Origin of the sequence: Leptospira kemamanensis, assembly GCF_004769665.1 — a bacterium.
Classification (GTDB): Bacteria; Spirochaetota; Leptospiria; order Leptospirales; family Leptospiraceae; genus Leptospira_A; species Leptospira_A kemamanensis.
In genome coordinates, this window is sequence record NZ_RQGG01000005.1 from 1 (window position 1) to 54,604 (window position 54,604).

Annotated in this window: 73 protein-coding genes and 3 tRNA genes (1 of these 76 cut by a window edge); 19 read left to right on the forward strand and 57 right to left on the reverse strand. The window is 40.0% G+C overall.

Annotation, left to right across the window (positions count from 1 at the left end; genetic code table 11):
• Positions 1-679: 679 nt before the first annotated feature.
• Positions 680-761, reverse strand: a tRNA-Leu gene (locus EHQ59_RS00490).
• 106 nt (positions 762-867) lie between these two features.
• Here EHQ59_RS00490 and EHQ59_RS00495 point away from each other — a divergent pair.
• Together EHQ59_RS00495 and lysS are read left to right on the forward strand one after the other, a co-directional pair.
• Entirely contained in the window at positions 868-1,506 is a 639-nt protein-coding gene (locus EHQ59_RS00495; protein WP_135617229.1) for a hypothetical protein, read from the forward strand.
• Positions 1,507-1,516: 10 nt separating this feature from the next.
• Positions 1,517-3,001, forward strand: coding sequence for a lysine--tRNA ligase (gene lysS, locus EHQ59_RS00500; protein WP_208652301.1), 1,485 nt, complete (start codon positions 1,517-1,519; stop codon positions 2,999-3,001).
• Positions 3,002-3,191: 190 nt separating this feature from the next.
• On the opposite strand, the gene EHQ59_RS00505 is transcribed toward lysS, so the two are convergent.
• On the reverse strand, positions 3,192-3,596 hold the full coding sequence (locus tag EHQ59_RS00505) for a hypothetical protein (protein WP_244245302.1): 405 nt from the start codon (positions 3,594-3,596) through the stop codon (positions 3,192-3,194).
• A 201-nt stretch (positions 3,597-3,797) separates the two neighbouring features.
• Here EHQ59_RS00505 and serA point away from each other — a divergent pair, with 201 nt between their 5' ends.
• The 13 genes from serA to EHQ59_RS00570 all read left to right on the forward strand — a co-directional run bounded on the left by serA (position 3,798) and on the right by EHQ59_RS00570 (position 12,992).
• Entirely contained in the window at positions 3,798-5,021 is a 1,224-nt protein-coding gene (gene serA / locus EHQ59_RS00510) for a phosphoglycerate dehydrogenase (RefSeq protein ID WP_135617232.1), read from the forward strand.
• A gap of 23 nt (positions 5,022-5,044) precedes the next feature.
• Entirely contained in the window at positions 5,045-5,821 is a 777-nt protein-coding gene (locus EHQ59_RS00515; RefSeq protein ID WP_135617233.1) for an MBL fold metallo-hydrolase, read from the forward strand.
• Between the two features lie 45 nt (positions 5,822-5,866).
• A complete protein-coding gene (locus tag EHQ59_RS00520; protein ID WP_135617234.1) occupies positions 5,867-6,259 on the forward strand; it encodes an MAPEG family protein in 393 nt (130 codons plus the stop codon).
• Positions 6,260-6,276: 17 nt separating this feature from the next.
• Positions 6,277-7,050 carry an endonuclease gene (locus EHQ59_RS00525; protein WP_135617235.1) on the forward strand — a complete coding sequence of 258 codons (774 nt, stop codon included), beginning with the start codon at positions 6,277-6,279 and terminating at the stop codon, positions 7,048-7,050.
• Positions 7,051-7,149: 99 nt separating this feature from the next.
• Positions 7,150-8,535, forward strand: coding sequence for a dihydrolipoyl dehydrogenase (locus EHQ59_RS00530; protein WP_135617236.1), 1,386 nt, complete (start codon positions 7,150-7,152; stop codon positions 8,533-8,535).
• Entirely contained in the window at positions 8,532-9,563 is a 1,032-nt protein-coding gene (gene trhO / locus EHQ59_RS00535; RefSeq protein WP_135617237.1) for an oxygen-dependent tRNA uridine(34) hydroxylase TrhO, read from the forward strand. Before EHQ59_RS00530 ends, trhO begins: the two co-directional genes overlap by 4 nt.
• Positions 9,564-10,481: an ABC transporter ATP-binding protein gene (locus EHQ59_RS00540; RefSeq protein ID WP_135617238.1), complete on the forward strand. Its 918-nt coding sequence runs from the start codon at positions 9,564-9,566 to the stop codon at positions 10,479-10,481. It abuts the gene before it with no gap.
• A gap of 2 nt (positions 10,482-10,483) precedes the next feature.
• Positions 10,484-11,254: an ABC transporter permease gene (locus tag EHQ59_RS00545; protein ID WP_135617239.1), complete on the forward strand. Its 771-nt coding sequence runs from the start codon at positions 10,484-10,486 to the stop codon at positions 11,252-11,254.
• Positions 11,238-11,525 (forward strand): BolA family protein, encoded by a 288-nt coding sequence (locus EHQ59_RS00550; protein ID WP_244245303.1) that lies wholly within the window; start codon positions 11,238-11,240, stop codon positions 11,523-11,525. The genes EHQ59_RS00545 and EHQ59_RS00550 overlap by 17 nt, the downstream gene beginning before the upstream one ends.
• Positions 11,526-11,536: 11 nt before the next feature.
• Complete coding sequence (locus tag EHQ59_RS00555; protein ID WP_135617240.1) at positions 11,537-12,208, forward strand: glutathione S-transferase family protein; 672 nt, start codon at positions 11,537-11,539, stop codon at positions 12,206-12,208.
• Position 12,209: 1 nt separating this feature from the next.
• A complete protein-coding gene (locus tag EHQ59_RS00560) occupies positions 12,210-12,434 on the forward strand; it encodes a BolA/IbaG family iron-sulfur metabolism protein (protein WP_135617241.1) in 225 nt (74 codons plus the stop codon).
• 2 nt (positions 12,435-12,436) lie between these two features.
• Positions 12,437-12,745: a Grx4 family monothiol glutaredoxin gene (grxD, locus tag EHQ59_RS00565; protein ID WP_135617242.1), complete on the forward strand. Its 309-nt coding sequence runs from the start codon at positions 12,437-12,439 to the stop codon at positions 12,743-12,745.
• A gap of 4 nt (positions 12,746-12,749) precedes the next feature.
• Positions 12,750-12,992 carry a glutathione S-transferase N-terminal domain-containing protein gene (locus EHQ59_RS00570; RefSeq protein ID WP_135617243.1) on the forward strand — a complete coding sequence of 81 codons (243 nt, stop codon included), beginning with the start codon at positions 12,750-12,752 and terminating at the stop codon, positions 12,990-12,992.
• Here EHQ59_RS00570 and gshAB read toward each other — a convergent pair.
• The 18 genes from gshAB to EHQ59_RS00660 form a co-directional block, all read right to left on the reverse strand.
• Positions 12,985-13,989 (reverse strand): bifunctional glutamate--cysteine ligase GshA/glutathione synthetase GshB, encoded by a 1,005-nt coding sequence (gene gshAB / locus EHQ59_RS00575; RefSeq protein WP_135617244.1) that lies wholly within the window; start codon positions 13,987-13,989, stop codon positions 12,985-12,987. The two genes, EHQ59_RS00570 and gshAB, sit on opposite strands and share 8 nt — an antisense overlap.
• A gap of 4 nt (positions 13,990-13,993) precedes the next feature.
• Positions 13,994-15,595, reverse strand: coding sequence for a glutamate--cysteine ligase (gene gshA, locus EHQ59_RS00580; protein ID WP_135617245.1), 1,602 nt, complete (start codon positions 15,593-15,595; stop codon positions 13,994-13,996).
• A gap of 3 nt (positions 15,596-15,598) precedes the next feature.
• Positions 15,599-17,368, reverse strand: coding sequence for a gamma-glutamyltransferase (gene ggt / locus EHQ59_RS00585; RefSeq protein ID WP_135617246.1), 1,770 nt, complete (start codon positions 17,366-17,368; stop codon positions 15,599-15,601).
• Positions 17,365-17,688: a metal-sulfur cluster assembly factor gene (locus tag EHQ59_RS00590; protein ID WP_135617247.1), complete on the reverse strand. Its 324-nt coding sequence runs from the start codon at positions 17,686-17,688 to the stop codon at positions 17,365-17,367. Before EHQ59_RS00590 ends, ggt begins: the two co-directional genes overlap by 4 nt.
• Positions 17,672-18,022 carry an iron-sulfur cluster assembly scaffold protein gene (locus tag EHQ59_RS00595; protein WP_244245305.1) on the reverse strand — a complete coding sequence of 117 codons (351 nt, stop codon included), beginning with the start codon at positions 18,020-18,022 and terminating at the stop codon, positions 17,672-17,674. Before EHQ59_RS00595 ends, EHQ59_RS00590 begins: the two co-directional genes overlap by 17 nt.
• Positions 18,023-18,092: 70 nt before the next feature.
• Positions 18,093-19,337: a cysteine desulfurase gene (locus EHQ59_RS00600; protein WP_135617249.1), complete on the reverse strand. Its 1,245-nt coding sequence runs from the start codon at positions 19,335-19,337 to the stop codon at positions 18,093-18,095.
• Positions 19,334-19,648: a Rieske (2Fe-2S) protein gene (locus EHQ59_RS00605; protein WP_135617250.1), complete on the reverse strand. Its 315-nt coding sequence runs from the start codon at positions 19,646-19,648 to the stop codon at positions 19,334-19,336. The genes EHQ59_RS00600 and EHQ59_RS00605 overlap by 4 nt, the downstream gene beginning before the upstream one ends.
• A complete protein-coding gene (locus EHQ59_RS00610; RefSeq protein WP_135617251.1) occupies positions 19,648-20,811 on the reverse strand; it encodes a SufD family Fe-S cluster assembly protein in 1,164 nt (387 codons plus the stop codon). Before EHQ59_RS00610 ends, EHQ59_RS00605 begins: the two co-directional genes overlap by 1 nt.
• Positions 20,808-21,560: a Fe-S cluster assembly ATPase SufC gene (gene sufC, locus EHQ59_RS00615; RefSeq protein WP_135617252.1), complete on the reverse strand. Its 753-nt coding sequence runs from the start codon at positions 21,558-21,560 to the stop codon at positions 20,808-20,810. Before sufC ends, EHQ59_RS00610 begins: the two co-directional genes overlap by 4 nt.
• A gap of 92 nt (positions 21,561-21,652) precedes the next feature.
• Positions 21,653-22,891 (reverse strand): EAL domain-containing protein, encoded by a 1,239-nt coding sequence (locus EHQ59_RS00620; protein WP_135617253.1) that lies wholly within the window; start codon positions 22,889-22,891, stop codon positions 21,653-21,655.
• Positions 22,892-23,008: 117 nt separating this feature from the next.
• Positions 23,009-24,292, reverse strand: coding sequence for a sugar phosphate nucleotidyltransferase (locus EHQ59_RS00625; protein WP_135617254.1), 1,284 nt, complete (start codon positions 24,290-24,292; stop codon positions 23,009-23,011).
• Between the two features lie 54 nt (positions 24,293-24,346).
• Entirely contained in the window at positions 24,347-24,994 is a 648-nt protein-coding gene (purQ, locus tag EHQ59_RS00630; RefSeq protein WP_135617255.1) for a phosphoribosylformylglycinamidine synthase subunit PurQ, read from the reverse strand.
• Positions 24,991-25,239 carry a phosphoribosylformylglycinamidine synthase subunit PurS gene (gene purS, locus EHQ59_RS00635; protein WP_135617256.1) on the reverse strand — a complete coding sequence of 83 codons (249 nt, stop codon included), beginning with the start codon at positions 25,237-25,239 and terminating at the stop codon, positions 24,991-24,993. Before purS ends, purQ begins: the two co-directional genes overlap by 4 nt.
• Positions 25,221-26,078 (reverse strand): phosphoribosylaminoimidazolesuccinocarboxamide synthase, encoded by an 858-nt coding sequence (locus EHQ59_RS00640; RefSeq protein WP_135617257.1) that lies wholly within the window; start codon positions 26,076-26,078, stop codon positions 25,221-25,223. Before EHQ59_RS00640 ends, purS begins: the two co-directional genes overlap by 19 nt.
• Positions 26,075-27,202, reverse strand: coding sequence for a PP2C family protein-serine/threonine phosphatase (locus EHQ59_RS00645; RefSeq protein ID WP_135617258.1), 1,128 nt, complete (start codon positions 27,200-27,202; stop codon positions 26,075-26,077). The genes EHQ59_RS00640 and EHQ59_RS00645 overlap by 4 nt, the downstream gene beginning before the upstream one ends.
• 5 nt (positions 27,203-27,207) lie before the next feature.
• The gene (gene ccsA / locus EHQ59_RS00650; RefSeq protein WP_135617259.1) at positions 27,208-27,906 is read right to left on the reverse strand and encodes a cytochrome c biogenesis protein CcsA; all 699 of its coding nucleotides are present in this window, start codon (positions 27,904-27,906) and stop codon (positions 27,208-27,210) included.
• 54 nt (positions 27,907-27,960) lie between these two features.
• Positions 27,961-28,614 carry a heme exporter protein CcmB gene (locus EHQ59_RS00655; RefSeq protein WP_135617260.1) on the reverse strand — a complete coding sequence of 218 codons (654 nt, stop codon included), beginning with the start codon at positions 28,612-28,614 and terminating at the stop codon, positions 27,961-27,963.
• Positions 28,604-29,212: an ABC transporter ATP-binding protein gene (locus EHQ59_RS00660; protein WP_135617261.1), complete on the reverse strand. Its 609-nt coding sequence runs from the start codon at positions 29,210-29,212 to the stop codon at positions 28,604-28,606. Before EHQ59_RS00660 ends, EHQ59_RS00655 begins: the two co-directional genes overlap by 11 nt.
• An 8-nt stretch (positions 29,213-29,220) precedes the next feature.
• Between EHQ59_RS00660 and EHQ59_RS00665 the strand changes: the two genes are divergently transcribed.
• The gene (locus EHQ59_RS00665) at positions 29,221-30,237 is read left to right on the forward strand and encodes a tetratricopeptide repeat protein (RefSeq protein WP_135617262.1); all 1,017 of its coding nucleotides are present in this window, start codon (positions 29,221-29,223) and stop codon (positions 30,235-30,237) included.
• Here the strand turns inward: EHQ59_RS00665 and EHQ59_RS00670 are convergent.
• Positions 30,192-30,980, reverse strand: a complete 789-nt coding sequence (locus EHQ59_RS00670) for an ABC transporter ATP-binding protein (RefSeq protein WP_135617263.1) — start codon at positions 30,978-30,980, stop codon at positions 30,192-30,194. The two genes, EHQ59_RS00665 and EHQ59_RS00670, sit on opposite strands and share 46 nt — an antisense overlap.
• Positions 30,981-31,056: 76 nt before the next feature.
• Here EHQ59_RS00670 and EHQ59_RS00675 point away from each other — a divergent pair, with 76 nt between their 5' ends.
• Positions 31,057-31,956, forward strand: a complete 900-nt coding sequence (locus EHQ59_RS00675; protein ID WP_135617264.1) for a hydroxymethylglutaryl-CoA lyase — start codon at positions 31,057-31,059, stop codon at positions 31,954-31,956.
• Positions 31,946-32,842 (forward strand): TIGR02757 family protein, encoded by an 897-nt coding sequence (locus tag EHQ59_RS00680; RefSeq protein WP_135617294.1) that lies wholly within the window; start codon positions 31,946-31,948, stop codon positions 32,840-32,842. Before EHQ59_RS00675 ends, EHQ59_RS00680 begins: the two co-directional genes overlap by 11 nt.
• Here EHQ59_RS00680 and EHQ59_RS00685 read toward each other — a convergent pair.
• From EHQ59_RS00685 to EHQ59_RS00700, 4 genes are all read right to left on the reverse strand, one after another.
• Positions 32,802-32,876: transfer RNA gene (locus tag EHQ59_RS00685), tRNA-Glu, on the reverse strand. The genes EHQ59_RS00680 and EHQ59_RS00685 overlap by 41 nt on opposite strands.
• Positions 32,877-32,911: 35 nt before the next feature.
• Positions 32,912-32,984, reverse strand: a tRNA-Lys gene (locus EHQ59_RS00690).
• A gap of 79 nt (positions 32,985-33,063) precedes the next feature.
• Complete coding sequence (locus EHQ59_RS00695; RefSeq protein WP_135617265.1) at positions 33,064-34,338, reverse strand: adenylosuccinate synthase; 1,275 nt, start codon at positions 34,336-34,338, stop codon at positions 33,064-33,066.
• Positions 34,339-34,345: 7 nt separating this feature from the next.
• Positions 34,346-35,371, reverse strand: coding sequence for an ATP phosphoribosyltransferase regulatory subunit (locus EHQ59_RS00700; protein ID WP_135617266.1), 1,026 nt, complete (start codon positions 35,369-35,371; stop codon positions 34,346-34,348).
• 122 nt (positions 35,372-35,493) lie between these two features.
• Here EHQ59_RS00700 and EHQ59_RS00705 point away from each other — a divergent pair, with 122 nt between their 5' ends.
• Complete coding sequence (locus EHQ59_RS00705) at positions 35,494-37,512, forward strand: 1-acyl-sn-glycerol-3-phosphate acyltransferase (protein ID WP_135617267.1); 2,019 nt, start codon at positions 35,494-35,496, stop codon at positions 37,510-37,512.
• Here EHQ59_RS00705 and EHQ59_RS00710 read toward each other — a convergent pair.
• The 32 genes from EHQ59_RS00710 to tuf all read right to left on the reverse strand — a co-directional run.
• Positions 37,502-39,322 carry an ATP-binding protein gene (locus EHQ59_RS00710; protein WP_135617268.1) on the reverse strand — a complete coding sequence of 607 codons (1,821 nt, stop codon included), beginning with the start codon at positions 39,320-39,322 and terminating at the stop codon, positions 37,502-37,504. The genes EHQ59_RS00705 and EHQ59_RS00710 overlap by 11 nt on opposite strands.
• Before the next feature lie 114 nt (positions 39,323-39,436).
• The gene (gene rplQ, locus EHQ59_RS00715) at positions 39,437-39,955 is read right to left on the reverse strand and encodes a 50S ribosomal protein L17 (RefSeq protein ID WP_135617269.1); all 519 of its coding nucleotides are present in this window, start codon (positions 39,953-39,955) and stop codon (positions 39,437-39,439) included.
• A gap of 1 nt (position 39,956) precedes the next feature.
• A complete protein-coding gene (locus EHQ59_RS00720; protein ID WP_002974165.1) occupies positions 39,957-40,934 on the reverse strand; it encodes a DNA-directed RNA polymerase subunit alpha in 978 nt (325 codons plus the stop codon).
• 25 nt (positions 40,935-40,959) lie between these two features.
• The gene (gene rpsD, locus EHQ59_RS00725) at positions 40,960-41,592 is read right to left on the reverse strand and encodes a 30S ribosomal protein S4 (protein ID WP_135617270.1); all 633 of its coding nucleotides are present in this window, start codon (positions 41,590-41,592) and stop codon (positions 40,960-40,962) included.
• Between the two features lie 9 nt (positions 41,593-41,601).
• Positions 41,602-42,015 (reverse strand): 30S ribosomal protein S11, encoded by a 414-nt coding sequence (gene rpsK, locus EHQ59_RS00730; protein ID WP_012388922.1) that lies wholly within the window; start codon positions 42,013-42,015, stop codon positions 41,602-41,604.
• An 11-nt stretch (positions 42,016-42,026) separates the two neighbouring features.
• Positions 42,027-42,404: a 30S ribosomal protein S13 gene (gene rpsM / locus EHQ59_RS00735; RefSeq protein WP_035983662.1), complete on the reverse strand. Its 378-nt coding sequence runs from the start codon at positions 42,402-42,404 to the stop codon at positions 42,027-42,029.
• Positions 42,405-42,410: 6 nt separating this feature from the next.
• Positions 42,411-42,524 carry a 50S ribosomal protein L36 gene (gene rpmJ, locus EHQ59_RS00740; protein ID WP_002974084.1) on the reverse strand — a complete coding sequence of 38 codons (114 nt, stop codon included), beginning with the start codon at positions 42,522-42,524 and terminating at the stop codon, positions 42,411-42,413.
• 9 nt (positions 42,525-42,533) lie between these two features.
• Positions 42,534-42,752, reverse strand: coding sequence for a translation initiation factor IF-1 (gene infA / locus EHQ59_RS00745; RefSeq protein ID WP_012476295.1), 219 nt, complete (start codon positions 42,750-42,752; stop codon positions 42,534-42,536).
• Positions 42,753-42,762: 10 nt separating this feature from the next.
• The gene (locus EHQ59_RS00750; RefSeq protein WP_135617271.1) at positions 42,763-43,326 is read right to left on the reverse strand and encodes an adenylate kinase; all 564 of its coding nucleotides are present in this window, start codon (positions 43,324-43,326) and stop codon (positions 42,763-42,765) included.
• 3 nt (positions 43,327-43,329) lie between these two features.
• The gene (gene secY / locus EHQ59_RS00755; protein WP_015678147.1) at positions 43,330-44,709 is read right to left on the reverse strand and encodes a preprotein translocase subunit SecY; all 1,380 of its coding nucleotides are present in this window, start codon (positions 44,707-44,709) and stop codon (positions 43,330-43,332) included.
• 3 nt (positions 44,710-44,712) lie between these two features.
• Positions 44,713-45,249 carry a 50S ribosomal protein L15 gene (gene rplO, locus EHQ59_RS00760; RefSeq protein WP_135617272.1) on the reverse strand — a complete coding sequence of 179 codons (537 nt, stop codon included), beginning with the start codon at positions 45,247-45,249 and terminating at the stop codon, positions 44,713-44,715.
• A gap of 4 nt (positions 45,250-45,253) precedes the next feature.
• Positions 45,254-45,433, reverse strand: a complete 180-nt coding sequence (gene rpmD / locus EHQ59_RS00765; protein WP_002974048.1) for a 50S ribosomal protein L30 — start codon at positions 45,431-45,433, stop codon at positions 45,254-45,256.
• 14 nt (positions 45,434-45,447) lie between these two features.
• On the reverse strand, positions 45,448-45,951 hold the full coding sequence (gene rpsE, locus EHQ59_RS00770; RefSeq protein ID WP_002973816.1) for a 30S ribosomal protein S5: 504 nt from the start codon (positions 45,949-45,951) through the stop codon (positions 45,448-45,450).
• Between the two features lie 3 nt (positions 45,952-45,954).
• Complete coding sequence (gene rplR, locus EHQ59_RS00775; RefSeq protein WP_135617273.1) at positions 45,955-46,323, reverse strand: 50S ribosomal protein L18; 369 nt, start codon at positions 46,321-46,323, stop codon at positions 45,955-45,957.
• A 6-nt stretch (positions 46,324-46,329) separates the two neighbouring features.
• Entirely contained in the window at positions 46,330-46,869 is a 540-nt protein-coding gene (gene rplF / locus EHQ59_RS00780; protein ID WP_135617274.1) for a 50S ribosomal protein L6, read from the reverse strand.
• Positions 46,870-46,883: 14 nt separating this feature from the next.
• On the reverse strand, positions 46,884-47,282 hold the full coding sequence (gene rpsH, locus EHQ59_RS00785) for a 30S ribosomal protein S8 (protein WP_002973604.1): 399 nt from the start codon (positions 47,280-47,282) through the stop codon (positions 46,884-46,886).
• Between the two features lie 17 nt (positions 47,283-47,299).
• Complete coding sequence (locus EHQ59_RS00790; protein ID WP_012476296.1) at positions 47,300-47,485, reverse strand: type Z 30S ribosomal protein S14; 186 nt, start codon at positions 47,483-47,485, stop codon at positions 47,300-47,302.
• Positions 47,486-47,495: 10 nt separating this feature from the next.
• Entirely contained in the window at positions 47,496-48,047 is a 552-nt protein-coding gene (gene rplE, locus EHQ59_RS00795; protein ID WP_015678219.1) for a 50S ribosomal protein L5, read from the reverse strand.
• 2 nt (positions 48,048-48,049) lie between these two features.
• Positions 48,050-48,433, reverse strand: a complete 384-nt coding sequence (gene rplX, locus EHQ59_RS00800; RefSeq protein ID WP_135617275.1) for a 50S ribosomal protein L24 — start codon at positions 48,431-48,433, stop codon at positions 48,050-48,052.
• Position 48,434: 1 nt separating this feature from the next.
• Complete coding sequence (gene rplN, locus EHQ59_RS00805) at positions 48,435-48,827, reverse strand: 50S ribosomal protein L14 (protein WP_002974152.1); 393 nt, start codon at positions 48,825-48,827, stop codon at positions 48,435-48,437.
• Positions 48,824-49,093: a 30S ribosomal protein S17 gene (gene rpsQ / locus EHQ59_RS00810; RefSeq protein ID WP_012388932.1), complete on the reverse strand. Its 270-nt coding sequence runs from the start codon at positions 49,091-49,093 to the stop codon at positions 48,824-48,826. Before rpsQ ends, rplN begins: the two co-directional genes overlap by 4 nt.
• A gap of 3 nt (positions 49,094-49,096) precedes the next feature.
• Positions 49,097-49,369, reverse strand: coding sequence for a 50S ribosomal protein L29 (rpmC, locus tag EHQ59_RS00815; protein WP_100721558.1), 273 nt, complete (start codon positions 49,367-49,369; stop codon positions 49,097-49,099).
• Positions 49,366-49,779, reverse strand: coding sequence for a 50S ribosomal protein L16 (gene rplP / locus EHQ59_RS00820; RefSeq protein ID WP_015678382.1), 414 nt, complete (start codon positions 49,777-49,779; stop codon positions 49,366-49,368). Before rplP ends, rpmC begins: the two co-directional genes overlap by 4 nt.
• A gap of 22 nt (positions 49,780-49,801) precedes the next feature.
• Positions 49,802-50,479 carry a 30S ribosomal protein S3 gene (gene rpsC, locus EHQ59_RS00825; protein WP_135617276.1) on the reverse strand — a complete coding sequence of 226 codons (678 nt, stop codon included), beginning with the start codon at positions 50,477-50,479 and terminating at the stop codon, positions 49,802-49,804.
• Positions 50,480-50,482: 3 nt separating this feature from the next.
• Positions 50,483-50,833, reverse strand: a complete 351-nt coding sequence (gene rplV / locus EHQ59_RS00830; protein WP_135617277.1) for a 50S ribosomal protein L22 — start codon at positions 50,831-50,833, stop codon at positions 50,483-50,485.
• Positions 50,834-50,841: 8 nt separating this feature from the next.
• A complete protein-coding gene (gene rpsS / locus EHQ59_RS00835) occupies positions 50,842-51,120 on the reverse strand; it encodes a 30S ribosomal protein S19 (RefSeq protein WP_135617278.1) in 279 nt (92 codons plus the stop codon).
• 13 nt (positions 51,121-51,133) lie between these two features.
• Complete coding sequence (gene rplB / locus EHQ59_RS00840) at positions 51,134-51,970, reverse strand: 50S ribosomal protein L2 (RefSeq protein ID WP_135617279.1); 837 nt, start codon at positions 51,968-51,970, stop codon at positions 51,134-51,136.
• A gap of 2 nt (positions 51,971-51,972) precedes the next feature.
• Positions 51,973-52,278 carry a 50S ribosomal protein L23 gene (locus tag EHQ59_RS00845; RefSeq protein WP_002973792.1) on the reverse strand — a complete coding sequence of 102 codons (306 nt, stop codon included), beginning with the start codon at positions 52,276-52,278 and terminating at the stop codon, positions 51,973-51,975.
• Between the two features lie 4 nt (positions 52,279-52,282).
• Positions 52,283-52,918 (reverse strand): 50S ribosomal protein L4, encoded by a 636-nt coding sequence (gene rplD, locus EHQ59_RS00850; protein WP_100727889.1) that lies wholly within the window; start codon positions 52,916-52,918, stop codon positions 52,283-52,285.
• Positions 52,919-52,929: 11 nt separating this feature from the next.
• Complete coding sequence (gene rplC / locus EHQ59_RS00855) at positions 52,930-53,553, reverse strand: 50S ribosomal protein L3 (RefSeq protein ID WP_135617280.1); 624 nt, start codon at positions 53,551-53,553, stop codon at positions 52,930-52,932.
• A gap of 11 nt (positions 53,554-53,564) precedes the next feature.
• Positions 53,565-53,873 carry a 30S ribosomal protein S10 gene (gene rpsJ, locus EHQ59_RS00860; protein ID WP_002974412.1) on the reverse strand — a complete coding sequence of 103 codons (309 nt, stop codon included), beginning with the start codon at positions 53,871-53,873 and terminating at the stop codon, positions 53,565-53,567.
• A 5-nt stretch (positions 53,874-53,878) separates the two neighbouring features.
• A protein-coding gene (tuf, locus tag EHQ59_RS00865) for an elongation factor Tu (protein ID WP_108958618.1) crosses the window boundary here: on the reverse strand, positions 53,879-54,604 show its 3' portion. The gene runs 480 nt beyond the window's last position; the window shows 726 of its 1,206 coding nt (coding positions 481-1,206); its start codon lies off the right edge, out of view; its stop codon occupies positions 53,879-53,881.

Consider the following 54,604-nt stretch of genomic DNA (forward strand, 5'->3'; position numbering starts at 1 on the left):
ATATAAGAGCAGTTACTTTCTAAAGAAAAAGTTACAAATAATTTTTACATTATTAAATGAAGGTCTACAAAAGCAGTTATTTGATAATCTCAAAAATGATAATGAGTCTGTAGCAGTAGCAGATTCAGTAGTATTATATAGTAGTTCATTAAGAGCCAATAAATTCAGGTCTAGAAGATACAAAACTGGAACAGCTTCTATATATTTGAGTAATAGTTTGGGAGGGGATCAGAAAGGGACGTTAGTACATACAGTTGGTATTAATGGAGGTATGTCCTTTTATAAATCTATTCCATTAAATAATCAGGAATACTTAGAGAAGGACTTAGATGATAAAATACCTAAGAACGTAAAGTTATACACTGACGAAGGTTATACGTTTATTTGGGACAGACCTAATCATAAAATGGTTAATCATTCTAAAAGAAGTAATGACCATAGATACAATATGAGTAGAGAGAGGTGGGTAACAAAAGAAGGAGTTTCTAGTAACGGAGCCGAAGCTAGGAATAATTTATTAAAGCAGTCATTTAGAAGCTATGGGTTTGTAAGTCCTAAATGGTCACAACTTTACTTAAATGAGATTAGCTTTTTGGGGAATGTTAGATTTGTCCCTGAATTGAGGGAAGTTTTGACGGGGGGAATGGGTGAGGGTTTTGTGTGGGAAGGTGATACCTACTGCTCGAAGGGGGACTCGAACCCCCACACCTTGCGGCACTACCACCTCAAAGTAGCGTGTCTACCAATTCCACCATCCGAGCGGGTGTGTATGTAGGACAGGTTAGGAAAACGGGTTCTTTCGTCAAGGAGATGAATTTTCTCTTGTCACTTGCCCTTAGTTTTCAGTAGGTTGTAGGGGTCATCAGTATGCAAGTTTCCGATTTAACCTTTCGTTTCAAATTACTCTTTTTAGGGTTCTTATCACCTGTCTTCATTTCGTTAGGATTGTTATTTTCTAGTCCCTATTGGTTGGCAACTGACGCACCTTATCAAAAATCAGATGTTGCGGTTCTCGAAATCACAGATACCCTCCCCACCAAAAAGCAACTGAAAGCAATATCCACACTGTATGCAAAATCAGATTTCAAAAAACTAATTCTTGTTAGCAAGGAAGACAAAACTCAAAACCAATTGATTGGGCCCTTTGAGATGGATCAAAAAACCAAAGAAATCCTGATTTCCAATGGAATTCCAAGTGCTCAAATGGTGACGGTTTTGATTCCCCTATCCAAAATGGGTGACACAGACGAGGCATCCAAAAACCTATTAAAAATAGCTGTTTCTGACAACTTAGGGTCAATTTTGCTTCTGACACGTGAGTTTGAAAAACGACGTGTTCTGAATATTTACAAAAAAACACTCACCAGTTTGCCCGTGAAGGTCACAGCGTACAGTTTTCCCTCTGAAATTTCTCGATCCAATTGGTTTTTGTCGGAATCGGGTGTAAAAGAAATTTCAATCGAATTCGTACGTTATATTTATTCTTACATTAGAGGTATCCTTTAACATGGATGAAATTAAAGATTCAAACGAACTCATCGAACAACGAATTCAAAAAATAAACGATTTGAAAACAAAAGGGATCAACCCTTACCCACTCCGTTTTTTTCCAGATGCAAATTCCAAATCTTTACTCGATTCCTTTGATCCAAACAACACGGAAAAAAAATCCTTCAAATTAGGAGGACGTTTGCATGCAAAACGTGTGATGGGAAAAGCTAGTTTTGCTCATTTAAAAGATGCAGAAGGTCTCATCCAATTGTATGCAACTCGGGATGACCTTGGTGAAGAAAACTATTCCCTTTTCAAATCCCTGGACCTAGGTGATTGGATTGGAATCGAAGGTTGGCTTTTCCAAACGCAAAAAGGGGAAACCACACTTCACTTAACAAACGTTCAACTACTTGCAAAATGTATCCGCCCTCTTCCCGTTGTAAAAGAAAAAGACGGTGTAGTTTACGATGCGTTTTCCGATGTAGAACAACGATATCGAATGCGTTATGTGGACCTTGTTGTGAATGAAAACGTACGCGAAACGTTCAAGATGCGTTCTCGTATCATTTCGGAAATCCGAAAGTTTTTAACGAACGAAGGATTTTTGGAAGTGGAAACTCCAATGATGCAACCCATTGCTGGAGGAGCAGCGGCAAGACCGTTTGTCACTCACCACAACACTCTCGATATGGAATTATTCCTCCGCATCGCACCAGAACTTTATCTGAAACGCCTCATTGTAGGTGGAATGGACCGAGTGTTTGAACTCAACAGAAACTTTCGAAATGAAGGAATTTCCACCAAACACAACCCTGAATTTACCATGATGGAAGCCTATATGGCGTTTGGTGACATGGAAACTATGTTGTCTCTTACAGAAAGGATGATTGTTTCTGTGGCCCAATCCATTGGAAAAGGTTTAAAATTTGCTTATGGAAAAGACCAAATAGACCTCACTCCTCCTTGGAAGCGAGTCAAATACATTGATATCATCAAGGAATATTCAGGAATTGATTTTAGCCAAATTGTGGATGTAAAAGAAGCAATCGAAAAAGCGAAATCCAAAGGTGTTGATTCTTCTGATTCCGTTTCCATATGGAAAGTATGTGATGACGTGTTTAGTTCTCTTGTGGAACCTCACCTCATCCAACCGATCTTTATCACAGATTTTCCGAAGGAACTCTCCCCACTCGCCAAATCAAGAGAAGACGATCCAAAATATGTGGAACGTTTTGAACCTTATGTTGCCGGTAGAGAGATTGGAAACGCTTTTACGGAGTTAAACGATCCTTTTGACCAAAGAGAACGTTTTGAAGAACAAGTGAAACAAAGGGAAGCTGGGGACGACGAAGCCTTTATGATGGATGATGATTACATTCGTGCACTCGAATATGGGCTTCCTCCTACCGGTGGACTTGGAATTGGAATCGATCGCTTGGTGATGTTACTGACTGACTCTCATTCTATCAGGGATACAATTTTATTCCCTCTCATGAGGCCAGAATAAAGCCACACCTGATTGAAACCTCTCAAACGATGATAGGTATAAAAAAACCTCTCCTGATCAATCGATTTTGGAGAGGTTTTTTTTGGATATTCAATGCAAAGAGTCACTTAACATAAGGCTTTCTATTCTAGCTTTTTTACGAACACCGAGGAATCGAAATTCCGCGATATTCGAAAAAAACACTGCCCAATTAACGTTTGTTAATATTGAGTTTTGGTTCTGATTCGATCACTCGGATCAGTTTTGACAAATTCGTTTGGAAACTAGAAGTTTGGCTTGCCGTCAATTGGTAATTGATGGTTTCCCTTCTGTTGGTATAACTGATGGTGATATTTTGGTTTTCGCCAATCTTAGGCAAAATCTCTTGTGTGAGAGCCGAAGTCACAACGATTGTATCGGAATAATCTGTGTTTGTTTTTTTGAGGTTGTACCACGTCTCACCTAACTTTAAAGAGACTCCAATTGGGATATCTACATCAAACGTTCCAATTTCATACATGAGAAAATAAGTTACGGCTCCCGTGCCATTATCTCGTTCCGCTTTGAAATACACACAAGGCTTTTTTCCTGAAAATACCCATAGGTATTTTTGCATACAGATGTCTTTAGAAATCGCAGTTTGTTGCTCTAAAGTCGGTTCTGGAGTCACCACAAAGGCCTTTGTTCCCGAACAGGAAACTAGGACCAAAAAAAGGAGGAAAATGGAGGAAATTCGGGTCAATGAGAAGATTCTTTCCATGATACACCCAACCTTTTTCGAGATGCAAGGTTTGGCAAAGGAAAAAATCCTGTTCCTATGGTATCTTATCCCAAAGGAAAAATAAAAGTCCTACTTCTGGAAAACATCCACAAGGATGCATACGAACTTTTCCACCGAGATGGTTTTGATGTGACTCTCGTGAAAGATGCAATGGAAGAAGAAGAACTCGTTGCAAAAATCGCAGATGTACATGTTTTAGGCATTCGTAGCAAAACCAATGTCTCCAAAAAGGCACTGGAACATGCGAAAAAATTAATGACCATCGGCTGTTTCTGTATTGGAACCAACCAAGTTGAATTGGAAGAAGCGGAGAAAAAAGCCGTTCCTGTTTTCAATGCCCCCTATAGCAACACAAGGTCTGTCGCAGAACTTGTCATTGCTGAGATCATTATGCTCGCAAGAAAAGCGTCTGACCAATCCAGAGATGTCCACCTTGGCAAATGGAATAAAATTGCCAAAGGATGTTTTGAAGTTCGCGGTAAAACGCTCGGGATCATCGGTTATGGCCACATAGGAACCCAAGTTTCAGTTCTTGCGGAATCAATGGGAATGCGAGTGGTGTTTTATGACATTATCTCCAAACTTCCTCTTGGCAATGCAACAGCAGCACCAAGTTACGAAGACTTACTAAGACAGTCTGACTTTATCTCCTTTCATGTTCCTGAAACAGAAGAAACCAAAAACCTTTTCCGTAAAGAACATTTGCCTCTGCTTAAAAACGGATCTTATGTTTTGAATTTATCTCGTGGAAAGGTACTTGAAATTGATGCCATTGTAGAAGGGATCAAATCAGGTAAAATTGCTGGTGCTGGTGTGGACGTATTCCCGGAAGAACCAAAATCAAATGATGATCCTTTTGTAAGTGCACTCCAAGGACTTCCAAACGTGATCCTCACTCCGCATATCGGTGGTTCTACGGAAGAAGCACAAAAAAACATTGGAACTGAAGTAGCTGAAAAACTGTTAAAATTCATCAATAATGGATCAACTACATTCTCCGTGAACTTTCCCAACATTGAACTTGGTAGTTTGAAATCGGGATACCACCGTATTTTAAACATCCACCAAAACCAACCAGGTTTCCTAAGGGATATCAACTCCATCATTTCTGATATGGGTGGAAATATCCTCACACAAAACTTAAGCACATCAGCTAACATTGGTTACTTAAGCATGGAAATCGACAAAAACTTGGGTGATGAATTAAAAAATAAAATCAAAGCTCACAAACATTCGATTCGAACAAGAATCCTCTATTAAAAAATGGGAAGGATGGAATCCTAATGATTGAAGTCCTTCCCATTTTCACGAACTCTCCCCTTCGCAATTATAGTTATCTTATTTTCTCCCATAGAACCGGTGAAGTGTATTGTGTGGATCCATATAATGCACCACTCCTACTCAATCAGATTCGCAAATTAGGTTTAAAATTAGAAGGGATACTCAATACGCATGAGCATGGAGACCATACTCAAGGAAATTTAGAATTAAAAGAAGAAACGAAATGCCTTGTGTATGGACACAAGAATGCAAAAGGAAAAATACCAGGCCTAGACAAAAGCTTAGAAGAAGGTGAAATTTGTTTTTCCGTAGAAGGAGAAAGTATCGAGGTTTGGGATACTCCCGGACATACCTTTTCACATTTGAGTTTTGTACATCGAAATCCAAAAACCGTGTTAGGTATTTTTTCAGGAGATACCTTATTCAATGTAGGAGTTGGAAATTGTTTTCGAGGTGGGGATCCGAATACTTTGTATGAAACGATTGAAAATCGTTATGCCACACTTCCCGATTCTTGTATTCTGTATCCTGGCCACGATTATTGGGAGAATAATCTGGCCTTTTCTAAACATATTGAACCCATTCACGAAGAGAGAGAATTGTTTCAAAAAACACTTACCTCTCATTTCATTTCAACCATCGGACTTGAAAAAAAATTAAGCCCCTTTTTTCGTCGTGAATCAGAATCCATAAGAGACCGACTAACAGAAATGGGAGAAACGGTCACAGATGATCGTTCTATATTTTTAATCTTACGTAAACTGAGAGATCATTGGTAAAATTTTCATTTTACAAAAGGGAATCGCCCTTTTACTTTTAGTCAAATGACAATTCTTATCATCTGCCTTCTCCTTTCCATATTTCAAATTTATTTAGCTAAGGCTGTTGTTGCTGTTGCAATGTCCCGCGAAGGAAAAGGATACGACAACCATCATCCACGTATGCAACAATCCAAACTAACGGGTTGGGGCGCAAGGGCAGTCGCCGCTCACCAAAATGGATTTGAAGCATTCCCTATATTTGCGATTGCAATCCTTCTCAATTTAATCATTGAAGTAGATTTTTATTTCGCTGAAATCCTCGCACTCAGTTTTGTTTCCTTACGTTTTTTATACATTTACCTGTACATTGCTGATTTTTCCTTTGCACGTTCTACCACATGGACACTCGCATTTCTTTGTAATATTGGATTGTATATCTTACCATTAGTCTATTAAGTTTCTCTCATAAACCATTGAAACGAATTTCCATTTTATTTCTACTCATCTTGGTATTTGGGTTTGGTTATGTACTTTTTTCTGAATCGAATGAAGCAGAAACTAGTAGTAAAAATAGAATCACTGACTTCCAAAAAGCCAAACGCGTGTTAAAACGTTTTTACAAACAAGTTGGAAAAGATTTTTATTGTGGTTGTCGTTTTGAAAAAGATGAGGAAGAACTTGGTCGTTTCAAAATCGATCATAGCTCATGCGGTTTGGAAGCAAGAAAAGATGGAAAACGCCAAACATGGATTGAATGGGAACATATAGTTCCCGCGCATAGTTTTGGTAAAAACAGGGAGTGTTGGACCAAACCCAATTGTGAAGTGAATGGGAAATTATGGAAAGGGCGTAAATGTTGTACGGCAACAGACCCCGAGTTCAATTTGATCGAGGCAGACTTACATAATATCGTACCTGTTCCTGGGGAAATCAATGCTGACCGAGGCATCTTTCCTTTTGGTGAAATCGAAGGGGAAGTTAGACTTTATGGTGATTGTGACTTCGAAGTGAATTTCCAAAAATCAATCGCCGAACCAAAACCAGAGATTCGCGGGGACATTGCTCGCATCTATTTTTATATGGAATGGCGTTACCAAATTCCCATCCCAGATGGGAAACGCGAACTTTACCAATCCTGGCACAAACTTGACCCTCCCGATACCTTTGAAATTCGGAAAAACGAACTGGTAGAACGAATCCAGAAGGTGAAAAACCCTTTTGTGGAGGGCGAAATTCCCGTTCCATAAAGTTTTTGGCCCATTTTTCAAAACTAACGATTTCTAAAATTGCCAAAACAAAGATAGCTTCATTTACAGATTTGGGCATGTTTGGAGTCTGGAACCAGTATGAAAGAATATGACATCTTGGTGATTGGCGCGGGAGCAGGAACAAAACTCGTGACTCCGCCTTCCCAAATCGGCAAACGGGTGGCCGTGTTCGAAAAGGAAACCCCAGGAGGAACTTGCCTGAACCGGGGTTGTATTCCTTCCAAGATGGTCATTTATCCCTCGGAGCTTCTCCGACTGAGAAAAGAATCCAGACGATTCGGAATTTATGATGCGGAAGCACCTACATTCGATGTAAATTCGATTTTCAAACGAGTGAATGCGACAGTCAAATCTGACTCCAACTCCATCCCTGTCGCCTATGACAAAAATCCGAACATTCATTATTATCCAAAAAAAGTTTGGTTTCAGGCTTCGAAAATTCTAACCGATGGAGAAGAAACCTATACCGCCAAACATATCTTTGTTGTTACAGGTACAAGACCCTATATTCCAAACATTCCTGGATTAAAAGATACCCCGTTTTGGACTTCCAGAGAAGCTCTCTCCCCCGATGTTTTTCCCAAATCCCTACTCATCCTCGGTGCAGGCTTCATCTCACTGGAATTAGGTGCCGCCTATCAGGCGTATGGATGTCAAGTAACAGGTTTAACCCGAGGCGAAGTATTAAAACATGCCGACGGAGAGATCAAAAAAGAATTAAATGCACATTTACCATTCCCAATCCATACCGATTTTACCTTTTCCTCCGTGGAATACAAAAACAAAGTATTTCGTGTTCATGGAAAAAACAAGGAAGGGAACGAGGTATTCCTGGAAGCAGAACAACTGCTAGTTGCCACAGGGATCAAACCCAATACAGAAGAGTTACACCTAGAAAATACAAAAATCCAAGTGAATGCTGAAGGTTATATTCTTGTGGATGATACCTTACAAACCACAGAACCAGGTGTGTATGCATTTGGAGATGTAATTGGCCGGTATTTTTTTCGTCATAGTGCTAATTACGAAGGGGAATATCTTTTTGAACACCTCTTTGGACAAAAATCACAAAAACCGATTCTTTACCCACCCATGCCGGAAGCCATTTTTACCTATCCCCAAATTGCAAGTGTTGGAAAAACCGAAGAGGAATTACAATCGGAAAACATTCCTTATTACAAAGGTGTGAATCCCTATTCCTCTAGTGCCACAGGAATGGCTCGTCTGTCCCATTCTGGTTTTGTCAAAGTCCTCGTTTCCAAAGAAACCGAACAATTACTAGGTGCCCATATCATCGGAGAAGAAGCCGCAAATTTACTTCACCAAATTCTGATGGGTATGTATTTAAAAGCAACACTCGATGATTATTTGGGAATGATTTATATCCACCCTGCTATTTCCGAAATCACAAGGAATGCCTTTCGAAAGGTTCGTGAACAAAAACTGAAAGAGGGAAAACTATGAAAAAATTTTTATTCAATCGATATGATAAAGAAACACTGAAAAAAAAAGTGTTAGAAGACAAACGAGAAAGGAGAGTGATTTCCTTCTATCGTTATGTGAAAATTGAAGACCCAATTGAATTTCGCAACCGACTCTATGATACCTTTGATGATTTAGGAATCCTTGGAAGAATTTATTTAGCAAACGAAGGCATCAATGCTCAATTTTCGATTCCGATTGAAAACTACCAAGCTCTTCGTTCGTTTGTGGATACTATCCCTGAATTAAAAAATATCTACTTCAATGATGCCGTGGAAGATAAAAAGGAAAGTTTTATCAAACTTGCCATTAAAGTAAGAAAAAAAATTGTCGCGGATGGTTTAGACGACACCCAGTTTGATCCCTCGGATGTAGGAACTCATCTTTCTCCCCTTGCCTTTCACCAAGCACTGGAAGAAGAAGGTGTGATCGTAGTGGACCTTCGCAATAATTATGAATCAGAAGTGGGTCATTTTGAAAATGCGATTTTACCAGATGTGGGAACCTTTCGCGAAGAGCTCCCACTCGTCGAAAAACTACTAGAACAGGACAAAGACAAAAAGATTTTATTGTACTGCACAGGTGGAATTCGTTGTGAAAAAGCAAGTGCCTACTTAAAATACAAAGGATTTGAAAAAGTACACCAACTCCAAGGTGGTATCATCAATTATGCCAAAGCCGTCACAGACCATGGACTTACTTCCAAATTCAAAGGGAAAAACTTTGTTTTTGATGACCGATTAGGCGAACGTGTCACAGAAGATGTTTTGACGGTTTGTTATTCTTGCGGAAAACCTTCCGACCGTCACACCAATTGTGCCAATTTAGGTTGCCATGTTCTCATTGTGCAATGTGAGTCCTGTTCAGAAACATTGCTCGGATGTTGTTCCGAAGAATGTAAGGAAATTGTTCAACTTCCTGAAGAGATTCAAAAACAATTACGACAAGAACTTAGAAAACAGAAAAAATACCCAACACACCACCTAACAAGAAAGATGGTAGGAAAATAAATGACTTCATATGCAATCCAATTAGAAGGCCTCCAAAAAACCTATAAAAACGGAGTTAAGGCACTTCATTCCATAGACTTACAAGTGGAAGCAGGCGATTTTTTTGCCCTACTTGGCCCAAACGGAGCAGGTAAATCCACCACCATTGGGATCCTCAGTTCCCTTGTGAACAAAACAGGAGGCAAAGTAAAAATCTTTGGTGTGGACATCGATGAAAATCCAAACTTAGCCAAAACATATTTAGGAATTGTTCCCCAAGAATTTAATTTTGGAATCTTTGAAGCTGTGGAACAAATCCTCATTAACCAAGCCGGTTTTTATGGAATGCCTCTTAAAGTTGCCAAAGAACGAGTCCAGTATTACTTAGAGAAATTATCCCTATATGACAAACGTAAGGCGGCTGCTGGAACTCTCAGCGGTGGAATGAAACGTAGGCTTATGATAGCAAGAGCTCTCATTCACGACCCCAAACTTTTGATTTTAGATGAACCAACGGCAGGAGTGGACATTGAAATTCGAAGGTCGATGTGGGACTTTTTAAAAGAATTAAACAAAGAAGGAAAAACCATCATCCTTACGACTCATTACCTAGAAGAAGCGGAATCCCTTTGTAAAAACATAGCCATCATCGACAAAGGGGAAATCATCGAAAACACATCGATGAAAAAACTCCTCCAAAGACTCGATAAAGAAACCTTTATCATCGATTTAAAAAAATCTTATAAAACCAAACCCAATTCTAAAATATTCAATTGGATCTGGATTGATGATCATAGTTTAGAAGTCCAACTAAACCAAAAAACTTCGGTGAACGTTCTATTTGCTGAACTTACGAAACTCAAAATGGAAGTTCTAAGCCTTCGCAATAAATCAAATCGACTCGAAGAACTGTTTTTATCACTCACAGGGAAACATTGATTATGTGGAAAGAAAATTTAACCGCCTTACAAACCATCGTTCGAAGAGAATGGATTCGCATCATTCGCATTTGGGTGCAAACACTCATCCCACCTGTGATTACCATGGCACTATATTTTTTGATTTTTGGTGAACTGGTTGGACGCCAAATAGGAAAAATTGGAGAATTTACCTATATTGATTTTATCGTTCCAGGACTGATCATGATGAGTGTGATCACCAACTCATACAATAATGTGGTATCTTCTTTTTTCTCCAGTAAGTTTCAAAAAAATATCGAAGAGCTATTGGTTTCGCCCACTTCACCCTATACCATTGTTCTTGGGTATACCTTTGGTGGAGTGGTCCGAGGACTGCTTGTAGGAATTCTTGTGACTCTCACTTCTTTATTTTTTACGAACTTACAATTCAAACACCCTTTTATTATTTTTGTCACAGTAATCTTAACAGCGATCCTCTTTTCTTTGGGTGGATTTTTTAATGCATTATTTGCTAAAAAATTTGATGATGTAACGATCATCCCTACTTTTATTTTAACTCCTCTGACTTACTTAGGTGGAGTGTTTTATTCGGTAAAAAATCTTCCAGAGATTTGGCAAACCATCTCTTATTTAAATCCAATTTTGTATATGGTAAACCTTTTTCGTTTTGGATTTATTGGAATCTCAGACGTGAATTTATTTTTTTCGCTTGGGTTTATCTTATTTCTATCAGTATTACTCTTTTTACTCAATGTTAGGTTAATGAAAATAGGTTATGGAATTAGAAACTAAACAAACTAGAAAACAAAGAATGGAAACTGTGTTACAGGAAACCTTCCACCCCAAAGAACTTTTGGTAAAAGATGTTTCTTTAGAACACGCAGGCCACCCAGGAATGACAAAGGATTCCAAAGAAACGCATTTTCGAATCAAAATGGTTTCCAGTGTTTTCCGAGGAAAATCCACGGTCGAACAACACAGAACCGTATACGAAGCACTGGGATCCGAATTCAAAAAAGGCCTACATGCTTTGGAAATGGATCTGTCATCCCCGGAAACGTGAGTCTAAGTAATATGACAAAACCAACACTGATTAGTTTCAAACTCTGCCCTTATGTCCAAAGGTCTGTAATCAATCTTTTGGAAAAAAAAGTAGATTACGAAATCAAATACATCGACTTGGCAAACAAACCGGATTGGTTTTTGAAAATTTCTCCCTTCGGTAGAGTTCCAGTTCTAGTTGTGGGTGAAGAAGTTCTTTTTGAATCTGCAGTCATCAATGAATACCTAGATGAAACAAACTTACCAAGTCTCCATCCAAAAGACCCATTACAAAAAGCAAAACACCGAGCTTGGGGAGAATTTGCCAGTGCCTTACTCGTTGATCAGTATGGATGGACGATGTCCAAGGAAGAAAAAGACTCTGAGAAAAAAAAGGAAGAGATCCTTTCTAAATTCAAAATCTTAGAATCCATTTTACCTGATCCAAAACAAGGGAAATTATTCTTTGCAGGTGATACAATGCATTTAGTGGATACGGCTTATGCTCCCTTTTTTATGCGTTTAGAATTTCTCAAACAAAAAGACAAACAATTTGATTTGGTAAGTGCGTTTCCAAAACTAAAAATCTGGAGTGAAACATTACTTTCTTTGCCATCCGTAAAGAATTCTGTTTTACCAGAAGTGCCAGAAGAATACATTGCATTTATCAAAGCCCATAACTCATGGATGGGAGGGAAACTTTAGGATGACGATTCCAGAAATCCAAAAGAAAATTGAAGAAGGTTTGCCGGGATGTAGAGTTGAGATCCTGGATCCTTACCGCGACGGGGTCCACATCAAAGCCGTTGTGACTTACAAAGGTTTTTCAGGAAAAGGGCTCATCGAACAACACCGAATGGTGTATGCAACTTTAAAAGAAGAATTAAAAGAAGAAATCCATGCATTAGCATTGGAAACTAGGAGTGAATGACCATGGAACAAGAGTTAAAAGATAAAATTGAATCTTTAATCAAATCAGAGAAGGTATTTCTTTTTATGAAAGGAACACCAGAAATGCCACAATGTGGATTTTCGGCCGGTGTTGTATCAACACTCAAACAACAAGGAATTCCTTTTGGATCGTTTAACGTTTTATCCGATATGAAAATCCGAGAAGGAATCAAAGAATTCACAAATTGGCCAACCATTCCACAGCTCTATATCAATGGAGAATTTGTAGGAGGACATGATATTACTGTCCAAATGGCCCAATCCGGGGAACTGAAGAAAAAAGTAGGATAAAAAAATGTTTCGTCTCTACCAATATGATTCTTGTCCATACTGTTACCGAGTCAGACAATCCATCGAGGCACTTGGTCTTTTGGAAGGAAAGGATTATGTGTTGGTAGAGGCTAGGAACGGAACCCCTGGCCGAGAAGAAGTGATTCGGTTAGGTGGTATTTCCCAAGTTCCATTTCTTGTGGATGGAGAGACAAAGATGTATGAGTCTCTCGACATCATTGAATATCTAAAAAATAAATTTAAGTAAATCCTAATAAATCTAAAATTTTATCTCCCACGTTTCTTGCGGTTCCAGAATACGGAAACTCGTGGATGTATAAAACTGGATTAAAATTGATTTCAAGCACTGCATAATGTTCAGGATTCGGTGTTTCGGTAATGGCACTGGATATGATATCAATCCCACAAATCTTTGCACTCGCTGCTTTTGCCGCATGTAAGGCAATGGTTTTGAACTCTGGATGCACGATATCCGTCACATCAATCGAATCACCACCCGTTGAAATATTAGAATTTTTTCGAAGAAACACTTGTTCGCCTAATTTCGGTATCGTCGTAAAATCATAACCATATCCCGAAAGAACCAATCGTTCTGTTTCCGACATCTGGATTTTTTCGAGGGCAGTGATATGACCTTCCCCCCTTCTCGGATCTTTGTTTTTTTCGGATATCAATTCGGCAATTGTGTGAACTCCATCCCCAATGACATTCGCCGGTACGCGATTGCAAACAGCCACAACCTCGTCTCCTAACACCAAAAAACGATACTCAGGACCTTCAATAAATTCTTCAATGATGATGGAACTACTAAAAGAAAAAGCTTCTTTCACAAAATAAGTAAAATTTTCTAAAGTATCATTTGGACTGGAGATCCCAATCCCAATTCCAAAATTTGTCGTAACCGGTTTGATTACTTTTTTTCTTTTTTGAAAAAAAGAATAATCCTTTAATGCATCTTCCCTATTTGCATAATCACGACCAACTGGAACTCGCACACCATTTTCACTTAACACGAGTTTGGATGCGATTTTATTTTCCATCACGAGATAAGTCATCAAACTATCTAACCGTGTTTTACTTGCCTCTTTTACAAATTCGATGTGATTTCCTTGTTTCAGACGTAAAAAATTTTCTTTCCGATCGATCACTTCCACAGTGATGCCACGATTTTTTGCATCCCGAATGATGATTTGGGTGGAGATTTCTAAATCTTCCCAACCAGGAAGTAAAGGTTTTGGTTCCATACTTTCAAACCTCACTACAAAGTTTTAAGGGTTTGATTTGGATGGGTTTCTGATTTTTTTTCAAATGACTTCCTTCCAAAGTCTCCATCTTTTTTTGTTCGTAAATGGATTGTTCACTCATATCTTCATAGTATTTGATTCGATTGGGTGAAAGATTTTTCTGTAATAATTCTTCCTTGTGGGATTTGGCAAGTGCCAAACCAAAATCACGAAAACTGGTATTGTGAATTTTTAAATCCAATTCCGACATTGTGGCACCGAGAATCGATGGATCGTCCCATTTTTCCCATTGTGTTTCCAGAGCTCGGCTAAAAGGACCAGTTGCATCATTTTCATCCAAAAGATCCGCAATGGGTTGTAATTCGACAAAAAGTTGGTATAACATATCTCGCAAATGTATTTCTTTACCAAATAAAAATACATTGGTATCGGGTTTTCGACCAAACCAAGTGGTTACCTCTTGGTTTTTTCGCCATTGTGCCATTTCCAACAAATCTGCTCTAGGTGACTCGTTCAACATACAATACAAAAGCACCATGTGAAGGAAATAGAGCCTTGTTTCTTCTACACCAATGGCAGAAAAAGGATCCAAATCCAAAAGGCGAATTTCTAAATATTCAACCCCTCGTTCGACAAGAGCATCTACCACTCGTTCCTCACCTTTTGGTACTTGTTTGGGTCTCACAAGCGAGTAATATTCGTTTTCCAACTGCAAAACAAAATCATTTAACTGGTGAGTTGCTTTTGTATTAAATTTTTTATAAGGTGCATACGATTTCGATACAACCTGGCACATGTCTGTGGCATATTCTTTTAATGAATTGACTGAGATCGGGTAATTCCCTTGGACCTTACTTGTATACCCTATGCTCGACAATCGTAATGTAGTGGCATACGGTGCGTTTAAGGTTTTGGAATTTAGTTTTTGTAGATTCCTTAGAGACTTAGGAGCATCAATAAACGTAACATCTGCTAGGCTAGAGGATCCAAAAAGATATAATAAAGCTGGTGAAATGCGATAAAAATTACGAATTGTATCAAAATAAATTTGTGATTTGGTTTCTTTAGAAAGTGGTTTTTGAAACCGTTTTTCCGATACCACAGACAACATACAACTATCAAAGGAAATATTGTAATGAACTCCTGATATCGTTTGCATTTTTTTACCGTAACGATGACCTAATCCATTTCGATAAATCGTTTTTTTCCTACCTTCGATGGATGTTCCGTATTGACCAACTTCAATTTTACTTTCTTGGGGAAGTACTGGTGGCATACTAAAAGGCCAAAGGTATTCGTTTTTTAGATGTTTTACGGTAAAACTATGAAGTTCGGTAAGTTCTTCCAACGCATCAGGAATTGTTTTATGGATATTTGTTGCGTATTCAATTTGTGATTCAGCAAAATCGGTTTTAATCAGTGGGTGAGTCAAACTCGATCCCAATTCCTTTGGATGAGGAGATTGGGATAAAAGAGCTTTATCGCTCACTCGAACGCTTTCACGCTCTAACCCATGTTTGGCGCTAAGTAGACAATCTCTGTATTCTTTTGAAAAGAGTGCGACGGTTGAATTTTTTTGTTTTGCTTTTAATAATTTTGATTTCATCGGCTAAAAACCTAAAGGAACTCCTTCCCCTTTTGGATCAGAAACTCCAATCAGTTTGTCCCCTTCCTTCGACACTACGAAAACCTTCGCACGGTGCCTACTATATTGGACTTGATAAAAAGGTAGTTCTGTTTCAGGAAACGTTCCTTTTAATTCAGGATCTAAAAATAAAGTATCGGGAAGGTATTGGTGGTGGATCCGCGGAAAAGAAACACTCTCATATAAATTTCGTTTTTGAACCAAATAATGGTATAAGGTATTAAAAATAGAGGTTGGAATTTGGGAACCACCTGGAGCGCCAATGACCAATTTCGTTGCACCATTTGTTTCCAAAAGAATGGTCGGACTCATACTGGAAAGAGGTGTTTTTCCAGGGGCAATTGCATTGGCGTTGGAACCAACAAGTCCATACAAATTCGGAACTCCTGGCGCAATCGAAAAATCATCCATCGTATTGTTTAAAACAAGGCCAGTTCCCGGTACCATCTGCACAGCACCAAAGATCCCATTGATGGACTGAGTCGAGGAAACGGCATTTCCTTCTTTGTCCATCACAGAAATATGAGTGGTGTTATAGGAATCTTTGGGTTCAACAGATTTTGGAATTGGTTTCCAATTGCCAGACACTACCTTCTTCTCTATTTCAGAGACTTCATCATTGATATAGGACTGTGAAATTAGTTTGGAAACAGGAACTTCGCTAAACTTTGGATCTCCACCAAGTTCCGCTCGGTCTCTGTAAGCCACTCGCATCGCTTCCGTGATTTGGATGACTTCCCCCACTTTGCCTTTCGGAAAAGTCTTCCGTTTTGCCATTTCGTTATACAATTGCATCATGGTCACCAAGTGAACTCCAGAACTCGGTGGCGGCATGGTCATCAATTGGTATCCCCAAACATTGGAAACCAATGGATCCATCTGTTTGACTTGGTATTCTTTCCAATCTTCTGGACAAATAAACTCATCAAAATTTTGGTAATACAAAGAAACTCGTTTGGTGGTTTCGCCATCAATCCATTCCTTTTCTTCGTTTTCGACAATTCGTTGTAAGGTTTGGAATAAATCTTCTTGGATGAGAAGTTCCCCTTCTCGAATGGGCCGGTCATCAATGCCAAACACTTTTTGCATTTCCGGGTTCATCTCGGGCCAAACTTTTGTCACCACGTTTGCAAGATCTGCATACACAGCAAACCCATTTTTCGCATAACGCATCGCAGGTGCCATTACATCCGCTAAATTGAGTTTTCCATGTTGTTTTTGGATTTTTAAAATGCCTTGCACATTTCCAGGAACCCCAACACTAAACGCACCTTTTAAGATTTTACCTGTGTTCGGTGTTCCGTCAGGATTTAGAAAATAGGTAGCAGTTCCTTTTTTAGGGGAACGTTCTCTAAAATCATAGGCCCACTTCCCTTTTTTGGGAAGGTACACAATTGCAAATCCTCCTCCAAAAAGTCCTGTGGACTGAGGACGTAAAACAGAAATCGCAAAACTAGCGGCACTAAAAACATCCACTACATTTCCGCCTTGTTTCCAAACTTCCACACCCGCTTGGGACGCAAGTGGATGGTCTGTAGCGATCATAAATTCTCGACCAATGAGTTCGTAGCGATCTCGTTTTTCCAAGGAACCTTGGATTTGTGGAAAAGAAGTTTCCGTTTCTTTTGTTTGTTTGGATTCTAAAAGGGTTTGAATGCTCTCACATCTATAAAAAGAGAAAACACAGAGAGAGATTAGGAGAAAAATGGTTCTCCTGTTTGGAAACAAACTCAATCGAATATCCCCATTTGCATTTTGGCTTCTTCACTTGCCATCGATCTTGGTTCCCATTTTGGATTCCAAACCACATGAACAACTACCTCATTGATTCCATCCACACGTAATGCATGGGTTTCAATGTCTTGTTTCATTTGAGGTCCTGCTGGACAGGCAAGGGATGTATATGTCATAGTTACTTCCGCTGTTTCCCCTTCCACCTTCACATCATAAATCAAACCAAGTTCCACAAGGGAGATTCCAATTTCAGGATCTTCCACAGACCGGATGCTATAATACACTTCCCATTCTTTTTCAGTTTCAGGTTCTCGGATCATGATTTACCTCAATGATTTTTAATAGAGTTTGCCAAGGCAAAAGAGCACAACGATGACGACTAGGGTGAAACTTCACACTCTCTAAAAAGGATAACTCTTCTTTGTCACCAAACAAGGAAGATTCCATCCCTTCTAAAAAATTTTTACGTTCCTTTAGATAGTTAGGAATAAATTCTTTTTTGAATTTGTTTTGATTTCGAAATAAAAAACCTACTGAAGCAGAACATATCGAACAAGATTCTCCAGATACAGCTTGGATCTGAAGGGAACCATCTTCATTTTCCAAATAATACAATTTCACTTCATCCCCACACAAGGGATTAAGCGCGCTCACTTCCTTTACCACATCTTTTGGTATTTGCCAATTGGCTAAAGATTTCCATTTCAGAAAATCTACGTATGAATTATTTTCTAACGACACGACCAAATATCGATTTCACTTTCTCGATCGATTGGATGAGTGCATCGATGTCTTCTTTAGTATTGTAGAAGTAAAAAGATGCCCGACAGGTCCCTGGGATTTGTAATTGTTTCATAAGTGGTTGGCAACAGTGGTGACCCACACGAATCGCCACACCTTCTTCATCTAAAATGGAACCCACGTCATGAGGATGGATTCCGTCCAAGGTAAAGGAGACAACTCCCCCCCTTTTTTCTAAATCATCTGTCCCGTAAAGGGTTAAACCGCCGATACGATGAAACCGTTCCAGTGCATATTCGGTTAACATCCGTTCGTGTTCTTTGATGTTTTTCATACCTACTTTTTGTAAATAGTCCAAAGCATGAGAAAATCCAATGACTCCAGCGATGTTCGGTGTACCTGCTTCTAATTTTGCAGGAAGGGCTGCATACGTAGAACTTTCCAATTCCACAGATTCAATCATATCACCACCACCTAACCAAGGAGGCATGGCTTCTAAAATTTCCTCTTTTCCAAAAAGAACTCCAACTCCCGTTGGACCGAGCATCTTATGAGCAGAAAAAGCATAAAAGTCTACATCCATATCCACCAAATGGATTGGCATATGACAAGCTGCTTGCGCACCATCTACTAGAATTTTGGCACCAACTTGCCTTACACGATCAATGATTTTTGACAAATCATGAACCGTTCCTGTGACATTGGACATTTGACTGATTGCGACGATTTTTGTACGTTTGGTTATAATTTCGTTTAACTTAGATAAGTCGTAAGTCGTATCTTCTTTGATGGGGATGAATTTTAAAAATGCCTTCTTTTCTCGAGCCAACATCTGCCAAGGAACTAAATTAGAATGATGTTCCTGAACCGATAAAACAATTTCATCTCCTTCCGATACATTCACTCTTCCATAGGTCTGAGCAACGAGGTTGATTGAATCAGTTGTTCCACGTGTGAAAATGATTGCTTTGGCACATTGCGCTTGGAAAAAATGGCTAGTTTTGATCCTTGTCCTTTCAAAAAGTTCTGTTGCATGTTGGGAAAGGTAATACACCCCACGATGGATGTTTGCATTTTCTTTCGCATAATAATCATTTGTTGCCTGGATCACAGACATTGGTTTTTGGGAAGTAGCACCATTGTCTAAATAAACAAGTGGTTTTCCATTTGGTATGGTTTCAGAAAGAATGGGAAAGTCTAAGCGTAGTTTGTATGGATCCAAACTCATACGGACTCCAAATCCACTTCTAAATCATCCCCAACCACTTTGGTTGGAAATACAGTGAGTGGCTCTGTAGCAGGAAGTGCTAATACACTTCCATTTCGAATATCGAATTTCGCAAAATGGCGAGGACAAGTGATCACACATCCTTCTAATTTTCCGCAAGAGATTTCTTCTCCATCATGGGTACAAGAATCTTCGAAGGCATAATACTCATTTTCCCATTTGGTCACCACAACAGAAAAATGTCTGGTTTTTACAACCTTCATCTTTCCTTCTTCAATTTCCCCAATAGAGACTAACTTTTTAAAAGCCATCATTTCCCTCCCACGAGAATTGTATGAATGGAAGATTCCAATTCTTGTTTGATTTCATCAGAAAAACCTATGGCATGGATGGATTCGCCATAAAATGCAGTGACGAGAAGAGATTTAGATTCCTCAGGACTCAGTCCCCGAGACAATAAATAAAAAAACTGTTCTTCGTCAATGTCCCCGACAGTGGCTCCGTGGGTACAAGATACGTCTTCAGCAAGAACTTCTAATTTTGGATTGGCTTCTGCTCTTGCTTTTTTATTTAAAGAAAGGTTAAACGATTCTTGGTGTGCAACCACCTTTTTTAAATTAGGTGGGATGATCAAATTTCCTGTAAACACATGGTGGGAACGATCGGTGACTATGGCTTTGTAACTAATTTTACTGGTTGTATGGTCTGCATGGTGGACCATTTCCATATCCAAATCTTTGAGGTTACGATTTCCTATGGCAGAGACTCCGTCCACAGTCACCTCCGCTCCTTTTCCTAAAAGATGGGAAAATAGAAATAATTTGGAACGAAATCCACCAAATGGGAAATGGTGGAATTTCACCGAGGCATTTTCTTTTGCTAAAACAAGAACAGTTCGAAATTGGAGTAAGTCTTCGTCCAAATTCTCTTCATCTAAAATTTCAACGATGGAATCTTTTTCCGAAACAAATACATCCACGATAGACAAAAGATGAAGTGACTCTGAATCATGTTTTGTTTCGGTTTTGAATTGAATTTGTGTGGAAGAACCACTGGGAACATAAAAAATTCGAAACAAACACTTAGGTTCGTCTCCTGTAAAGGATTCTGTTATGATGTGTATTGGTTCTTCACAGGGAAACACTGAAATTTCTGAGGAGCCAAGAACGGAAAGATAGGTAAAATATTCTTTTGGCAAATGGGTTTTCACCAAGTCCAAAATTTCCTTTTGTTTCGCAGTAGATAACAACGGTTCGCTGGTGCTCGAATTCGAAGTGTGATTTGCAAAACTTTTTTGATTGGGATCAAACCCGACTTCTTTCCAATCGATGGAACTGATTGGAAATTTGCGGTAATTTTCCTCTTTTTCCGTGGGGAAACTGAGACCTTCCCAATCTGCCATAAGAGACTGGTTCCATTCTTGTTTTGTCGTGAGATCGATTGAAAATTGATTTTTTTTGAGTGAGGAATTCATTTGACCCCTTCTCTCTCCAAAATCCAATCATATCCCACTTCTTCTAATTTCAAAGATAGGTCTTTTCCTCCCGTCTCCAAAATCCTACCATCTGCAAACACGTGAACAAAATCGGGAACGATATAATTCAACATCCTTTGGTAATGTGTGATGAGTAAAATGGATCGTTCTGGATTTCGGTTGGCATTAATCCCTTCTGAAACAATTCGTAAGGCATCGATATCAAGTCCCGAATCGGTTTCATCCAAAATGGACAAAACAGGTTTCAGTAAACTCATTTGTAAAATTTCAGCGCGTTTTTTTTCTCCACCAGAAAATCCATCATTCACATAACGACCGATAAATGATTGAGGCACTTCCAAAAGATCCATTGCCGATTTTAGCTCTTGTTTGAATTCCTTCACAGGAAGTTCTTTTCCACGGTGAGCCTTGAGAATGGATTTTAGAAAATTCCCGATCGTTACACCAGGAAGTGCAGTTGGGTATTGAAAGGATAAAAATACACCAAGCCTTGCTCTTTCGTCTGTACTCAGTTTTAAAATCGATTGTCCACGAAAGAGAATGTCACCGGAAGTGACTGTGTATTTTGGATGGCCGAGAATGACATTCGAAAGTGTACTTTTCCCCGATCCATTGGGACCCATGATGGCATGGACTTCCCCGCTTCCGATCGTCAAATTGACCCCACGGAGGATTTCTTTGTCTCCCACGGTGGCATGAAGAGATTGTATTTCGAGAATTGCGGACAAGGTGGTATCCTGTTTTTTTTATTTAGAATGATTCTATATTATAGACGAATCCCTTCTACCAGGAAAATCGACCACTCAAAAAAAACAAGATTCTATTCCGACCAACTCACCTGGGCAACAAGGATCTTCCCTGCCATCAGGGAAAAGGTAAAAATCACATATTGGTTCTGGTTACCTATGTCATACAAAGGATAGGTCACACCCCATTTTTTGCGAAACCGTTCGGACTCTTCCTTGTGTTTCAAAAAATACGGTTTCCACGCATAATTATTGCCAATCTGCCGGGAACGTTCCAAATACCCACCGTTCATCCGATCCAAATCATAGGTCGGTGTGATTTGGTATCCTTCCGCATCACAAACAAAAACCTTCAAAATCTCTCTTGGTAAGGAACCTAAGATTTGACCAAAGCGAAATGGAAAGTCCTCTTCACTGGAATCCGAAAGTTCATAAAACAAATCTTGTAATTGGTCTATGATCTTTTGTTCCCGGATTCCTTTGTCTCGCAGTTCCCTCGAACGAACACTGGAGAAGTTTTCCAAAACGGTTTTCATTTTGTCTGAGAATGTATTGCGATTCAAAAAATGGGGATTCGGGGTCGAAAAGTAAAACCCTTGTAAGAGATTGGCTCCCATGGAAAGAGCAAGATTCACTTCTTCTTCCGTTTCAATCCCTTCAAACAGAAGTTGGCTTCCTAATTTTTGTGACATCTCGGAGATCGCACCGAGTACTTGTTTAAAAGAGTTTTTATTCAAACTCTCTCGCATGATGCGAATATCCACTTTCATGATGTCTGGGTGTAAATACCCAATCCGTTCCAAATTGGAAAAACCTGTTCCTAAGTCGTCGATGGCAATTTTCAGACCATAATCTCGAAAGATTTGGACAATTTGGATCAGGCGTTCGATGGAACCATCAAATTCATCTTCTGTGATTTCAATGACTACCTGGTTGCGATCAATCCCATATTTTTCAATGAGTTGGATGATATGAAAATTTTCGGCAAAAAGATCAGTATGGTGCACCCTCGATAAAAAGTTCGGCATCATATTGAAGAAAAGTTTGGTGCGAAGGTTACTTTCCTTCAGGGTCTGGACGGCCTTCTCTCTTAAAATTCGGTCAATATTGTAAATGGGAACAGGATCGTGTTCTCTATTGTGAAATAACCCACCTAAAGAATGGTAGGTGTTCTCTTCTGGATTGAACTGCCGGCCGAGGACTTCGTAAGCAGAAATCGACCGATTGATGGCATTGACGATGGGTTGGAAATGAGGGACAAAATATGTCTCGTTCCAAAACTGGTTTCCTTCCGTTGATTCCGTTGTGAACATGGTTCCCTTTCATCCAGGCTATAAGCGAGACCTTCCCTGGCAAGAAAATTTCCACATTTTTGAAACAAATTGGACTTAAATTTGACCCACAGAAATCATATTTGTGTCAAATTTGCCCTAAATAGAGTAGCCATCAGGAATCGCCGAATGCCTTGGCACCACGATGATCCCTTCCCGAATGCGAATGAACTCATCTTCGTATTCTTGTAAGTTCTGTTCGTTTAACAGGCGAACGTTGGCGCCTATCGCACAGTCTTTGTCGACAATTGTCCGTCGTATTTCGCAGTTAGGCCCAATGCCAATCGGGATTTTTCCTGATTTCCGATCGAAGTAACCGTAGTGATCAAGTCCCATGATGATGGAATCATAGATTTTGGTTCCCGAAGCAATGAGTTGGCGCACCCCGATGATCGAACGGTGCACCTCACATTGGTTAAGGATGGTTCCTTCGGAGATGAGAGCTTGGTTCACGACCGCCTGATTGATCTTTGACGGTGGTAATGCCCTAGCCCTTGTGTAAATCGGGGTTTTCTCTAAATACAAATTGAATTTAGGAATATGGTCGGTTAACATCAAATTGGCTTCGTAAAAGGCCTTGATGGTTCCAATGTCCTCCCAATAACCGTCGTAAGTATACGCTTTGACCTTTCGTTCTTTTATGGCTTTGGGTAAAATTTCCTTTCCAAAATCGGCAAGACTTCGGTCTTCCAAGACATCGATTAACGTAGATGTGTTGAAGATATAAATCCCCATATTGGCTAAAAATGTACCGTTTTCCGTCCGACAGGATTCCACCTGGGTGATCTCTTGTGGTTTTTCGATGAATTCTTGGATGATGCCACCCACTCCTGCTTTCACAATTCCTAAACCATAAATTTGGTCTTCAGGAATCGCATTGGTTGCAACAGAGATTTGTGTTTCTGGGTCCATCAGATGGCTTTGCATAAAGTCTGCAAGGTCCATATTGTAGAGTTGATCTCCCGATAAGATGAGGACATATTTGGGTTTTTGTTCCCGGATATAAGGAAGCACTTTTCTCACGGCATCCGCAGTGCCTTCAAACCAATTCGCACTGGAAACGGTTTGTTCAGCGGCGATGATTTCCACAAAACTCTTTTGGTGGATATTGTTTGTCGCGTAGGTGCGATTGATGTGACGGTTCAGTGAATACGAGTTAAACTGAGTTAAAATAAAGATTTTTTCAAATCCGCTGTTTAAGGAATTGGAAATAGGGATATCAATCAAACGATACTTCCCACCAAAACTCACGGCGGGTTTTGATCGTTTTTCAGTTAAAGGCAATAGCCTTGTGCCCTTTCCCCCACCTAAAATAATTGTGAGCACTTCATCTTTTTTTAAGATAAAATCCACACAGTCGATTGAGTCTTCTTGAAATCGCATACCTATCCTTATAAAGGGATTGGACGAAAAAGCAAGAAAAGGAAATCGAAGTTTCTAATTTTTTAAAAGAGCTTCTAAGATTTGTTTGCCGTCCATTTTTCCTGTATAAGGATTCATGGCTCGTTCAGGGTGAGGCATCATTCCAAGAACATTTCCTTTTTCATTGCAAATCCCTGCGATGTCATGTAAGGAACCATTTGGGTTTTCTTTGTAACGAAACACCACTTGGCCATTTTTTTCTAAACGTTCTAAAGTTTCTGCATCTGCAAAGTAGGCACCTTCTCCATGAGCAATGGGAATGGAAAGATTTCCTTGGATTTGTTTTCCAAATGCATTTTCTTTTACGGGAACGAGGTCCACATCTTTACAAATGTATTTAAGAGTGCGGTTGTGTAGAAGTGCTCCCGGAAGTAATCCCGATTCTGTTAGGATTTGGAAACCATTACAAACACCGAGAACCTTTCCCCCTTTGTTTGCATACTTGACCACCGATTCCATGGAAGGGCTAAACTTTGCCATGGCTCCACAGCGAAGGTAATCACCGAAGGAAAATCCACCAGGTAAAACAACTAAATCAGGAACATCTTCAAAGGATTCTTTGTACCAGGTGTATTCCACATTCGCTTGGAAGGTTTCCTGTAAGACAGTTCCCACATCCTTATCACAATTGGAACCAGGAAAGGTAACAACACGAACCTTCATTGTGACTCCACAACCAATTTGTATGTTTCGATCACTTGGTTCACAAGGACTGATTCACAGATTTCTTTGGCTACTTTTTCTGCTTCTTGTAAAGAAGAGGCATTGAGTTTGATTTCAATGTATTTTCCCACACGTAAGTCTTGGACTTGTGTTCTCCCTTGGTCTTGTAGGGTACGAAGAACGGTTTGTCCTTGGGGATCTAGGACGGATTCTTTGAGGGTGACATTTATTTTTGCGACAAACATAGGTTGATTTTCTCTTCTAATTCCAAGTATTTTTTACGTAGTTCCTGAATCAAGGATTCGGGGAGTTGTGGGGGCGGAGGATTTTTATCCCAGGAGGTGGATTCCAGCCAATTTCTAAGGATTTGTTTGTCAAAACTGGCAGGTGTTTTTCCTAAAACATAAGTAGAAGCGTCCCAATACCGCGAGGAATCGGGTGTCAAAATTTCATCGATGAGGATGGGTTCCCCATCCATCAATCCAAATTCAAATTTGGTGTCACAAAGAAGGATTCCTTGTTTTGCCATGAGTCCGTGTGCTTCCGTATACAAACGAAGGGAAAGATTTTTTACCTTTTGGAATAAAACGGAACCCACTTCCTTTTCCATGGTTTCTTCACTTACATTTTCATCGTGCCCAGAATCATTTTTTCTAGCTGGTGTGAAAATCGGTGTCGGAAATTGATACGACTCTTGTAAACCTTTTGGGTAAGGAGTTTCCGCTATCGTTCCCGACTGCAGGTATTCTTTCCAAGCAGAACCAGTGAGGTAACCCCGCACCACACATTCGAAGTCGATCCGTTTTGCTTTTTTCACAAGTACAGACCGGCCAACCACTGCGGGATCATTTTGATAGGGTTTCGGAAATAAATTCGGATCATCAGTCACCAAATGATTTGGAATCTCGTGAAAGTGATGGAACCATTTTGTCGAAATACGAGTGAGAATTTTCCCTTTGTCTTCCACTGGTTCTGAAAAAACGACATCAAATGCAGAAATCCTATCTGTGGCAACGAGTAATAACTCAGTTCCCAAATCATAGACATCTCTCACCTTTCCTTTGTAATGCGGATTTGGAATCATAATTGGATACACACCATTGCCATATCGTCACTCGGAGTGGATAAACCACAAAATTCTAATATTTTACTTTGTACTGTGGGAAGAATGTCAGAACCAGATTGGACGGACGCATGGAAAATATCTTTCATTCCCTCTTCTGTGATGTATTCCAATTTGGGGTTCATGGCTTCACTTGCCCCATCTGTATACATAAAAAACTTGGAACCCTGTTTCAAAGAAACAGACTGCACTTCATCATTGGCCACCATATTGATTCCCATGATCATAGGGCTCATTCCTTTTAGGAATTTGGTTTCCCCATCCATATACACAATGGGAGCTGGGTGACCTCCATTGATATACGATAAATTTAGATTCTGGTCAATGATCGCATAACAAAAGGTAATGGCATAATCTTCTGGTAGGACAAGTTCCATATTTTTACGTAAATGGGAGACACGTTCTTTCAGGCCCATATTTGGAACCAAATTGAATAATTGCATTTTAAACATAGCACCGATGAGGGCCGCACTCGGACCATGACCTGAACAATCGGCTATGACGATATGGAGTTTTTTTTCTTCGATCCAAGTATCAACAAAATCCCCGCCAATTTGTAAATAGGGATGAAATAAGGTTTGGGCTTTGATCCCATTCCAAATAAAACTTTTTTCAGGAATGAGTTGGTCTTGGACACGACGCGCAGTTTGTAATTCTTTTTCGTATTTGCTTTTTTGTTGGTAAAGTTCGTCTTGTAAGTCTTTGAGACGAATGACAGAATGGATTTTAGCAACTAACTCTCGTTTATTAAAGGGTTTGTTGATAAAATCATCTCCCCCATTTTTCATAGCTTCTTGGAAACCAACTTCCCTATCAATCGATGTGATGAATAAAATGGGAAGGAGTTTAAACTGGTCCATCTCTCGGAGTTCCCGACAAAAGGAAAATCCATCTTGAACGGGCATATTCACATCGAGTAATAGTGTATCAATTCTTGTATTGAGTAAAACGAGCCGTGCTTCTTCTGCAGAATATGCTGTATAGGTTTTAAAACCTTCTTGCGACAAAAGGTATTTGAGTAGCTCCACGTTTTCAGGAACATCATCAACGATGAGAATGGTATGTAAAGATTCTGCTTGGCTCATCAAAATCAATCCATCTCTGCCCGAAGTGTATGTTTCAGTTCTTGGAGTTTTTCATTTCGATTGGAAAGAAGAAATAAAATGAGAAATAAAAAGTGATACGCAAGAACTCCAAGCCACATGGTTTGTTTCATATCAGAATCCATTCCGCCTTTTCCGAGGACACTGCCTGGATGGTTTCCTGGATTTTCAATCCAACGAATCGCACCCCAGGTGAGAACGGCACTTACGGCACAAAGTAAAGAAAGGTAAGCCGAAAGAATCGCCTTTTTTTTTCGGGAAGGAACAAGATAACGAAAGATAAAATAACTGAGTAGAGACAAACAAAGAATAAAAAACGACTGCAACCTAGCATCTGTTTTGTCCCAAGGAACACCCCAAGCACTGTATGCCCAAATGGGACCAGAAAATAGAACACCTAGGGCAAACACAAAAGCAAGTTGGTTTGCCGTAAACGCAAGCCGATCCCAAAGAAGATTTTTTTGGAACAAATAAACCAAAGAGAATACAAAGGACAACATAGGACCGTATAACGCCACCCAAGCGACCGGCACATGAAGATAAAAAATGCGGTGGCTTAGTCCCTGCTCCAAAATCACATTTGGATACAAGATGGAAACAAACACGGCAAAAACTAAGGAAATCGTGACTACCAAGTAAAACACGAAGTCAAAGGCGGGGTGCAGTAGTTGAATCTTACGTTCCATTTTTTTCCAGATTTTCAGAATGGAAAAGAAATTCTAGGAGAAAATACGATTCTTCTATTCATTCTTTAAGGTTTCCACCATAACAGAACCCAAAGTACCATAAAACAAAAGGAAAAAGAGGAGAAGTCCCACCGATGGAAGGTAAAAACCAGTTTCCATCCAATAACGATTTTCAGCTTCCAACCCAAACAAAAACAATGGGATCGAAAATGGTAATTGCAAAAGGGGAATGATGATTTCTTTCAATCGACTTTCAAACGCAATGATCCCAAGGGAGACTCCCAAAAAAACCAAACAACCACTTCCTAAATTGGCAAAGAGCCATTCTCCCAGAAATCGATCTAAGGACATATTTTGAAAGAAAACAGAAAGTACGAGAACAAGGAGTGCATTCACAAGAATCGTACAAAACCAAATGGCTAAGGACTTACTTGTGTACAATGCTGTGGGACTGAGGTAACCAAGACTTGCTTCCCAACCCATGGATTCCCGCTCTTCCCAAAGGCTTTGGCTCACAATCACAAAGTTCAAAAGAAAAATAATCGCCCACTTGAGTCCACGGATGCTCCTTACAGACAACATCTCATTCACTTCGATCGATGTATAAAAAATAAATACCACCGATACACTGAGAGTAAAGAGAGACACAACTCCCCCAAGAGAGCGACCGATTAACGTGAAATCTTTTTTAAGGAGTTTAAGAAACAATTACTTTCCCCTGATGAATGGAAATTTGGCCTGAACATTCTAATTCTTTTGGAACTGAATGCAGGACAATTAAGATCAACTTGGATTTTTTTTCTTCATTCAAAATGCGACTGAATACTTCGGAAGATTCGGAATCAAGGCCTGTAAATGGTTCATCAAATAAAAGGATATCAGCAGAAGACAAAAGCACTCGAAGGATGGCCACCTTCTGTTTCATGCCCCGAGAATAAAAATGGATGGGATCTAACTTTCGTTTCTCCAATCGAAAGAGACGAATGAGCTCATCTTTTCGTGAAGGAGAAGGATTTCCTGTAAGCGAGGTAAAATAATCCAAATTCTCCTCTAAATTGAGTGAAGAATAAAAACCTAATTCATGGCTGAGATAAACAATTTTCTTTTTTCCTTGGGGCCAATGCCAATCAGGAGAGGTTTTAGAATCATGGTAAATTTTTTTGAGTAAAGTGGACTTACCTGCCCCATTTTCACCGAGTATGGCAAACATTCCTGTTTCAAAAAAACGAAGATTCACCTCTTTCAATAAAGTTTTTTCGCCGACAGTAATAGTGAGGCCTTTAGTCTCTAAAATGGTTCGGTCCATTCTTCACCATGTTTCATCACCTATTTACATTCGCACTTCTGTTTTTATTCCCCACACTGCTCTTTTCACAAAAACTGATCGGGAACAAAGAATACCCAGAATTACTATGGGGGAAGGACGAAGAATTTGATATTTCTGATTTTCCAAACGGTTCCTTCATTTACCACAAAGACGACTTTATCTTGGCACGGGGAAAACTGTATACGGGAGAACCTCCCAAATCCAATGGAAGTTTTACTTATGGGACAGAAACCATTACAAACTCCGGAAAATGGAATAACGATACCATCGAACTTCTATTGAATGGAAAACCAAATATGCGGGCGGAAGTGATCAAACGCCTCGAAGCGGGAGTGCGGTTTGATCCACAATTTTTTCCGTTTCGATACAATTTAGGAAGATTGTATTCCGTAGAAATGAAATACGAAAAAGCACTTGTGGAATTCGAATATGCAAAAGCAGAAATGCCTGAGTATTACAAAACCTATCTGCATATCGCCATCTTATCAGAAATCACAAGGCAATTCTATTATGCCATTATGAATTATAAATTGGCTGTGGAAAAAAATCCTTATGATACAGAAGCACTCATCCGTTTGGCTGATCATTATTTGGAAACTGGTTTAAAAAACCGCGCCCTTCTCTATTTGAACAAAGCCTTAAAAATTGAAGAAGAAAGTCCCAATGTCAAATTAGGTTTTGCAAGGCTCGAGATGGAAAAAGGCAATTATCATATCGCTTATAAAATTTTTAATCGAACAAGTTTAACTACTGGTGAAGGGAAAGTCCAACCATACGATAAAAAATTTCATTATTACTTTGCAGAAACTGCCTCCAAAGTCACAGATTATGAAACTGCGGAAGAACAATATACAAAGATGCTCAGTTTTACAAATGATCCTTTTTTTGCGACGGTATCATCCAAGGTGATCGCAAGAAGAAGAGACATTGCGAAAAAATTTGCCGAAGCAAAACGAACTCAATTGGATGATTCAGAAGAAGAAGTAAGTCCAACAAACGAATGAGACCGAGCAGCGACTAATTGTTGTAAAAGTTTAGACTTGGGTTGTTTTAAAATTTCCTTTGGTGTACCCATTTCGGTAATCGAACCATCTTCCAATACAAAGAGCCTATCACACATATAAGACAAAAATCCTATATCATGGGAGACGATGAGCATACCCAGTTGTTTTTCTCGGTTTATGGTTTTTAGCTCTTCTGCTATTTTTTTTTGCACAAGAACATCAAGGGCGGTCACTGGTTCATCGAGTAACAAGTATTCTGGATTGGCAAGGAGTGACCTAAGAATTGCAAAGCGTTGCAACTGACCTCCACTTAACTCCTGCTTGGTTTTATCCAAAAGCGATAGAGAAAGGTCAAATGTTTGACAAATGGTTTCAATCTTTGACCACTCCTCTTCTTTCTCTTCTTGGTTTAAAAAAAAATGTTTTTGGATGCGTTTTGGTTCGAGTAATAAGTCTCTCATCGTTCCATAGGGGGAAAAACTTCCAAATGGATCTTGGAAGACGGGTTGCAGAAGTGGAACTGGTTTTTCACCCAGAGGAATTCCTTTCCAATCCATTTGTCCTTGCCACTTGTATCCAAGCGACGGAAAAAGTAGTCCCAGTGCCAAGCGAAAGAGAGTGGATTTGCCAGAGCCAGAGGCACCAACGAGTCCTGTAATTTCGTTCGTCTTTGCTTGCAAAGAAATGTTTTGGAACAAATTCCTTTGGCCAATGGATACAGAAAGATTTTTAATGGTGAGCATATCTTCTCATCGATAAAATCATTGCTTTCTCCATTTCCAGGATAACTCTAAAGGGAAGGTGGAGGAAAAAAATAATTTGGAAACAGTTAAAATCACAGAAGTAGGACCAAGAGATGGATTACAAAATGAAAAGACCATTCTTTCCACTCAGGATAAATTCGAATTCGTAAAACGTCTAGTAGAATCTGGAGCCAAACACATTGAACTCACTTCTTTTGTTCGCAAAGATCGAATTCCACAAATGGGAGATGCGATCGAATTATCAGCACTCGTTCTCCCTGCATTCGGATCCCAAGTAGAATTTTCTTGTCTCACACCAAATCCGAAAGGATACCAAGCTGCTAAGGAAGCCGGTTTTAAAGAAGTGGCTGTGTTTACTGCAACTTCAGAGTCCTTTACTCAAAAAAATATCAATATGACTGTGATGGAAAGTTTCCAAGCCTTTCGACCTATTTTTGATTCCGCCAAACAAGACGGAATCAAAGTCCGAGGTTATATCTCCACTGTTGTTTCTTGTCCTTATGAAGGAAAAATCAAACCTGAAAAAACCTTGGAAGTCGCAGAACGTCTATTAGATGCCGGAGCTTACGAAATTTCGTTAGGGGAAACGATTGGTGTAGCAGTTCCTTCTGAAATTGAATCCTTACTCGAAGTTGTTTTAAAAAAAATTCCTATCAAATACCTCAATTGTCACTTCCATGATACGTATGGAATGGCGATTGCGAATACCAAACAAGCTCTAGCCATGGGCATCCGTAGTTTTGATAGTTCCGCAGGTGGGCTTGGTGGTTGTCCTTACGCAAAAGGGGCAGCAGGCAATGTTGCCACGGAAGACTTGGTGTATTTTTTACAGAAGGAAGGGTATGAAACAGGCATACAACTTGATTCGCTTGTCAAGGTAAGTCAATTTATGGAATCCAAACTAGACAGGACTCTCAATTCCCGAACCTATATCGCCAAAAAAAATGCCAGTTGATTGGAACCTTCTCCAAAAAGAACTGGAGAAGGTGGTCTCCAAATACCAAAACATTTCCTATTTGGAAACAGATCCCATTTGTTTTCCCAAAGAGTACCAAAACCCACTTGATATTGAGATTGTTTCTTTCATCTCTTGTCTCTTCGCTTATGGGAATGTAAAACAGATCCAAAAATTTTTAGCTCCTCTATTCCGTTCGATGGGCCCATCTCCTTCTCTGTGGTTACAAAAAACCAATCTGCAAAGCGATCCTACTTCTCTTTTTACAACAGGATATCGTTTCCAAACTAAAGAAGACTTACTTGTGTTTTTCACCACCTTACAGCGAATTCTGATAGAAACCAAGTCCTCTTCCCCACTCCTGGAATCGTGTTTCCTAAACAAGGAAGGTTCTTTTGACCCTAAGTCGTCCATCCCCCAATTCCAAACATTTTGGGAACAAGAACTCTTAAAAACCTTAGCAGGAAAACCAATGAGTTACGGTTTACATTTTCTCATTGGCAAATCTGAATCCAAATCTCCTAAAAAAAGGATTTCTCTATTTTTACGTTGGATGGTGCGTGAAGAATACCCTGACTTTGGAATCTACAAAAGAATCCTTCCGAGTGTTATTCCATATCCCTTGGATGTCCACATTCAAAAATTAAGCAAAGTTTTGGGAATACAATGTTTGCATACGTTTCAAATGAAAGATGCGTATCGCCTTACCGAATATTTCAAAGAGATCAATCCCGACGATCCATTGTTATACGATTTTTATCTCACAAGAGTTGGAATCATTGAAAAATGTAAGGGAAAGTTTGTAGAAGAAATTTGTTTGGGATGTGAATTGAAGCAGGTTTGTTTGGTAGTGCCACGGGGAATTGAACCCCGATTGCAAGGATGAAAACCTTGTGTCCTAACCATTAGACGATGGCACCGTTTTTAGAACTTAAGAATTAAGAACTCTTGTTTGTGAGTCGTCGGGGATTCGAACCCCGGACCCATTCCTTAAAAGGGAATTGCTCTACCAGCTGAGCTAACGACTCGTTCTGTAGCCAAGAATATCGAACCACCTTTCTCGGTCAACAACTACTTAAAAAAAAGATCAAGAGCTCCTGTTTTTTTTTAATCCATGATGATCGTGTGGTCACGATCAGGTCCTGTCGAAACAATTCCAATTTTAGTTTTTACTAACTCTTGTAAAGACTTGATGTAAGCCTGACAAAGAGGTGGAAGTTTCGCAAACGAGTTGATACCAGAAATATCATCTTTCCATCCCTTATACTCAGCAAACAACGGTTTGACGTCTTCCAATCCTTGGGATGGAAAAAAATCTAGTTTTTTACCTTTGTATTCATAACCAACAACCACAGGAATTGATTCATAATGACTCAGAACATCAATTTTAGTAAGAACAAGGGAATTGATCCCATTCACAGTGACAGCATGTTTGATCATTTGAACATCAAACCAACCACAACGTCTCGGTCTACCAGTCGTGGATCCGTATTCACCACCTAACTTACGCAACACGTCACCAGCTTCTCCCAAAATCTCGGAAGGAAATGGACCTTCCCCCACTCTCGTGGCATATGCTTTTGTGATTCCAATGACATCTTTTAAATAACGAAAACTCACTCCAGAACCAGCAAGAGCTCCACCCGTTGTTGGATTAGAACTTGTGACATAGGGATAGGTTCCAAAATCAATATCAAGCCCTGTCCCTTGTGCCCCTTCGAGTAAAACTCGTTTTCCTTTTTCTAATTCAGAATTGAGGTAATATACAGTATTGATGATATTTTTACCCATTTTGTCTGCAAAATCCAAAAGGAAGTCATACATTTCATTTGGGTTCACAGGTTCTAAATCATAATATTTTACAAGTTCTTGGTTTTTCACTTCTAAGATATGGTTTAGTTTTCGTTTTAAATTCTCTTTATCGAGAAGGTCACCCGCACGTACACCATTGCGGAGCATTTTGTCCGCATAACACATCCCAATCCCTTTTTTTGTGGTACCAATTTTTCTTTCAGGAGAAGAACCAGCTTCTCTTGCTTCATCGATCAATCGATGGTAAGGAAGAAGGATATGACAGGAATCACTGATGAGAACTTTGTCCTTCACTTTGAAACCATGTGCTTCTAAATCAGAACATTCTTTTAAAAAATATTCAGGATCGAGAACAACACCATTTCCAATCACACAAGTTGTATTGTCATAAATGATACCAGAGGGAACTAAGTGAAAAATATATTTTTTCCCACCAACCACAACAGTGTGGCCCGCATTGGCTCCACCTTGGTAACGGACAATGATATCAGTATCTTTTGAAAGGTAATCAATTACTTTTGCTTTTCCTTCATCACCCCATTGGGCTCCAACGACTAAATTTGCAGGCATAAATCCCTCATTTTTCCTTATTTAACAAAACTTCAATTGAATCCAGATGCAGAGCTAAACCACACGCATCTTTTTGGATTCCTGTAAAACTTCCATACAATTCATTATATACACCACCAGCAAATACTGGTTCTGGATCTTGTTCTACATACCCTTGAAACATAAAACCAGTGTAATACGATAAATCTCGCACAAGAGATGGATCCCATATACAAGAAATTTCCTTCATCTTTTCGTTCCAAACTTGAAAAAAAGACGTAATGGATTTTAAATCCTCTCTAATAATTTGCAATTCTTCTTTCGTGAATACGTTTTCCAATTGGGTTATAAACTTACCAATCTCATTCGCAGGAATTGGTTTTAACAAAAGATGTATAATCTGCATATGAGAGTCCGAGGTATTCTCACGTGCAGCCAAAGAGATTAATTCCGGAATATTTTTTGTGTATAAAAACTGTCGTAAAACCTTTGTTTGTTCTTCGTTCCAACCTAAAATCTCTACGAGATGGCGAAAAAAAGAAGAATGCCCAAATACAATCGTAAAGGATTTATTCGGTATTGATTGATTCCAAAGTTTTTGTAAGATTTGGATTTGGGAAATGACGTGATTTGTATCACTTTTTCCTAAACTTTCGATTCCGATTTGTAAAATCTCACGACGAGATGCATTGCGTTTTTTGTGATCTCTTATTTTTTTAGCGAAGTAATAAACATTTTGGTTTTCTTCCCAATGGGATCTTGCTGCCATCCCTTTCACAACTTGTAACGTTAAGTCTACACCAGGAGAAAGTTCATTTCCATCCCAGTCCTTTGCCACAAGCAAACTCTCAACACCTTCATGCAATTGGGAACGAAAGGAATTCGAATAATCGAAACTAGGGAGTGTGATTTCAGAATAACCTTCTCTTTCAAAAAGTTCTGAAAATGATTGTAGTAAAATTCGCCGGTTTTTACTTTCTTCTGGTCCTAAAAAATGAAATCCATCGGGAATCCATTTCTGTTCCGAGGAAATTGATTTGTTTTTTTGATTCATACCGGGATCTCGATCACCCAAGAAGTCAGGTTAGAGAAATCCTGGATTTACGCAATCAAATGTAAAAATCGAATAGACAAATCGATACTTTTCAGTACTCTGATGTCGGTTTAGAGGCATACATGACAGAAAAAGAAGCCACTTTGGGACGTTGGCACAAAGAATTTTTTGAGAACATTCACCTATTTGTAAAATCCGGCTTATCCGAAGCGGAAGCAAAGTCCATTTTAGAAGAATTTTTAGTCCTATCGCAAGCCACTCCCAAACCCAAGGTGATGGAAATCTTCCAAGAACCAGAACGTTTAGAAGAAATCGGTGTCTACACTGACATTCGTCCCGAACCACGCGATTTTATGCTCAAATTCCTCGATCCGATCATGAAAAAGTTCAAGGTCGAAGGAACAGAAAATCTAAAACTTTTGGATGGAATCATCGGCAAATACCCTGTCACCCTCATTTCCAACCACCTAAGCCATCTGGATGCCCCAGCCATTTTCACTCTGCTTTACAACTCAGGCCCCGAAGGACGTAAAATTGCAGAGTCTCTTGTGTTCATTGCAGGCCGCCTCGCCTTTGAGCCAGACTTCACCCGCCTTGGACTCTATATGTTTGGAACCTTACTGGTTTGTTCCAAGAAAGACATGGCAGACAACCCGTCTCTATCCGATGTGATGACCAAGATTAATATGCGAGCCTTCCGTAATTCCCAGAAATTACAATCGGATGGGAAAGTGATATCCATTTTCCCCGAAGGGACTCGTTCTCGGGACGGAAGGCTTATGCCATTTGTGGACACAGTGTACCATTATGTGGCAAACAAAGTCATTTTACCAATTTCCCTAGAAGGAACAGAAAAAATCCTCCCAATCGAAGGCCTTCTATTCAACCAAGCCGTTGGTAAACTGGTCATTGGAAAACCAGTTCTTGTGGGCGAGCTCACCAAACGAGAGATGGAAAGTTTTCCATCCCATATTGAACAAATTTCCTTCCCTGGCACCGGTGACAAAAAACAATTCATCATCGATAACCTTGCCCTACTTGTGGGTAGCAACTTAAACAAACACAAACATGGAACCTACCGCAATTTGTATCGGGGAGATGTTCGCGAAACAAACCAACTCATTTCTCTTCCGAAAAAACCGGAAGAACATGTGGTCATCATTGGTTCCTCCAATATGTCTGTTGCCTTCGCTTGTATCCTTGCCAACAAAAATGTTAAGGTAACCATTTATCATCCCGATTCTGAAATGGTCGCAAGGAGTAATGAAGAAAGACGAGATATCATCCACTATCCGATTTACAAACTCCCACCAAACATCGAATTTTCGGACAAACCAGAAGTTTTAGAATCAGCAACTTTATTTGTCCAAGGAACAAACCCTTGGGAATTTGATGCCGTATATTCCAAAATCAGAACCTATTTACAAAAAAACAAATCACCGATGGTGAATGTGATCAAAGGATTTACTGGATCCAAAAAAGGACTGATCCTCGAAGACCTAAACGAACTTCTCCTCATTGAAAGAGAACGTTTGGCTGTGGTTTCAGGTGCTTGTTACCCAGACCAAATCATGGAACGTAAAATTTCTGGATTTGAAATTTCCGCCTTCGAAGATTCCCTCATCCCAAAACTAAAGGAACTTCTCACAAATAATTATGTATTCACAAGAACTGCCATCAATTCTCGGGATACAAAAGGGGTGCAACTTGGTGGTGCCTTAAAAACCATTTATGCTCTCGCAATGGGACTTGTAGAAGGATATTTCAAACGTGAGTTAGGTGGAAATGTGGACAATACCCTCTTCCATTTAAGTAATCGTTTTTTCAATGAAATGGTATCCATCGGTGTTTTGTTGGGAGGAGATCCGACCACTTTTAATGGACTTTCAGGGATGACTGATTTTATGTTGGCATGTTTTGGTTCCGATACAAGAGATCGTAAGTATGGATATGACCTTGCTTATGGAACAAGACCAGAAAAGATCACCAATGGTTTTTACGGATTAAAAGTGTTACCAAACCTCATCCAACTGGATGAAAAACGTCATCCAATTGTAGCTTCTGCTTACAAAACAGTCATCCAAAACGAAGACTTTGATGTAGTCGCAGAAGAATTACAAAAACAATTGGCTAGAGTTTAGGAATCGAAACAATAAAGACTGTTTGGCCAGGTTCGGAAAAAAAGCGAATTTGGCCTTTGTGTCTTTCTTCGACGGATTGTTTTACGATCCCAAGTCCAAGCCCGGTCCCTTCCCCTTTTTCCTTTGTCGAATAAAATGGCTCGAAAATACGTTTTTGGATTGCGGGAGGAATTCCTGGCCCATTGTCTTTGATGGATACTTCCACATCGGTACTCGTTTCTTCCACTTGGATCGTCAATTTCCCTTTGAATTGCATGGCTTGTAAGGAATTGTAAATCAAATTGGTCCAAATTTGAATGAGTTCATCTGGATATCCTGGGATTTCAGGATTGGCGTTGTACAATCGAATGCACTCAATTCCTGATTTCATTTTGTTTTGATAAAGTGTCAGAACCGTTTCAATGGTTTCAATGATATTGGTTTGGATTTTAGTAGAACCTCGGTCCATCCTTCCATAATTTTTCAAATTATAGACAATTTTGGAAGTTCGTTCCACTGCCAATCGAATCGATTCAATACTTCGTAAGGCATTCAGTTCATTTAAGATGATACTGAGTATGGGGGTGTTTTTTAGTTTTTCCACAAAGGATGTATTTTCTAAGATATAATCGGAGATTCCTAAATCTACAATTCGATCCGCAAGATCATAAGCTAATTCAATGTTAGCGGAAGAGAAAAGGGATTCTAAGTTCTTTTTAATTTTCCTTGTTTCGGAAAAACTATACGTTTTTGGTTTTACTTGGAATAATTCCGAAATCCATCGGATGATTTCTGTAGCTTCCTCATCCGAGTATTTTCCCATACAAGTTCTGATTTCAAGTAATCTGGATCCAAAATCACTCAACCTATTTTGCAATTGTTCACTAAATGCAGAAATTGCCGCCAAAGGGTTGTTAATTTCATGAGCAACACTTGCTACAAGTTGGCCAAGAGTCGCCATTTTTTCCGATAATATCAATTGGTCTTGGGTCTTTTGTAAATCTTCCAAAATTCGATTGAGTTCTTTTGTCCTTTCCTTAACTGCAAATTCCAGAGCTTCTTTGTTTTGTTTGGCTTCCGTGATATCGATCAAAATCGCAAGTAAAGTGATTCGACCATCATGTTTGAGTAGAGTATTGCCAGAAACGACATGTCGAATCTCCCCAGACTTCATACGGACACTCGCTTCCATACCCGTACTCCAACCTTTCTTTTGAACTTCTGCCATCAGTCTTGCTCGATCTACTTTTGTAATCCAAATATTCAAATCATGAGAAGTGTGACCGATGATTTCTTCCCGACTATAACCAATTAGGCGGCAATATGCTTCATTGACATCATCATACCTTCCTGTTTCAGCATTGGATAAACTAACTGCCGCAGGATTTAAACGAAAGACACTCTCAAATAATTCCTTACTGATTTTTAATTCTTTTTGAAGGGCGTTAGCGAGTTTTTCTTTTTCTTTTAAAGCAGTGATATTTTGCCCCGCACTCAGGAGGTATTTGCCATTTTCCACGATTTTTCCGCTGAATAAAATGGTCACAGTCTCTCCCGTTTTTGTGATGAGAGGCACTTCAAAATTCAAAACAAATCCCTCTGATTTTAATTTGGAAAGGATGACATCCCGATCGGAAAGATTGGAATAAATCCCTAAATCAATCGTCGATTTTCCAATCACCTCTTCCCTTTTCCGTCCGAGCCAATTACAATATACTTCGTTTGCTTCAACATAAAGTCCAGTTTGCAAATCGGTTATGGCCATGCCGATTGGACTTTCGGCAAAACTGGTAAACCATATACGATCTGTGATTGATAGGGCGGAATCCATAGTTTTCGGAGCTTAAAAGGTAGCGGAATAAGAAAGTCTGGCAATAAAAAAACCTACTTAAGAGAGTTCTCAAGTAGGTTTTTCACCAAGGAATCCGTGTTAGCGGATTAGAATCTATTTAGAAGCAGCTACTTTTTCTTTTTTTGCTTTCTTCGGTTTTTCTTCTTTTTTGGCAGGTTTTTTCTCTTCGCGTTTTGCTTTCGTTTCCGCTTTGAGTTCGTCTTGTGTTTTTCTATCCACAAGCTCTAAAATTCCCATCGCCGTGTTATCAGAAGGGCGATTCACAAGACGAATGATTCTTGTATATCCACCAACTCTTTCAGCATAACGATTTGCCAAATCCTTCAAAAGTTTGTTCACGATTTCTTGGTCACCAAGGTGGCTATAAAGATATCGTGTGTTGTGAAGAATCGCTGCATTTTTCTTTTGTTCATCTAAATTTGCAAGGTTTGCATCTAGATTTTTTTTCGCTCTACTGATAATTCGTTCTGCATAAGAACGAGCCACTTTCAGCTTCGCAACAGAAGATTCAATTCTTTCGTGGCGAAGTAGAGAGATAACCATATTTTGGATCATAGCTTTTCTATGATCAGCGGATCTGTTGAGTTGTTTAACTTTATTTCGTTTGTTCATCTTAAAAATCTCTCATACCGAAAGAAAGTCCCATAGAAGAAAGTTTTGCTTTCAATTCTTGTAAACTTTGTTCGCTGAAATGTTTTGATTTAGTCATCTCATCTTCTGATCTCTTAACGAGTTCACCAATGAAGTCAATTTCCAAACTGCGAAGAACGTTAGTCGAACGAACAGAAAGTTCTAATTCTTCTACGTGTTTCGATAAAGCTGCTTTGAGTTTTTCATCGGCTTCATCTAGTTCTTCTTCTTCCTCTTCAATTTCTTCTTCAAAATTGATGAAAACAGTGAGGTGGTCTTTTAAAATTTTTGCTGCTTGTGCAACTGCATCTTCAGGAGATACAGATCCATCAGTCCAAACTTCCATAGTCAATTTTTCGTAATCAGAACGTTGCGCTACACGAGTTTCTGATACTTCAAACAATACTTTTTGGATGGGAGAAAAGATAGAATCGATTGGGATCGTTCCGAGTACTTCGATGTCTTTCTTTTTGTCTTCCGCAGGAACGTAACCACGTCCTCTTTGGATTTCCAAATCCATAATCAAATTGGCATCCTCATTGAGAGTGGCAATATGAAGATCTGGATTCATGATTTCAATGGAAGAATCTACCGCAAGGTCAGCGGCACGAAAGTATCCTGCCCCTTTGAGTTCTAGGTGGATTACTTTGCTTGCTTCTTTGTCTTCCGGCTCGTATTTGATTCGAACTTGTTTTAAGTTGAGAATGATACGAGTGACATCTTCAGCAACACCTTCGATGTAAGAGAATTCATGAGAAACTCCCTCAATGCGAATGGCAGAAATTGCCGCACCTTCAATCGAAGACATAAGCGTTCGACGAAGCGAGTTACCGATCGTTGTACCAATTCCTCTTTCGAAAGGTTCTGCAACAAACTTACCGTAGTTTGGTGTATTCACATCGGTAGTGAATTCGATTTTTTTGGGTCTTTTAAAACCTTTTAATAAATTCTTTGGAGACAATGTCGTATCCTTCTTCTCTAAATTCTTACTTCGAGTACAACTCTACGATTACCTGTTCTTTCACAGGGATATCAATATGCTCTCTTGTTGGAAGTGAAGTCACTTCGCCAGAAAACTTGGAATAATCCACACTCACCCAAGAAGCAGTTCTGTTGATTGCTTGGGCTAGTTTGATATTTTCTTCGATGAAAGGCGATTTTTGAAATTTTTCACGGATTTCAATTTTATCACCAACATTCACTCGGTAAGAACAAATGTCCACACGGTGACCATTCACAAGAATGTGTCTGTGTGCTACAAAGTTACGAGCTTGTCTTCTGGTGACAGCAAAACCCATACGATAAAGAACGTTATCCAATCTTCTTTCGAGGAATTGGAGTAAGTTCTCACCAGGAATCCCTGGAGTGTGAGCTGCTTCTTCAAAGTATCTACGGAATTGTTTTTCTAACACACCATAAGCGCGTTTTACTTTTTGTTTTTCACGAAGCTGAGCCCCGTATTCCGTAATTTTCCCTTTTTTCTTAGGAGGAAGACCTGGTGGATACTTTCTCTTTTCAAGGGAAGATTTTTCTTTATGTAATGTATGACTATTTTTGAGAAAGAGGTTAAGCCCCTCTCTTCTCATCAATTTAACAACTGGACCTCGGTAACGTGCCATATCTAATTCCTACACCCTTCTTCTTTTGCGTGGTCGGCACCCATTGTGCGGGAGCGGAGTTACGTCTTTAATGAGTTTGATTGATAGACCTTTTGTGGTCAAAGAGCGAATGGCAGACTCACGTCCAATTCCAGGACCTGAAACCATTACATCGACTTCCGATAATCCAGCAGCTTCAATTGCTTTGTCTGCTGCATTGGTTGCTGCTACTTGTGCAGCATAAGGAGTGGATTTTTTGGATCCACGAAATCCCATCATCCCGGAAGAAGACCAAGAAAGAACGTTTCCAGCCATATCGGTAATCGATACGATTGTATTGTTAAACGAAGCTTGGATATAAACCTTACCCCGTGGAACGTTCTTTTTCTCTTTTTTCTTAACCTTTTTGGTATCTTTTTTATTCTTTGCGTCTTTTTCAGCCATGGACCTGTCCTCTACTTAGTAGCCTTTTTCTTATTCGCTACAGTCTTCTTGACTCCCTTACGGGTTCTAGCGTTGGTTCTTGTTCTTTGTCCGTTGACTGGAAGTCCACGTCTATGACGGAAACCTCTGTAACAACCCACATCCATCAATCGTTTGATGTTGAGGTTGACTTCGGAACGAAGATCCCCTTCTACCTGGTATGATTCTTCAATGACTCGTCGGATCGCGGCTTCTTGTTCGTCCGAGAGGTCCTTCACCCTGATAGATTCGTCAATTCCTGCTTTTTTCAGGATATTTTGAGAGGATGTCTTACCAATACCAAATACGTATGTAAGACCGATCACTATTCTTTTGTTTGATGGTAAATCAACACCCGCGATACGTGCCATATCTTCCTATCTTTGCCTTTGTTTGTGTTTTGGGTTCGTGCAAATCACTCGGATTACACCTTTTCTGCGAATGACTTTGCATTCTGGACAGATTTTTTTGACTGATGCTCTAACTTTCATTATAGTTTCCTATTTCTTTCTGTAAGTGATACGGCCCTTGGTTAAGTCATAAGGAGAAAGTTCCACAGTGACTTTATCTCCAGGTAGAATACGAATGTAGTGCATACGCATTTTTCCTGAAATGTGCGCTAAAACCTTATGTCCATTCTCTAGTTCCACGCGGAACATCGCATTTGGTAACGGTTCTAAAACGGTTCCGTCAATTGTGATTGCTTCTTCCTTAGCCAGGGTCTATCTCCTACTGGATTGATTTTAAAATAGTGTTAGTGATTTCTTCCATACTTCCCAACCCATTGATTTGCCGAAGGATCCCTGTGCCTTTATAAAAGTCAATTAGGGGCAACGTCTTGGTGTTGTAAGTATGCAGACGGTTTTTGATGGTCTCTTCGTTGTCATCCGAGCGTCCTTCTTTGATCGCTCTACCTAGCAAACGTTTGACGAGTTCTTCATCAGGAACGTCTAGGTTGACAACGGAGTCGAGCTCCATGTGAAGCTCTTTGAGGATTTCCGCGAGAGCCTTTGCTTGCTCCACCGTCCTTGGAAATCCATCCAATATGAATCCATTTGCACAATCAGCTTCGACCAAACGGTCGCGAATTATGCCTATAACGACAGCATCTGGAACAAGGTCTCCAGCGTCCATAAATTTTTTTGCTTCAATCCCCATAGCAGTGCCATTTTTTACTGCGGCACGGAGGATATCGCCTGTGGAAATCTGAGGGATCTTGTATTTCTCTTTGATGATGTCAGCTTGTGTTCCCTTACCAGCACCTGGAGGGCCCATAAATATGAGTCTCTTCATTCGTTACACTCTTCCCTTGATTTTAGTCTTTTTCATGAAACCTTCGTAGTTTCTCATGAGGAGTTGGGCTTCGATTTGCTTTAACGTTTCGAGTGCCACACCCACCATAATGAGAAGAGAAGTTCCTCCGAATGTATACACTAAAGTTCCACCACCGGTATTCGAACCGAGGTTTAAGAATTTAATGATGAGATACGGAGCAAGAGCAAGACCAGCAAGGAAAAGAGCACCTGGTAAGGTGATTCGATTCAAAATTTTCTCAATCATTTCCTTGGTTTGGCTACCCGGACGAACACCTGGGATAAACCCACCGTATTTTTTTAGGTTATCAGCGAGTTCTTGTGGGTTGAACTGAATCGCTGTATAAAAATATGCAAAGAAGATAATGAGAGAAGTATAAATCACATAGTAAAATAGAGCATGGTACCAGATTTGTGAGAATGGGTTAAAATAATCCATAATCACAGCCCAACCAGCCCACTGTCCCCCTTTGGAAGACAGCCACTGCACAATCGTTTGTGGAAACAGAATGAGTGAGGATGCAAAGATAATTGGCATTACGTTTGCACTGTTTACTTTGAAAGGAATGGATTGGCTACGAGCCTGCACCATCTTTCTTCCCACCATTTGTTTTCCATAATTCAGTGGAACTCGGCGAACCCCTTGGGTTAATATCACCGTTAGAGAAATGAGAACGATAAAAATAATGATAAGAATCAGGATACTGAGAGCATCAGAAGTATCAGAAGTAAACATCGCAATGAGTGCTTCTGGCATACGACCAATGATACCAGCAAAGATAATGAGAGAGATTCCGTTTCCAATCCCACGCTCAGTGATTTGTTCCCCGAGCCAAATGAGAAGCACAGTTCCCGTAGTGATGGATAACATCGCAATCGGTAAAAAGTAACCTTCGACAGATGGGTTAATGAGACCAGGGTATTTCGCTTGCGCTGTTCCCGATCCAGTAGACCAAGAATTCGCAAGTTGGATCACAGCAAGAGATTGAATCGCACAAAGGATGAGAGTTCCGTACTTAGTGTACTGTTGGATTTTCTTTCTACCCTCTTCCCCTTCTTTTTGCATTTTTTGCAAACTAGGAATGAGAACCATCACAAGTTGCATAATGATCGAAGAAGAGATATAAGGCATAATCCCAAGTGCAAAAATAGAAAATTTGAGAAGAGCACCACCAGCAAACAAATCTACCATTCCAAGGAAACCTTCACTTGGATCGGCAGTAATGCCCGTCACAATCAAACTGTTGATACCTGGAATGGTCACGTGAGTTCCCATTCTGAAAAGTAACAACATACCGATCGTAAATAGGATTTTAGATCTTAATTCCGGGATTCGAAAGATGTTAGCGATGGTTTGAAACATGGGTTATTTTGTTTTTTTCTCTTCTTTTTTCTTTTCTCTGATAATGACTTTTCCACCTGCTTTTTCAATTTTCTCTTTTGCAGAGGCAGAAAAAGCATCTACCGTAATGGTGATGGCAGCAGTCACTTCTCCAGTTCCGAGTAATTTGATCGGTCCAACTTCTGACTTAATCAAAGACTTTGCTTTGAGAATTGCAGGAGTCACTTCTCCCGAAAGACCAGCTTTCGTAAGAGAAATCAAATTCACTGGTTGAAATTCCACAGAGAAGATATTCGTAAAACCACGTTTTGGTAAACGTCTGTGGAGAGGGAGCTGTCCACCCTCGAATCCACGTCTCATAGACGCTGCACGAGCTCTTTGTCCTTTGGAACCACGAGTGGAAGTTTTTCCCATTCCCGATCCAGGACCTTGACCCACTCGTTTCGGAGAGGTTTTTGCGCCTTCCGGAACGGGAACCAAGTTTTTGTTTCCGAGAGAAGTGGATTTTTTTGGACGTTTTGCGCCAAACCCACGACCTTGTTCGATTCTTTCTTGTGCCATAAAATTATACCTTTTCCACTTTCAACAAGTAACCTACTTGTCGTAACATCCCTTTCAATTGGGGAGTCATTTTGTGTTTTTTGGATTGACCTTTCTTTTTAAGGCCGAGAGCAATCAGAGTTTTTTTATGCATTGGGATGATACCAATGGAACTTCTTTCTTGCGTTACGATCACTTCTTCCATAGTCAGATTCCTTCTTATAGATCTTGCCCAAACAAGTGTTTGAGGCTAACACCACGTCGTTTCACCGCCATAGACGGAGTTTCCAACTGTTGTAATGCATCCATAGTCGCCTTTACAATGTTCATCGGGTTTGAAGATCCCCAAGACTTTGTTAGAACATCTTGGATCCCAGCTCTTTCCAATACGGAACGAACAGAAGCTCCAGCGATGATCCCCGTTCCTGGTGAAGCTGGTTTCAAAATCACACGTGCTGATTTGAATTGTCCAACTACATCGTGAGGAACAGTGTGACCGATATAATGAATGGATTTTAAATTCTTTTTTGCCGATTCAATGGACTTTCGGATGGCATCTGGAACTTCATTTGCTTTTCCAAAACCAATTCCTACTTTTCCTTTGGAGTCACCTACAACGGATAAAGCGTTGAAAGAGAAACGACGTCCCCCTTTCACAACTTTGGCAACGCGGTCGATTTTAACGACCTTCTCAGTAAATTCTTTTGTTTCTTCTTCTAACATCATTTAGAACTCCAATCCACCTTCACGGGCAGAATCAGCAAACGCAGCGATTCTTCCATGGTAAACCATTCCAGAACGGTCTAAAACCACTTGGGAAACACCTGCTTTCTTCGCTTTTTCAGCGACTACTTTACCGAGTTCGGTTGCAGCCGATTTACTCTTCTTAGAATTTTCATGTTTCGGAAAATCTTTCTCAAGAGTGGTTGCGTAAACAAGAGTTACACCTTTTGCGTCATCAATGATTTGTGCAGTGAGATAACGGTTTGTTTTGTTAAACACTAACCGAGGTCTCTCTGACGTTTGGCGGAGTTTGTATCTTACCCTCTCCGCTCTTCTCAATCTTTTTGTATTTTTAGCTGTCTTGTTGATCATGACGTTCTACTTCTTACCGGTTTTTCCGGCCTTTCTACGGATGTATTCGTTCTGATATTTGATCCCTTTCCCTTTGTAAGGCTCAGGTGGTCTTTTGGAACGAATGTCAGCCGCAACTTGTCCAACCAGTTGTCGGTCAATGCCCGATACTTTGATTTTGAGCTGATCTGCGACTTCGATTTTGATGCCATTTGGCTCAGGGAAAACCACTTCGTGAGAATAACCAAGTGCCATCACAAGATCCTTACCACGTTTTTGTGCACGGTAACCGACCCCAGTGATTTCTAGGTTTTTTTCCCAACCAGTTGAGACACCCTTTACACAGTTCATCGCAAGAGAACGCACGAGACCGTGGAGAGCCACTGTCTTTTGGTCTTCACTTTTTCTTGTGAACACCAATTCGCCGTTTTCAACGTTTGCTCCGACACCTTCGTAAAGTGGAGTTTTTAATTCCCCTAACGGCCCTTTAATTGTAAGGGCTTCTGCATCTGCTTTAACTTCTACCTTTGCAGGCAATTTGATGATACTTTTTCCGACTCGAGACATGGTGTTATCGTTCTCTAGAATACCTTACAGAGAACTTCCCCTCCTACTCTGAGTTTACGAGCGCGTTTTCCCGTCATCACACCTTTCGAAGTCGAAAGGATGAGTGTTCCGATGTTATTTCGGAATGGACGGATTTCACCAGATTGGATATAAACCCGGCGTCCAGGTGTGGAAACACGTTCGATCATACGGATCACAGGTTTTTTCTCTGTGTCGTATTTCAATTTTACTTGGAAGTCATCAAAACTTCCATTTTTTACAGTTTGAACATCATCTACAAAACCTTCTTCTTTGAGAAGATCTAGGATGGACTTTTTGATTTTGCTACCAGGAATCACACAAAGCTCATGTTTAGCTTGTTGTGCGTTTCTAATTCTTGTTAGCATATCTGCGATTGGATCTGAAAGACTCATATCTTACCTTAACCTAATTACCAGGAGGACTTTTTCACACCGGGGATCTGAGCCTTGCTAGCAAGGTCCCGGAAGCAAAGACGACACATATCAAAGCGGCGCAAATAAGCGCGTGATCGACCACAAAGAGGGCAACGATTGTACTCTCTCACTTTGAATTTTTGCTCTTTGGCGTGGCGTTCCATCATTGATTTTTTCGCCATGAATAATCTCCTACTTACCTGCCGTTCGGTAAGGCATACCGAAGGCTTGGAATAATTCGAACGCTTCTTTGTCCACTTCCGTGTTCGTTACGAAAGTGATATTGATTCCATAAATCGTATTGATTTTATCAAATTGGATTTCTGGGAAAATGATCTGTTCTCTAACAGAAAGGTTATAATTCCCTCTGCCATCAAATCCCTTCGGGCTAACACCACGAAAGTCACGAACCCTTGGAAGGGCTACGTTGATGAAACGATCAAGGAACTCATACATATGATGTCCACGTAGAGTCACTTTGCAACCGAGCACCATTCCTTCTCTCACTTTGAAACCAGCGATGGATTTTTTAGCGAAAGTTTTCACAGGTCTTTGACCAGTGATCTGGCCAATTTCCACAAGACATGCTTCCATTGCCTTAGGGTTTGTGTGAGCTTCACCCATCCCTACGTTGATTACGATTTTTTCTAATTTAGGAACTCGCATTACACTTTGAAAGCCGAGTGACTTTTGGAGTGTAGGACGAATTTCCTTTTCGTATTTTGATTTAAGCCTAGGTACCATATCTATACTTCTTTCCCTTCAGGTCGAGTCACTCGTACGGATTTACCATCCTTCTTGGCAATGCCCAAGCGTACAGCCTTAATTTTCTTCTTTGGCTTCGCTTTGTTCTCTGCTTTTGCGTCGTGAAACATCACATTGGAAATATGGATTGGGAATTCGATCTCAATCGCACCACCACCAGGGTTTTCTTGGGTTGGGCGAACGAATCTTTTTCTTTTGTTCACACCTTCGATGTAAACACGGTCTTTGCGTTTATCAACAGCAAGAACCTTCCCTTTTTTTCCTTTTTCTTTTCCAGAAATCACAAGAACTTCGTCGTCCTTTTTGATTTTTGTTTTTTTGAATTTAGTAGGCTCGGAACCTCTATATGCTAACTTAGTCGCCATTTTAGAGAACCTCCGGAGCTAGAGATATAATTTTCATGTATTTTTTATCACGAAGTTCGCGAGCAACAGGTCCGAAGATCCTTGTTCCTTTTGGATTCCCTTTATCATCGATAATGGCAACCGCATTGTCATCGAAACGAATGTAGGTTCCGTCTGGACGACGAACTTCTTTTTTCGTTCTTACGACAACGGCTCTTTGAACCGCTTTGTTATGCACTTTTTTTCCTTGCCCGTCACGAAGTCCGTATGCAGGTTGTGCTTCTTTCACAGCGACGATGATTTCGTCACCAAGCGTTGCGTAGCGTTTTTTGGAACCGCCAAGCACTTTAACGCACATGACTTTTTTCACACCCGAGTTATCGGCTACTTGTAAAATAGTTTCTTGTTGGATCATACTAATTTCGCCTTCTCAATTACCTTTACAAGTTTATGGTGTTTCTGTTTAGAAAGTGGTCTTGTTTCCACAGCGATGACTCGATCACCAACTTGACACTCGTTCTTCTCATCGTGAATTTTCACACGAGAAGTTCTGGTCATAATTTTCTTAAACCGTGGGTGCACTTTTCTAGTGATGATTTCGATCACTACAGTTTTATCCATAGCATCACTCACAACTACACCTTGAATGGTTAAAGATTTTTTAGAGTTTTTATCTTCCATAACCTACTTCTTCTTACCTTTGCTCGTTTTAGCGACTTTTGGTGCTGAACCAGCTTTCGGTGCGATTTGTTTGAGTTTACCCTTTGCAGCTAATTCCTTCTCACGAAGGACAGTTAACGCTTGGGCAATTCTCTTCTTATGATTGCGGATTACTTTTGGGTTCTCAAGAGATCTTGTAACACCAAATTGGAATCTTGCTTTTCTTACTTCTTCGGAAGAGGAAAGAATTTCTTTCTTCAAATCTTCTGGAGAAAGTGATTTGAAATCGTCTTTCATAGAACGTTCCTCTTTACAAATGAAGTTTCAACTGGCAGTTTAAAAGCTGCTAGGTGGAGTGCTTTTCTTGCTGTATCTTCATCAACACCAGCCATTTCAAAAAGAACTCGTCCTGGTCGGATTTCAGCAATCCAGAACTCAGGGTTACCTTTACCTTTACCCATACGAGTTTCGGCAGGTTTTTTAGTGATTGGTAAATGAGGGAAGATCCTGATCCATAATTTCCCACCTCGTTTGACTTGGCGGTTGATAGTGATCCTTGCTGCCTCAATTTGTCGCGCAGTGATACGACCGGAAGAGATGGCTTTTAAACCAAACTCACCGAACGCAACGTAAGAACCTCTTTCGTCCTTACCTTTTAAGCGCCCTCTTTGGCGTTTTCTAAATTTTACTCGTTTAGGTGCTAACATGATGGTTTCTCTTTAGTACTTCTTAACTCGTTCTACGTTTTACAGCGTATTTATCTTCATCGGATTCTTCCTTAGTTGGGAAGTAATCACCTGTATAAGTCCATACTTTCACACCGATTTGTCCGAAAGTCGTGAGAGCTTCTTTGAACCCAAAGTCAATTTTGGCACGAAGAGTATGAAGAGGAACTCGTCCTTCCATATACTTTTCAGTTCTTGCCATGTCCGCCCCGTTGAGACGTCCAGAGATTTGGATTTTCACGCCTTCTACTCCACCGCGCATCGCACGACGAAGTTCTGCTTTCATCACACGACGGAAAGGCATCCTTTGTTCGATTTGAAGAGCAACCGTTTCAGCAATCGCTTGTGCGATGATTTCTGGTTTTTTCACTTCGATAATGTTCATCCCGATCGGTTTATCAGCGTATTTTTTAAGCTCTTGTTTTACCGCTTCGATGTTTTGGCCTTTTTGACCAATCACCATACCTGGTTTAGAAGTATGGAGATTCACGTTGATTTTTTCAGGGAATCTTTCGATTACGATTTTCACAACGGATGCATTTTTGAATTTCTTCTGAAGGAATCTACGGATCTTGATATCTTCGTGAAGATTTTTGATGTAATCTTGTTTGGAAAACCAAATCGAATCCCAGTTACGTGTGATTCCGATTCGTAGTCCGATTGGATTTACTTTCTGACCCATAAATTAGCTAACCTTCTTTTCGATTTCAGATACAACAACTGTGATGTGGCTAAGGCGTTTACGGATCCGAGAAGCACGACCGCGTGCTCTAGGACGAAAACGTTTCATGATAGGCCCGTCATCTACATAGATTTTTTTAACATAAAGTGCGCTAGGATCCAAACTTTCGTTCATCTGAATGGCATTTGCCACTGCAGAGTTGAGAAGGTTAATGATCATTGAACTTGCTGATTTGTTTGTAAATCGCAAGATATCAATTGCTTCTTTGTAATCGTATCCACGAACTTCATCGGCAACCAGGCGAGCTTTTCTGGCAGAAATTCGAAGGTGTTTTCCTACTGCTTTTGCTTCCATCTCTCTACCTATTTCTTCGCTACTTTTTTGTCTCCACCGTGACCCCGAAAGGTTCTAGTGGGAGCAAATTCACCGAGTTTGTGACCGATCATGTTTTCGTTTACATAAACAGGAACAAACGCTTTGCCATTATGAATCATGACTGTATGACCAATCATATCTGGATAAATGGTACTTCTTCTGGACCAAGACTTGAAGGGAGTTTTTTTCCCTTCAGAGTTAAGGCTCGTAATTTTTTTCATGAGGTGGTCGTCGATGAACGGACCTTTTTTTAAGCTTCTAGCCATGACTATCTAGATCCTACCTATTCCTGTTTTTCTTACGTCTTTGGACAATAAAACGATCAGACGGTCTTGTCTTACGTGTTTTAAATCCTTTCGTAGGTTTACCCCAAGGAGTCACTGGGTGACGACCTCCGGAAGTTCTACCTTCACCACCACCGAGTGGGTGGTCCACAGGGTTCATAACGACCCCTCTTACCTTCGGTCTTTTTCCTAACCAACGGTTACGACCGGCTTTTCCTATAATCACTAAGTTGTGGTCTTTGTTGGAAAGTTCTCCAACAGTCGCCAAACACTCTTTACGCACTTTTCGGATTTCCGAAGAAGGCAATTTGAGTGAAACATAGTCACCGTCTTTTGCAGAGATTACAGCAAAGGATCCAGCTGTTCTTGCAATCTGACCACCTTTTCCAATATGGAGTTCGATGTTGTGAACGTTTGTTCCAGCAGGGATTTTATCCAAAGGAAGTGTATTCCCTAGTTTGATCTCTGCGTTTGGACCAGACTCAATTTTATCTCCCACTTTAAGACCGTTAGGAGCTAAAATGTATCTGTATTCTCCATCTGCATAACAGATCAGAGCAATAAAAGCAGAACGGTTTGGATCGTATTCGATTGTTTTTACAGTCGCAGGGATTCCAAATTTATTACGTTTAAAATCGATGATACGAAACTTTCTTTTGTTACGTCCACCTTTGCGTCTAACAGCGATACGTCCCTTATTATCACGACCAGCTTTGTAAGAAATATTGGCTGTGAGAGGTTTGTAAGGAACCACTTCTGTGATTTCTTTGAAATCTAAGACCGAATAATACCGGCTAGACTGTGTTGTGGGTTTAAGTTTTCTAATTCCCATAATTAAACCTTAGCAAAATCCAAATTTGCTCCGTCAGCGAAAGTCACTACAGCTTTTTTGTAGTGAGGTCTTGGGGACGGCATGTTTCTAAAACGTTTCATCTTTCCACGGTAAACGGCTACGTTTACAGCAGTCGGAACGACGTTATACATTTGTTTCAGGGCTTGTTTGATCAAAGTTTTGTTCGCATCCGGGTGGACTTTGAACGTATACTTGACAGTTCTTTTTCCCATACGTTCTCCAATTGTTTGCAGGTCTTGCGACTTTTCTGTAACAACTGGTGATAAGATTACATTCTCTAGGTTCACTGTCTTATCCTTTCTTAGAATACTGAGCCTGAAGCTCTTTTAAAGCGCTTTCAGAGATTACTAAATTGTTATTATAGAGGATGTCTCGGCAAACGACACGTTTGCTGTTCACATATTTGAGGTTCTCTATATTGCGAGTGGATCTTTTTAGGAATTGGTTTTCACCAGCTACTACAAATCCCACGTTACCCTTCTCTGCAATGTCCATATTCTTCAAAATGTTGTAGATGGACTTTGTGGAGTAAGAAGAAGGTTCTACGTCTTCTATGATCGCGATTCTATTTTCTTCAGCCTTTTTGTTAAGGATGGAGAGAACAGCTTTCTTCTTAACGCTGCGTGACAAGTTAGAGGAATAATCTCTTGGTTTTGGTCCATGAATGATACCACCACCAACGAAATGTGGAGCTCTGATGGATCCTTGTCTTGCACGACCAGTTCCTTTTTGAGCCCAAGGTTTGATTCCCCCACCGCGAACTTCGGAACGATCTTTAGTAGAATGTGTTCCTTGTCTGTTGTTCGCATTTTCAGCTTTAACCGCATCATAGATGGCTCCAAGCGAAATGCCGGTAGCAAATAATTCTGCCGGAAGTTCAACTTCGCTTACGAATACGCCTTCTTTATTGTATTTACGCGCTTTCATGTTCTACCTATCTATCCGATTTTTTCTATCGTAACGATACCACGTTCCCTTCCTGGAACCGGACCGGATACAAATACTAAGTTAGCATCTGCATCAATTTTTACTACTTTCAGGTTTCGAACAGTTGTCTGCTCAGAACCCATTCTTCCACCCATCTTCAAACCCTTGAACACACGTCCAGGAGTTGTGTTCGATCCAATCGAACCAGGGTGTCTTTGGAAACGAGAACCGTGCCCAGCAGGACCACCAGCAAAACCATGGCGTTTTACAACACCTTGTGTTCCCTTCCCTTTAGAAGTTCCGGTCACTTTTACTGTATCATTCAATGCAAAAACATCTGCGAGTTTCACTTCTGAACCCACTGCCACTTCTTCAAAACCTTTGAACTCAACCAAAGTTTTTTTAGGAGATGCGATATTCGCTTTTTTGATATGTCCAACTTCGGCCTTTGTTAAGTGTTTTTCTTTGGCATCACCAAATGCTAATTGAACAGCTTCGTAGCCATCATTCGCAGCAGTTTTTACCTGGGACACAAAACAAGGACCCACGCGTAAAACAGTAACAGTTACCATCTTACCGTCGTTATTGAATATGTGGGCCATGCCCAATTTTTCGCCGATTAAACCTTTAGCCATGGATCCTATCCTTAGGATTTAATATCTACGGAAACTCCAGCAGGGAGTTGAAGCTTCATCAGGGCTTCTACCGTATCTTCATTCGTATTTAAAATATCGATGAGTCTCTTATGAGTTCTCATTTCAAATTGTTCTCTAGCTTTTTTATTCACGTGCGGAGAACGTAATACCGTGTAGATTTCTTTTTTCGTTGGAAGTGGGATAGGACCGGAGACAGTAGCTCCAGTCCTTTTCGCAGTTGCAACGATCTCAAAGGTTGATTGGTCAATCAACCGATGATCGAAAGCTTTTAACTTAACGCGAATTCTTTGTCCAGCCATTGCGATTACTCAACGATCTCCGCAACAACACCAGAACCAATCGTTCTTCCACCCTCACGGATAGCGAACTTCAAACCTTGGTCCATAGCAATTGGGTGGATAAGTTCGATTGACATCGTAACGTTATCACCTGGCATAACCATCTCCATTCCACCAGGAAGGTTACAAACACCAGTAATGTCTGTAGTTCTGAAGTAGAATTGTGGGCGATAGTTATTAAAGAATGGAGTGTGACGTCCACCTTCATCTTTTGTAAGGACGTAAACTTCTGCTTTAAATTTTCTGTGTGGAGTAATTGTACCCGGTTTCGCGAGAACTTGACCTCTTTCGATGTCTTCTTTTTTCGTTCCGCGAAGAAGAGCACCAATGTTGTCCCCTGCTTCTGCTTGGTCGAGTAGTTTACGGAACATCTCAATACCAGTAACAACTGATTTAGATGTATCACGAATACCAACGATCTCGATCTCATCGTTGATCTTAAGAACTCCTTGCTCAACACGACCTGTTGCAACAGTTCCACGACCAGTGATAGAGAATACGTCCTCTACTGGCATTAGGAAAGGTTTATCAACAACACGTGTAGGGTTTGGAACGTAAGTATCAACTGCTTCCATAAGTTTCAAAATGGATTTCATACCTAGGTCAGAATCTTCACCTTCTAGTGCTTTTAATGCAGATCCGGAAATGAAAGGTGTTTTATCACCAGGGAAGTTGTATTTGTTAAGAAGGTC

Coding starts and splice junctions, on each gene's coding strand:
- EHQ59_RS00555 (WP_135617240.1), top strand. CDS start 11,537: ATGACAAAACCAACACTGATTAGTTTCAAACTCTGCCCTTATGTCCAA.
- rpsC (WP_135617276.1), bottom strand. CDS start 50,479: ATGGGTCAGAAAGTAAATCCAATCGGACTACGAATCGGAATCACACGT.
- rplV (WP_135617277.1), bottom strand. CDS start 50,833: ATGGAAGCAAAAGCAGTAGGAAAACACCTTCGAATTTCTGCCAGAAAA.
- rpmD (WP_002974048.1), bottom strand. CDS start 45,433: ATGGAAGAAGTGATCGTAACGCAAGAAAGAAGTTCCATTGGTATCATC.
- EHQ59_RS00710 (WP_135617268.1), bottom strand. CDS start 39,322: ATGGATTCCGCCCTATCAATCACAGATCGTATATGGTTTACCAGTTTT.
- EHQ59_RS00610 (WP_135617251.1), bottom strand. CDS start 20,811: ATGAATTCCTCACTCAAAAAAAATCAATTTTCAATCGATCTCACGACA.
- EHQ59_RS00505 (WP_244245302.1), bottom strand. CDS start 3,596: ATGCAAAAATACCTATGGGTATTTTCAGGAAAAAAGCCTTGTGTGTAT.
- EHQ59_RS00645 (WP_135617258.1), bottom strand. CDS start 27,202: ATGAGCCAAGCAGAATCTTTACATACCATTCTCATCGTTGATGATGTT.
- rpmJ (WP_002974084.1), bottom strand. CDS start 42,524: ATGAAAGTTAGAGCATCAGTCAAAAAAATCTGTCCAGAATGCAAAGTC.
- rplX (WP_135617275.1), bottom strand. CDS start 48,433: ATGGCGACTAAGTTAGCATATAGAGGTTCCGAGCCTACTAAATTCAAA.
- serA (WP_135617232.1), top strand. CDS start 3,798: ATGGTATCTTATCCCAAAGGAAAAATAAAAGTCCTACTTCTGGAAAAC.
- EHQ59_RS00515 (WP_135617233.1), top strand. CDS start 5,045: ATGATTGAAGTCCTTCCCATTTTCACGAACTCTCCCCTTCGCAATTAT.
- rpsM (WP_035983662.1), bottom strand. CDS start 42,404: ATGGCACGTATCGCGGGTGTTGATTTACCATCAAACAAAAGAATAGTG.
- EHQ59_RS00605 (WP_135617250.1), bottom strand. CDS start 19,648: ATGGCTTTTAAAAAGTTAGTCTCTATTGGGGAAATTGAAGAAGGAAAG.
- EHQ59_RS00540 (WP_135617238.1), top strand. CDS start 9,564: ATGACTTCATATGCAATCCAATTAGAAGGCCTCCAAAAAACCTATAAA.
- rplD (WP_100727889.1), bottom strand. CDS start 52,918: ATGAAAGCGCGTAAATACAATAAAGAAGGCGTATTCGTAAGCGAAGTT.
- EHQ59_RS00640 (WP_135617257.1), bottom strand. CDS start 26,078: ATGATTCCAAATCCGCATTACAAAGGAAAGGTGAGAGATGTCTATGAT.
- rplR (WP_135617273.1), bottom strand. CDS start 46,323: ATGATCAACAAGACAGCTAAAAATACAAAAAGATTGAGAAGAGCGGAG.
- EHQ59_RS00680 (WP_135617294.1), top strand. CDS start 31,946: ATGCCAGTTGATTGGAACCTTCTCCAAAAAGAACTGGAGAAGGTGGTC.
- EHQ59_RS00545 (WP_135617239.1), top strand. CDS start 10,484: ATGTGGAAAGAAAATTTAACCGCCTTACAAACCATCGTTCGAAGAGAA.
- purS (WP_135617256.1), bottom strand. CDS start 25,239: ATGTTTGTCGCAAAAATAAATGTCACCCTCAAAGAATCCGTCCTAGAT.
- rpsK (WP_012388922.1), bottom strand. CDS start 42,015: ATGGCTGAAAAAGACGCAAAGAATAAAAAAGATACCAAAAAGGTTAAG.
- EHQ59_RS00750 (WP_135617271.1), bottom strand. CDS start 43,326: ATGAAGAGACTCATATTTATGGGCCCTCCAGGTGCTGGTAAGGGAACA.
- gshAB (WP_135617244.1), bottom strand. CDS start 13,989: ATGGAACCAAAACCTTTACTTCCTGGTTGGGAAGATTTAGAAATCTCC.
- EHQ59_RS00660 (WP_135617261.1), bottom strand. CDS start 29,212: ATGGACCGAACCATTTTAGAGACTAAAGGCCTCACTATTACTGTCGGC.
- EHQ59_RS00705 (WP_135617267.1), top strand. CDS start 35,494: ATGACAGAAAAAGAAGCCACTTTGGGACGTTGGCACAAAGAATTTTTT.
- rpmC (WP_100721558.1), bottom strand. CDS start 49,369: ATGAAAGACGATTTCAAATCACTTTCTCCAGAAGATTTGAAGAAAGAA.
- rplO (WP_135617272.1), bottom strand. CDS start 45,249: ATGGCACAAGAAAGAATCGAACAAGGTCGTGGGTTTGGCGCAAAACGT.
- ccsA (WP_135617259.1), bottom strand. CDS start 27,906: ATGGAACGTAAGATTCAACTACTGCACCCCGCCTTTGACTTCGTGTTT.
- EHQ59_RS00600 (WP_135617249.1), bottom strand. CDS start 19,337: ATGAGTTTGGATCCATACAAACTACGCTTAGACTTTCCCATTCTTTCT.
- rplQ (WP_135617269.1), bottom strand. CDS start 39,955: ATGAACAAACGAAATAAAGTTAAACAACTCAACAGATCCGCTGATCAT.
- EHQ59_RS00700 (WP_135617266.1), bottom strand. CDS start 35,371: ATGAATCAAAAAAACAAATCAATTTCCTCGGAACAGAAATGGATTCCC.
- rpsE (WP_002973816.1), bottom strand. CDS start 45,951: ATGTTAGAAGAAGAAACAAAAGAATTTACTGAGAAGGTCGTTAAAATC.
- EHQ59_RS00790 (WP_012476296.1), bottom strand. CDS start 47,485: ATGGCGAAAAAATCAATGATGGAACGCCACGCCAAAGAGCAAAAATTC.
- rpsJ (WP_002974412.1), bottom strand. CDS start 53,873: ATGGCTGGACAAAGAATTCGCGTTAAGTTAAAAGCTTTCGATCATCGG.
- rplN (WP_002974152.1), bottom strand. CDS start 48,827: ATGATCCAACAAGAAACTATTTTACAAGTAGCCGATAACTCGGGTGTG.
- rplE (WP_015678219.1), bottom strand. CDS start 48,047: ATGGTACCTAGGCTTAAATCAAAATACGAAAAGGAAATTCGTCCTACA.
- rplC (WP_135617280.1), bottom strand. CDS start 53,553: ATGGCTAAAGGTTTAATCGGCGAAAAATTGGGCATGGCCCACATATTC.
- rpsQ (WP_012388932.1), bottom strand. CDS start 49,093: ATGGAAGATAAAAACTCTAAAAAATCTTTAACCATTCAAGGTGTAGTT.
- rpsD (WP_135617270.1), bottom strand. CDS start 41,592: ATGGCACGTTACCGAGGTCCAGTTGTTAAATTGATGAGAAGAGAGGGG.
- secY (WP_015678147.1), bottom strand. CDS start 44,709: ATGTTTCAAACCATCGCTAACATCTTTCGAATCCCGGAATTAAGATCT.
- EHQ59_RS00550 (WP_244245303.1), top strand. CDS start 11,238: ATGGAATTAGAAACTAAACAAACTAGAAAACAAAGAATGGAAACTGTG.
- EHQ59_RS00665 (WP_135617262.1), top strand. CDS start 29,221: ATGTTTCATCACCTATTTACATTCGCACTTCTGTTTTTATTCCCCACA.
- EHQ59_RS00570 (WP_135617243.1), top strand. CDS start 12,750: ATGTTTCGTCTCTACCAATATGATTCTTGTCCATACTGTTACCGAGTC.
- trhO (WP_135617237.1), top strand. CDS start 8,532: ATGAAAAAATTTTTATTCAATCGATATGATAAAGAAACACTGAAAAAA.
- EHQ59_RS00620 (WP_135617253.1), bottom strand. CDS start 22,891: ATGTTCACAACGGAATCAACGGAAGGAAACCAGTTTTGGAACGAGACA.
- grxD (WP_135617242.1), top strand. CDS start 12,437: ATGGAACAAGAGTTAAAAGATAAAATTGAATCTTTAATCAAATCAGAG.
- purQ (WP_135617255.1), bottom strand. CDS start 24,994: ATGAAGGTTCGTGTTGTTACCTTTCCTGGTTCCAATTGTGATAAGGAT.
- EHQ59_RS00495 (WP_135617229.1), top strand. CDS start 868: ATGCAAGTTTCCGATTTAACCTTTCGTTTCAAATTACTCTTTTTAGGG.
- EHQ59_RS00590 (WP_135617247.1), bottom strand. CDS start 17,688: ATGATCCGAGAACCTGAAACTGAAAAAGAATGGGAAGTGTATTATAGC.
- EHQ59_RS00625 (WP_135617254.1), bottom strand. CDS start 24,292: ATGCGATTTCAAGAAGACTCAATCGACTGTGTGGATTTTATCTTAAAA.
- EHQ59_RS00520 (WP_135617234.1), top strand. CDS start 5,867: ATGACAATTCTTATCATCTGCCTTCTCCTTTCCATATTTCAAATTTAT.
- rplP (WP_015678382.1), bottom strand. CDS start 49,779: ATGTTAGCACCTAAACGAGTAAAATTTAGAAAACGCCAAAGAGGGCGC.
- gshA (WP_135617245.1), bottom strand. CDS start 15,595: ATGAAATCAAAATTATTAAAAGCAAAACAAAAAAATTCAACCGTCGCA.
- rplB (WP_135617279.1), bottom strand. CDS start 51,970: ATGGGAATTAGAAAACTTAAACCCACAACACAGTCTAGCCGGTATTAT.
- EHQ59_RS00530 (WP_135617236.1), top strand. CDS start 7,150: ATGAAAGAATATGACATCTTGGTGATTGGCGCGGGAGCAGGAACAAAA.
- EHQ59_RS00670 (WP_135617263.1), bottom strand. CDS start 30,980: ATGCTCACCATTAAAAATCTTTCTGTATCCATTGGCCAAAGGAATTTG.
- rpsS (WP_135617278.1), bottom strand. CDS start 51,120: ATGGCTAGAAGCTTAAAAAAAGGTCCGTTCATCGACGACCACCTCATG.
- rplF (WP_135617274.1), bottom strand. CDS start 46,869: ATGTCTCGAGTCGGAAAAAGTATCATCAAATTGCCTGCAAAGGTAGAA.
- rpsH (WP_002973604.1), bottom strand. CDS start 47,282: ATGAGTCTTTCAGATCCAATCGCAGATATGCTAACAAGAATTAGAAAC.
- EHQ59_RS00695 (WP_135617265.1), bottom strand. CDS start 34,338: ATGCCTGCAAATTTAGTCGTTGGAGCCCAATGGGGTGATGAAGGAAAA.
- EHQ59_RS00560 (WP_135617241.1), top strand. CDS start 12,210: ATGACGATTCCAGAAATCCAAAAGAAAATTGAAGAAGGTTTGCCGGGA.